The organism is Hymenobacter sp. UV11, assembly GCF_004684095.1.
GTDB lineage: Bacteria > Bacteroidota > Bacteroidia > Cytophagales > Hymenobacteraceae > Hymenobacter.
Genome location: NZ_SRII01000009.1, coordinates 56315 through 113658, shown reverse-complemented (window position 1 = coordinate 113658; position 57344 = coordinate 56315). Strand labels below are relative to the sequence as shown.

The following is a 57344-nucleotide window of genomic DNA, read 5'->3' as shown; positions in this document are numbered from 1 at the left end:
GGGGGGGTAGGGGGCAGCACGCGCACGGCATCGCCCACCCGCAGGCGGCCGCCCTGGGCAATGTGCGCCGTGAGGCCGCCGTGCCCGCGCATGGCGTTGTAGCCGCCGGGCCCCAGCTCCTCCTCCATGCGCGAGCACGGGTGGCACTCGCCGGTAATATCCAGAATAACCTCGTCGCCAATCTGAATCTGCCGGCCCTTGAGTGCCAGCAGGTTGAGGCCACTCACTACCAGGTTGCGGCGCAGGCGGCCGGGCGCTACCGGCTCGGCCAGGCCCAAAAAGCCAGCTACTGACGCCAGGTGCTCCTGCTGAATAAGCGTAATCTGCCGTTTGCCGCCCGCCTTGGGGCTGGCGTGGTCGCCGGCCAGGTGCCGGTCGGTAATCACCTCGGCCTCGGCCACTGACTCCAGCTCGGTGCGGCGGGCCGGCCGCAGGCCTATCCACTCCAGCCGGCCCACCTGGGGTAGGGTCGCCAGCAGCCGCGCCACCGTCGATTTATCGTCACCAAAAAATGGGAAGGCCATAACGTGTAGGGTAAGCTTCAGCTTGCCGTGAGTAGACAGAAAAGAATAAGCAAATCTTAAAACAGCAAGCTAACCCTACAATTCGTCGGGCGTGCCATAACCCTCTCTGATTTCGGGGTGGCTAATTTGCCCGCCCAAGTTGCCGGCGCGCGCCAATAGCCCAAAGCTGAGCACCGCGCCCAGCAGCGTAAGGCCCAGCAGCAGCCGTACCCGCGCCGCCCGCTGCTGCATCTGCATCATACTAAGCAGCGCCAACGTGCCTGTGGCTACCAGCACCCAATAGCCCGCCCGCGCCGCCTGCGCATGGTTTTGAATGAGCGCCTGGCTCACGCGCGGCATATTCTTAACGACCTGGGCCGCGCCGGAGCCCGTTAGCTGGGCTGGCAGGCCCGTGGCTACGGCCAGCACCAGCGCCCATAGGCCGGCCCGCAGCAGCGCGTCCTGCCGCTGAAGCAAGCCTATCGCTAGTAGTAAGCTGCCCGCCAGCGCCCCAAAAATGGGCGCGTGGTTAAAAATAAGGTGCCAGTGCGCTTGGTTCATGGGGGTAGGAGCGGGCGGTGGCCGCCCGGTTCGCAAAAATAAGTGGTGCCCCGCCGCCAGCTAGTCGCTGCGGTGAGCAGCCAACTTCTCGTGGTGATTGTCCTCAGCTTCCTCTACCGAGTGAGTTTCGCCCAAGTCATTATCGGCCTTGGCCTTGTCGGCTAGTAAACAATAAAACTGGTGAATAAGTCGGATTTCTTCTTCCGAAAAATCCTGGGCATTGATGAGACGGTTGCTCGCGCCCTTGGTAGCAGCAATCAACTCGTTCAGCTTCAGGTGCAGTACCAGCGAGTCTTTATTCTGCGCCCGCTGAATGAGGAATACCATCAGAAAGGTGATGATGGTAGTGCCCGTGTTGATGATGAGCTGCCAGGTTTCGGAATACTTAAACAGCGGCCCGGTTACTGCCCAAAGCAGCACAATGCCCACCGCCCCCACAAACACGGCGGTTGAGCCCGCTACTTTGGTCGTGCGCTCGGCAAATTGCCCAAAAAATGACTTTTTACCGAAAACTTTTGGGGTATCAGACATAAAAAATGGGGTAGGAAAAGTAAATATGCGTCAGCTACCTTCTTGCCACTTAGCGCGTAAGGTTCAGTGTAAGCAATTAATTCTGAGTGAAGACCCGCAAAAAACGGGAGCGCATTTGAAAAAAACCAGGAAGCGTAGTACATTTGCACCCGCTTCGCCCCTCAGCGAAGCCGGCCTAGCGGCCGAATCCAAGTTGCCGATTGCCCTTTGCGCACGTGGTGAAACTGGTAGACACGCCATCTTGAGGGGGTGGTGCCTTCGGGTGTGGGAGTTCGAATCTCCCCGCGCGCACGCAAAGCGAAAAGCCCACCGCAAGGTGGGCTTTTTTTGTAAGTGGCTATTTATCAAACGGGTTGCCGGGCACCACCAGCACCACGCGCTCACGCTCTACCAGCACCTGGCCGGGCAAGGAGCCCTTGGGCTTGCGCACAAACTTCTTGGGCGTCACCGTGACCGGGCACAGCGAGTCGTGCTGACGCTTGGAGTACCAGCCGGCCAGCTGCGCCGCGTGCTCCACCACCGGCTCGGGCACCGGCTGCCCCGCCCGGTGCCGAATGACCACGTGCGAGCCGCTCACGTCCTTGGCGTGCAGCCACAGGTCGTCTTTGTGCGCGTATTTTTGGGTCAGCAGGTCGTTATTTTGCGCATTACGCCCCACTAGGATGGTAAATCCTTGGTCCTCAAATACCTTGAACGGCAGCTCAGTAGCGGCCTTGGCGAGGGGGGTAGGGTCGAGGGCGTGCAGCTTGCGCCAGGCGCGCAAGCCGCGCAGCTCGGCCAGCGTGGGCTGGTTGTCCAGCTCTTCCAGCAGCTCCATTGCTTGCAGCGCTTCCGTCTCGCGGTCAGCCACGCGGGTCTGCAGCTGGCGCTCTTCGATTTGCTGGTTTTTGGCCTTGCGGTATAGGTTTTCGGCGGTGCGTTGGGGCTTCTCCAGCGGTTTGAGCTTGATAACTACCGGCTCATTGGTGTAAAAATCCACTACCTCCACCTGGGCCGCATTCGGCGCAATGGCGTGCAGATTAGCCATGATGAGGTCGGCGCGGCGGCGATAGCCCGCCTCATGGGCCAGCGCATGCAGCCGCTGGCCCGCCAGGTGGGCGCTGGTGCTGGCCTCGTCGGCGCGGCGCGTCAATAGCTGGCGCAGCTGGCGGCGCTCGGTTTCGAGGGCGCGGCGGGCCAGCGCCAGCGGCACAAAGCGCCGCAGCGCGCCAACGGGGTCGGTGCCGGGTAGCGTTTCGAGTACTTCGCCCAGCGGCACTAGGCTCAGGCGCGTGCGGCCATCGAGGTAAATAATGTAGAAGTGCGCCGGGTTCTCCAGCTCCGCGAGCAGCTCGGTAGCGAGCTGCTGCTTCAGCGCAGCGGGCGCCGGGTCGTAGCCGCGCTGCTCGCGCAGAAAGCGCGCCGGCAGGTCGGCCAGCGCGGGCGGCAGCTTGCCGGCTTCGCCGATAACCAGGGGGGTAGGGGCCAGCGCGGGCACCAGGTCGGCATCGGTGGCGTATCGCTGATGAAAGAGCTGCGCCGGCGCGCCCGGCGCGGGCCGAAAAATAGCATTTGGCCGGGGGCCATACAGCTTGAACACCAGCGTAGCGGCGTCTTCCACGAACGTGAATTGCAGTACTCTATCCTGGGGCCACGCCTCCACACGGGCCACCGTGCGGCCCAGCAGCTCGGGTAGCAAATCCACCGAGTTCTGGCGGGCCCGGTGGAAAGTTTCGGGTAGAGCCAGCGCCGGAAAAGCTGCGCCCAGCTGCGCTTTCAACCAGAGTTCAGCCCCGGTTTCGTTCAGCAAGCCTACTATCAGCTCATCTTTCTCCTGCGAAAAGCAGCTGGCCACGCGGTAGCCGCGCAGCCGCTCGGTGAGGGCCGGGGCCAGCTGGCGCAGAAAATAGTGATTGGTGTGCAAAGCAGGGCGCTAGATGCGCGGCAGGTCGTGGCGGGTTAGGGCGTGCTCTACCTCGCCGGTGTGGCGGGTAGCCTGCGGCTCTACCAGGAGTATCCAGGTTTCCTGGGTTGTGTGCGGGCGGTGCTCCACGCCGCGGGGCACCACCAGCATCTCGCCTGGGTTAAGCGTGGCAGTATGCGTGCGAAACTCGATGTGCAGCTGGCCCTTTACCACCAAAAACAGCTCGTCTTCGGCCGCGTGATTATGCCAGATAAACTCGCCCTGCACCTTGGCCAGCTTCACATGCTGGTCGTTGAGGTCAGCCACTACGTGCGGGTGCCAGTGGTCAGTAAACTGCCCAAATTTCTGCTCTAGGTTAATGACTTCCATGTGGTATTGCAGCTTTAAAAAACGTAAACAGGCGGCGTAGGTAAGGTTAAAAGCTGTCCCTACCCCTCTACTTGCAGCCCATCGTAGGCTAGCCGCACCCAGGGCGGCAGCTGAGCTTCAACCTCGCGGTGGCGGCCCAGCTGGTGGCTGATGTGGGTAAGGTAAGCCCGGCGCGGCTTCAAGTCCTCTAAAATAGCTACGGCCTCGCTCAGGCTGAAATGCGATATGTGCGGCTCGTGGCGCAGCGCGTTGAGCACAATGGTATCGGCCCCACGAAGCTGGTCCATCGTGCTGTCCGGCAGTTGGTTAGCATCCGTCAAATAAGCCATGTCGCCGATGCGGAACCCCAGCACCGGTAGCTTGTAGTGCAACGCGCGCAACGGCTGCACGCGCAGGCCCAATACTTCAAAGGGTAGCTGGTCGTCGGCGATGGGGTGCAGGCTCACCTGCGGCACGCCAGGATACTTGTGCTCCGCAAAAACGTAGGCAAACTCCCGCTTGAGCTGCTCCAGCACCCGCGGCTCGGCAAAAATGGGCATCTCCTGCTGCTGCCGGAAGTTGAAGGCCCGCACATCATCGAGGCCCGCCGTGTGGTCCTTGTGCTCGTGAGTAAACAGGATGCCATCGAGCTGGCCGATGTGGGCGCGTAGCATCTGCTGCCGAAAGTCGGGGCCCGTATCCACGACCAGGCTGCGGCCCTCTACCTCCAGATGCACCGACACCCGCAGCCGCTGGTCGCGGTGGTCGAGCGAGCGGCACACGGGACAGGCGCACCCAATCATGGGCACCCCCGACGAAGTCCCTGTACCTAAAAAAGTGAGTTTCATATCTTTTAAGCTGTTAGCTATTAGCTGCTAGCTGTTAGCTTTTTTCGCTTGAACGAAAGCTAACAGCTAGCAGCTAATAGCTAACAGCTTAAAAATCAGCCTACGTACTGCCGTACTACCCGCACCAGCGCGTCAAAATCCAGCGGCTTGGGCAGGTAATCGGTAATGCCAGCCTCCCGAAATTGCTCCAGCGAGTAATTATTGGCATTGCCTGTGATGGCGATAACGGGCAGTTGGTTGATGCGCGGGTCGGCGTGACTGCGAATTTCCTTCGTGCATTCCAGGCCGTTTTTTACCGGAATATTAATATCCATCAACACGCCGTCAACAGGCTCGCTGTCCAGCTTACTTTCCAATTGGCGAAGTACTTCGCCCCCATTTTTGGCTAATACAATCTTGTATTTTTGCTGCTCTAGTATTTTGCGGGTCAAGCTCAAAATGACGGAGCTATCCTCGGCGATAAGAATGGTTTTGGGTTGAGATTCGGAATCCATGAAAGAAGTGAAATAGTAGTGGGCAAAGAAAGGTTATAACAGGACTAGACAATAACCAATAAATTCTGCTAAATGTCAATAATATTCTTGTAAAATTTATTCTACTGCAGCGAGGATGGTTGGATAATGACTCACAAACTGGTCAAACAGTTGTCCCAAATCAATAAGTCCTTGGGATAGAGAATCCGTTTCGTGGTTCTTGATTGCTTGCTCCAGCGCCAGCGCCTTGCCAGCCAAGTGGGTAAGGCCCAGCGTGCCGGCCGTGCCCTTGAGCTGGTGCAGTAATGGGTGCAGGCCTTCGAGGTCGGCCACGTCCCAGCAGGCCTTGGCCTGGTCGAGCAGGCTCGTGGTTTCTTCCACAAACTCACTGTAGAGCTCGGCCGCAAAACCATCGCCACCGAGCTGATACAGCTGGGCCAACACTTCGGGGTCGATGATGGCGGGGGGGGTAGGGGCAGTTACCTCGGCCAAGGGCTTGGGCCCGCTGACCCAGCGGGCCAGGGTTTCGGCCAACTGCTGATGCTTCACGGGCTTGGCCAGGTAGTCATCGAGGCCAGCTTTCACAAAGCGCACCGCGTCGTCGGGCATCGAGTAGGCCGTCATGGCCACGATGGGCGGGCTGGCACTACCTAGCTGCGCCTTGATGGCGCGGGTAGCCGCAATGCCATCGAGCCCCGGCATCTGAATATCCATCAGAATGAGCTGGTACGAAGCATTGGGGGCCGTGGCGCGGGCAATGGCTTCGTAGCCATCGCTGGCTACTTCTACGTGGCAGTTGAGCTTGGCCAGCAGGCGCGCGGCTACTTTCTGGTTGATGGCGTTGTCATCGACCAGCAAAATACGCGAGGGCTCACTGGCAAACAAATTCTCGGTAGGGGGCGTCGCCACCGGGGCTGGCAGCTCCAGCACGGGTGCCGGGTCGGCCGTAAGAACCTGGCAGCGAATGGTAAACCAGAAAACGCTACCCTCCCCGGTGTTCGAAAGCACCCCGATAGTGCCGCCCAGCAACTCGGCCAGCTCCTTGCTGATGGCTAGGCCCAGGCCCGTGCCGCCATAGGCCTTACTGGGGGTAGTATCGAGCTGCGTGAAGCTGGTGAACAGGCGGGCCGCATCGTTGGGCGAAATGCCAATGCCTGAGTCTTGCACCGCGAAGCGTAGCGTGCAGTATTCGCCATCGGTACGCACCAGCGAAGCCACCACGTTCACGGTGCCCTGCACCGTAAACTTGATGGCATTGGCCACCAGGTTAGCCAAAATTTGCAAGAGTCGCGTTTCGTCGGTAACGATGAACGTAGGCGTTTCGGGCGTTACGAGGTAGTTGAAACGGATATTTTTCTGGCTGGCCCGGTAGGAGAACAAGGCGCTCAGGCGGTCGAGCAGTGGCACTAGCGCCAGCGGCGACTCGTGCAGCCGCATCTTACCCGCCTGAATCTTCGATAGGTCCAGAATATCGTTCAAGATGGTCAGCAGCGCTTCGGAGCTAGTGCGTAGCGTATCTACATAGTCGGCCTGCTCGGTATTGAGAACCGTTTGGCCCAGCAGGTCAATCATCCCGATAATGCCGTTCATGGGCGTGCGCAACTCGTGGCTCATGTTGGCCAAAAACTGCGTCTTGGCTTCCGAAGCTGCTTCGGCTTCCTCCTTAGCTAGGCGTAAGTCGTCCTGAATCCGCCGAATTTCCGTGATGTCACGCACGATGCCCTCGGTGCCGAAAGCAGTGTGGCGTGCATTCACGAGCACGCTCACGGCGTGGCCGTCCTGGTGGCGCAACTGGGTTTCGAAGTTGCGTAGCTCACCATTTTTGCGCAGCTCAAGCAGTAAACTCTGGTGCTGCTCGGGCTGCCAATACACGTGGTCAATGGGGTAGCTCAGCGCCTCAGTGGGGTTATAGCCCAGCACTTCGCGCACTGACGGGCTCAGGATAGTAAAGCGTCCTTCGCGGTCAGTACGGTAGTAGATGTCTTGGAAAGACTCAAAAATGGAGCGAAACTTTTCTTCTTGCGCTGCTAGCACCAACTGTGAGTTTTTTGTAGCGGTGATATCCTGCGCTTGGGCGGTAATCTCCTCAAACGAGCCATCGGGCAAGTAGATAGGAGCCAGCGTGACGCTTAGCCACACATCAGGACCTTTCGCTTTACGCAAGGGTATTTCAAACTGTTGCGCCTCACCCCGGCCCGCCGCCAGGTAGCTGCGGCTAAACTGGTCGCGGGTATCCTCGTCAGAAAGGCCAATATCTGCCTCTAACAAATTGACACCCTGAACGGGAAGCGTACCGGTGCGGTGCAGGTAAAAATCGGCATAGTTGCGGTTAAACGAAACCAGGGAGCCGCGCCGGTCTACGTTCCACATCAGCTGCGTGCCGCTCTCAAAAATAGCGTTGAGGCGGGCGTTCTGCAGGGCTAAGTGTTCCTCCTGCCGCTTGCGGTCAATAGCCAGGGCCACCTGCCCCGAAATAAAGTGCAGAATGTCGAGGTCGGCCGGCGTGTACAGGTCGGCCCGGTCGTACTCCTGCACCGTTAGGACCCCAATGGTGCGGTCGCCCACGCTCAGCGGCGAGGCCAGCAGCACGGCCGGCAGGCGGCCAAACGCAGTGAGCTCACCGGTGCGCATCAGGCGCAGCAAATCGGCCTTGGTGAAGTACAGCGGCTGCCCCTGCTCGATAACGTATTCCGTGACGCCCATCGAGAACGGCCGTCCGTCGCCCTGCTCAAAATAGGCGTGCTGGTCCACGTAATACACGAATTCCAGCTCGGTGCGGGCATCGTCGCAGAGCGCGATAAAGATGTTATTCGTTTCAATGACCTTGCCCAGCTCGCGGTGAATAGCCCCGTAGAGGGCGGGTAGGTCGTGGGCCGAAATGGCCAGGTTGGCAATGCTATAATAGACTTTTTGCAGGCGCTCAGCCTTAATGCGGTCCGTGATATCGTGCAACACGGCGCGGGCGCTGGGCAGGCGGCCGGGCTGCTGCTCGCTGCTCACCGAGCCAATAAGGTGCACCGGCCGGCCGGCCTTGGTCAGCAGCACGGTTTCAAGCTTGTTGAGGGCCTGGCCTTCATAGAGGCGCCGCAGCTGATAGAGCAGCTTGGCGCGGTAGTAGGGGTGCACTACGTCGGTAAAGGGCCGGCCCAGCAGCTCGGCTTCCGAGTAGCCCAGCTTTTCCTGGCCCGCCCGGTTCACAAACAGCAGCACGTTGGTGGCGCTCAGGTGCAGAATCAGGTCATGTGAGCTATCGAAAAACTCGCGCAGGTAGGCGGGCTCGGGCAGCGCCAGCTGCGCGCCGGCGCCGGGCTGAGCGCCCTTGGGCAGCACGTGGCCCGCCATCCACATGCCCGTAATGTCCCCCTGCTCATCTAGCACTAGGTTAGACTGCCATTGCAGGGTAAGCAGGCTGCCGTCTTTAGCGGCCAGCTCCGACTCGTAGTAGGGTAGGCAGGCCTCCTCGCCAGCCATGATGCGCCGGGTTTTGGCTTGGTGCTCAACTTGCTGGCTGCGAGGTAATAGCTTAGAAAAAGGCTGGCCCAATAGCTCGGCTTGGTCATAACCGCTGAGGTTAATCAGCGTGTCGTTGGCCTCCACAAGCAGGCCATCGCGGTCAAGCACCGCGTAAGCCAGCTGTAGCTGGTCGAGCATGAGGGCGGTAGCCGGTAACATAGATACCGGAGAAGGAGCTTGCATAGAGGGCGAGTAACGCTCGTTGGAAACTGTTTTTTTCAGCAGCGCACCAGCGGGGTTAGTTTTGGGCTGAATTTACGACGTACTCGTCATTTTGTATTCGCGTGTGGCCAAATTAGTTGCCCGAGCGGCTTCGCGCATCGTGCTGGCCGCCACTACCGACCTCAGCTACGACCAGCGCATGCAGCGTATTTGCGGTAGCCTAGTGCGGGCCGGCTACACGGTGCAGCTGGTGGGCTGGCAGCGCCCGGCCTCGGTGCCGCTGGCGCCGCAGCCCTACGCTCAGCATCGGCTGCGGGGATGGTTTCAGCGCGGTAAGCTGTTTTATATTGAGTATAACTTACGGCTGTTGACCTACTTACTGGGCCAGCGCGCCGCGGCCTGGAGCTGCGCCGACCTCGACGCAGCCCTGCCGGCCTGGCTGCGGGCCCGGCTCGGCGGCCAGCCGTTTGTGTATGATGCGCACGAGTTTTTTACCGAGGTGCCCGAGGTAGTAACCCGCCCCCTCGTGCAGCGCGCGTGGCGGTGGGTAGAAGATTTTATTGTGCCCCGTGCCCGGCTGCGCTACACGGTGGGTCCGGCGCTGGCCCGGCTTTTTGAGCAGCGCCATCCTGGCTGCGCATTTGCCGTGGTCAAAAATGTTCCTTCGTCTCAGGTTCCTGGTTCCTGGTTTCAGGTTCCTGGTTCGCTTAATGACCAAAGGCCAATAGCTGACAACCAGGAATCAGGAATCAAGAACCAGAAACCAGGAACCAGGAACTCACAAGAACCAGCAACCTTACTGTATCAGGGCGCGCTCAACGTAGGTCGGGGCCTGGCCGAGCTATTGGCCGCCATGCCGCAGGTGCCAGCGCGGCTGGTCATTTGCGGGGAGGGCGACTGCTCGGCGGTGCTGCGGGCGCAGGCCGCCGAGCTGGGGCTGCTGGCCGCGGCGGGGCAGTACCCGGCGGGGCAGGTCGAGTTTCGGGGCTACGTGCTGCCCGAAACACTGCGGGCGCTCACGGCCCAGGCCACGGTGGGCATCATGCTACTCGAAAACATCGGCCTGAGCTACTATTACTCGCTGGCCAATAAGTTTTTCGACTATGTGCAGGCGGGTATCCCGCAGCTTTGCATTGACTTTCCCGAGTACCGCGCCCTCAATGCGCAGTACGAAGTGGCCGTGCTGGTGCCCGACCTGGCGCCCGCTACCCTGGTGGCGGCCCTGGCCCGGCTGCTACCCGGCGGCCAGCCCGGCCCCTACTACGAGCAGCTGGCCGCCAACTGCCGCCAGGCCCGCACCGAGTGGAGTTGGCAGCAGGAAGAAAAAAAGATGGTGCAGCTCTACGACGAGCTGCTGGGAGTAGGGTAAGCTTTAGCTTGCCGCTTTCCACATTAGCTGAACAACGGAATCCTGCTCACGGTAAGCTAAAGCTTACCGCACATTCCCTTCAACGGTAAGCTAAAGCTTACCCTACATGCATGTTTTCACCCAAAATATTTACGCAGCTCAACCCTACCCCCGCCGACCCGCGCCCCGTGCTGCTGGCCGTGGCCGGCCCCACCGCCGTGGGTAAAACGGCCCTAACCGTGGCGTTGGCCCAGCAGCTGGGTACCGAAATCATATCGGCCGACTCGCGCCAGTTTTTCCGCGAGATGAGCATTGGCACGGCCAAGCCCACGCCGGCCGAAATGCAGGGGGTAGGGCACCACTTCATCGGCTCACACAGCATTACGCAGGAGTACAGCGCCGGCCGCTTTGCCGCCGAGGCCGAGACGAGGCTGGTGGAGCTATTTGAAAAATATCCGGTAGTGATTGCCACGGGCGGCTCGGGGCTCTACTTGCAGGCCCTCACCGATGGCCTCGACGAGCTGCCCGCCGTGCCCCCCGCCGTGCGCCAGCAGCTGCAGCACGAGCTGCAAGCACATGGCCTACCCCCCCTCGTGGCCGAGCTCGCTGCTACCGACCCCGTGGCCCACGCCCGCCTCGACCTGCAAAACCACCAGCGCGTGCTGCGTGCCCTGGAGGTGACGCGCGGCACCGGGCAGCCGTTTTCCAGCTTCCACCGGGGGCCGGCCGCCGTGGCTGCCCTGGCCGCCGCCCGGCCCTGGCGCGTGGTAAAAGTGGCGCTCACCCGGCCGCGTGAAGAGCTGTACCAGCGTATAGACCAGCGCGTTGAGCACATGCTCGACGCGGGCTTGCTGGCCGAAGTCGAAGGCCTGCTGCCCTTTCGCCACCACCAGGCGCTGCAAACGGTGGGCTACCAGGAAATCTTTGGCTACCTTGACGGGACTTATGACTATGCCGAAGCCGTGCGCCTGCTCCAGCGCAATACCCGCCACTACGCCAAGCACCAGCTCACCTGGCTGCGCCGCGACGAAGCCTACCAGTGGGTGGATTTGAGTGATGAATTATGAGTTAAAAGCTATGAGTTGCCCGGAAGAACTCATAACTTTTAACTCATAATTCATGCCTATACTGATAGTATCTCTACCATCCGCATAAAGCTCTGGTTGATGACTTTACGCTTGTTGATGGTGTCGTCGAAGGGCGTATACATGAGCTTGCGGTCCACGATGCCGGCCATCACGTTCTTCATGCCGTTGAGCAGGCCTTCCACGGCTGCAATGCCGAGCTGCGAAGCCAGCAGGCGGTCGGAAGCCGTAGGCGAGCCGCCGCGCTGGATGTGGCCCACAATCGTAACGCGCGTATCGAGCTGCGGAATGGCTTCTTTCACGCGCTTGGCCACTTGGTGCACATTGCCTTCTTCTTCTCCCTCGGCCACAATGACGATAAACGAGGTTTTATGGCGGAGGTAACTGCTTTGCAGCGACTCGATAACGGCCTCTACGCTCATGGCCGTTTCGGGCACCATCACAATTTCGGCCCCGCCGCCAATGGCGCACGGAATGGCGATGTAGCCCGAGTCGCGGCCCATTACCTCCACAAAAAAGCAGCGGTCGTGCGAGTCGGCCGTGTCGCGAATCTTGTCGATGGCCTCCAGCGCCGTGTTCACGGCCGTGTCGTAGCCAATGGTGTAGTCGGTGCCGTAGAGGTCGTTGTCGATAGTGCCCGGCGCGCCCACCGTCGGAATGCCAAATTCCTGCTCAAAAATGGTGGCCCCCGTAAAGGTGCCGTTGCCGCCAATTGCCACCAGGCCCTCAATACCGTGGTTCACCAGCTGGTCGAAGGCCTGCTGCCGCCCTTCCTTGGTCATAAATTTCTGCGAGCGGGCCGATTTTAGAATCGTGCCGCCGCGCTGCACCGTATTCGAAACCGAGGCCGAATCCATGCGCACAAACTCGCCCTTAATCATGCCGCTGTAGCCGCGCATGATGCCATAGACCTCAATGCCGTGGTAAACTCCTGCCCGCACCACCGCCCGCAGGCAGGCGTTCATGCCAGGGGCATCGCCCCCGCTGGTAAAAACTCCGATTCTCTTCATAAAACAAAGTCAGCTAAAGCGCCCCGTGCCAACCTCGCGGCGGCTTACGCGCCCCAAAGGTCGTAAGGCCGCCGCACTTGCCGGACGAGCTGTGCGGATTTAAACCCGACATTTTTGCGTTAGCTACGTAAAAGGCCCGATGGCTACGTAACAGACACTTGGTTATTAGGGTTTTTTTACTTACTTTTCGGTATCCCATCGCCCACCTTCACTCTCCATTCCATGTTTGGTTTTTTCGAAAACGAGCAGGCCAAAAAGATAAAAGGCCACCTCTGCAATCTCGCGGCTCTTGCCAAAGCCGACGGCCACGTCGACGACCGTGAAATGAACTTCATCATTACCGTCGGCAAGAAGAACGGCATGTCGGCCGGCGATGTGCGCAAGCTCGTTGACGGTAATTCCGACTGCCTTTCCGACCTGCCCAGCAATGATTCGGAGCGCTTCGACCAGATTTTTGACTTGGTTGATATGATGCTGGCCGACGGTATCATCGACGAAACAGAAATGGATTTCTGCATTATGATGGCCGAAAAGCTGGGCTTCCGCCAGGCCATAGTGGGGGTGTTGGTGCGCAAGATTTCGCAGGGCGTAAAAGATGCCGTGCCGCGTGAGCGCGTAAAAGACGAAAGCCTGTCCTTCCTGAATTACAACGCGCTACCCAAGCGCTAAGAGGGGGGTAGAGAGCCTATACTACGGGCCACCAAACGGGAGCGCGGCTGTTTTTCACTATTCAAGGAAAAACAGCCGCGCTCCCGTTTGGCTATTAATCACCAATGGCGCGTAGCAGCCCCACCAGCGCCGCATCAATCTCGGATTCGGTGATGGTGAGCGGCGGGGCAATGCGCAACGAGTTGTCGCAGAACAAGAACCAGTCGGTCAGGACACCTTCCTCGGCCAGGGCGCGGTCAATAATCGGCTTGAGCACCTCAAACGAGTCAAACTCCACGGCCATCAGCAGCCCGCAGTTGCGCACCGCCCGAATGGCCGGATGCACCAGCCCGGCACGCAGCCGCGCCGCCTTGGCCGCCACCCCCGCCAGCAGATTCTCCTCCTGAATAACCTGGAGCGTGGCCAGCGAGGCCGCGCAACTCACCGGATGCCCGCCAAACGTGGTGCAGTGACCCAGAATGGGATTGGTCTGGAACCCCACCATAATCTCGGGCGACGAGATAAAGGCCCCAATCGGCATGCCGCCGCCCATGCCCTTGGCGCACACCAGAATATCGGGTACCACCCCAAACTGCTCGAAGGCCCACTGTGTGCCCGTGCGCCCAAAGCCGCACTGAATCTCATCCAGGATGAGCAGTGCGCCCACCTCGGTGCAGCGGGCCCGCACGGCGGGCAGGTAGCCGGGCAGGGGTAGGCGCACGCCGGCTTCGCCCTGCACGGTTTCGAGCACCACGGCGGCCGTGTTTTCGGTAATTAAGTCTAAGTCCGCCAACTCGTTGTAGCGCAGGTGCATCACATCGGGCAGCAGCGGCCGGTAGCTGTTCTTAAAGCCCTCGGAGCCGGTGATGGACAGGGCGCCGTGCGTGGAGCCGTGGTAGGCATGGTGGGCCGAAACCAGGCCCGTGCGGCCCGTGTGGCGCTTAGCCAGCTTGAGCGCGCCCTCAATGGCCTCGGTGCCCGAGTTGGTGAAGTACACCGTGTCGAGCGGGGGGGGTAGGGTGGCGGCTAGCGCGTGCGCCAGCCGGGCGGGCGGCGCCTGCACCAGCTCACCATACACCATCAGGTGCAGGTATTTATCGAGCTGGTCCTGAATGGCTTGCAGCACCCGCGGGTGCCGGTGCCCCACATTGCTGACGCCAATACCCGAAATCAAATCCAGGATGGGGCGGCCTTCCGGCGTGTACATATACACGCCCTCGGCCCGCTCAATCTCCAGCAGCAGCGGAAACTCGGACGTCTGGGCCTGGTGGCGAAGAAAAAGCTGGCGGGGCGTAAGCATAACGCCCGCAAAGGTACCGCCGCCGTTGCGGGCGGGGGTAGGGCTGGCTACGGCTCAGTAACGGACGCTGGGCTACCGGGTCGGCCCGCTACGCGTTGCAGCACCTCCTTGGTAAAGTCGCGCTCGGCCTGGTATAGCTGCGCTAGCTGGCGCAACGTCAGCACCTTCTGGGCCCGCTCAAAGTAGTCTTTCTCCAAATTCAGCTGCTGCTGCCGGATGGCAAAATCCTGGTTGAAATTATCGCGCAGCTGCGCATCGCTCAGGCCAGAATTATCGGCGTCGCGGCGCAGCAGGCGGGCCGCTCTGTTTAGCTCGCGGCGGCGGGCCACGAAGTCATGATACATTGGCCAGAAGCGTTGGGCCTGGTCCTGGGTCAACGTCAGGCGCGAGGTAATGAAGGCGATTTTGGCGTTGTCGAGCTGGTTGAGGCGGCCGCCCTGGCCTAGGCGGGCGCGCCCCTGCGCCTGCGCTGGCGGGCTGGCCAGCAGCGCGGTGAGGCACCAGCCACTCAGTACTAAAAACCGTAAACTATTCATGGCAAGTAAGTTAAAAAACTAAAGCAGCGACCCGTCCTCGGCGGGCTGGGCATCGAGCGCTTCGGTTAGCTCAGTAGGCGAAGATTTCAAGTACTGCCGCGTAATGCCCAGCTGGCGTGTTGGCAGCTCGGCTAGGTCGAGCATATCTACGTGGGTTTCGCCGCTGGTGAGGTACTCCACCAGCTGCTGCTGCGGCACGGCATCGAGCGTCACTGCGGGGGTAGCCACGCCCAGCGGCGCACTCCCCAGCCACATAGAGGCCGCAAACGTGCCCAGCAATACCGTTGAGGCCAGGCCCGTGCGCACGTACATGGGCGCCTGCCACAGCCACACCAGCAGCGGCCGGTGCGCCGGTACTGCCACCTGCGCCATGATGCGCGTGGGCAGCTGGTCGAAGTAACCCGCCGGCGGGTTGCTCAGCGGCTGCACCCCGCGCCGCAGATGCTGGTCGAGTCGAAAGGGAGGTTTCATGAATAGTAGATAAAAAAAGCGGCCCAAGGTTTAATTCGCGCCATCGGGAGCAAAGCCCAGGTTATCGGCGGTCGTAACGTATTCCTCAACTTTGCGGGCGGCGTGGTGGTAGCTGGCTTTCAGCGCGCCCACGCTGGTGCCGGTCACTTCGGCCATTTGCTCGTAGGGCATCTCGTCGTAGTAACGCAGGTTGAATACCAGGCGCTGCTTGTCGGGCAGCCGCAAAATGGCTCGTTGCAGCTTCAGCTCAATCTCGTCGCCCGCAATGGCGGGGTCGGCCTCCAGCTTGGCCGCCAGCTCGGCCCCCACGTCGTTGAGGGGTAGGAAAAACTTGCGCCGCTTGCTCTGCAAAAAACTCAGGCACTCGTTGGTCGCAATGCGGTAAATCCAGGTGAAAAGCTGGGCATCCTGCCGGAAATTCTCCAGGTTTTTCCACACTTTCACGAATACATCCTGCGTAAGGTCGTCGGCGTCGTCGTGGTCCACCACCATCTTGCGCACATGCCAATACACCTTCTGCTGATACTTGCGTACCAGTTGGTTAAAGGCCAGGTTGCGACTAGCCGGCTCGTGAAACTTAGCGAGAATTTCGTGGTCTTCCAAACGCAGAGTGGGGGCGAATGCGTGGGTTGGACGCCGGAAGGGGGGTAGGGTTTAATGCGTCGCCCGCAAGGTGTACTTTACCGCCCAAAAATGCTCAGCGAGGTCGTCTGCGCCGAGCGAATGGTAAAGTTGCGCACATCCGTAAACTTGCTGCCGTTGCTATTTGCCGTGCGAAAAACCAGCCGGTACGCGCCCGGCTGCATCGCCAGGTTGAGCTTGCTGCTGCTTTCGGGCAGGTTATAAATCCAGGTCTGCGACTCGTCGTCGTTGAGCTTGTAGATGCTGCCAAACCCCTTCAAATCGGAGGTGATATTGAGCGTGCCCGGCGCGGCGTAGCTCACGGTTGCGGTCTGGCCCTGGCGCACGGTCACGCGCTCGATGCTGCGCGGCAGCGTCAGAATTTCGACCTCGTAGTTGCCAGCCAGCACCTTCTGGCGGCTGCCGAAGGGTAGGGATAGCCCGGTGGCCGTGCTGCCCGCCGCTCGCACCACCGCCTGCACCGCCCCGCCGTACGGGTTGGGCGTGATATTGGCCGGCTGCAAATGCAGCGTACCCTGCGGCGTCTTGAAATTCAAGACGTTGGTGCGGCCCGCCTTAATGGGGATATTAGCCTGCCGGATAGCTGGTACCGTGTTGATAATGAGGTCGTAGCTCTGCAAGGCGTCGATATCGACCACATCGGCCTTGCCCTGGGCGTCGCGGTAGTGCACGTAGTTGTACTCCGGCTGCCCGGTCACGTTGTTCACAAACGTCATGTTCACGTTCGATTCCACCGGCCGGCCGGCCTCGTCGGTAAGGTTCACGGCCACCGTGGTTTTGGCCAGCGTCTGAGCAATAACGTCGTTGAGCACCGTCTGGAAAGTCTTGACCTCGGCCGCGTTGTAGTACTTGCCCAGGCATTCGAGCGCCCGCCCAAAGTCCTTTTCCGCCCCGATGCCAATCACAAACGGCTTCAAGAAAATGCGCTTGCGCTGCAACGCCAGCGAGGCCGCGCAGGGGTCGCCCTTGCACGATTCTACCCCGTCCGTAATGAGCAATAGTACATTGCGCGACGTTTTATCCTGCGGAAAGTCCTTGGCCGACTGCTCCAGCGAGTAGGTAATGGGTGTGTTGCCTTGGGCCTTCAGCGTCTTGAGCCGCGCCTTGATGGCGGCGGCGTTTTTGGGCGCGAAGGGTACTTCGAGGCGTGAGTCTTCGCAGTTTTGCTCGGCGTTGGGGTGCTGGTGGCCGTACACGCGCAGTCCGAGTTCCAGGTTGGGGTAGGCGTTGAGCGAGTCGGCCATTTTGGCCAGCAGGCGCTTGGCCACCTCCCAGCGCGGCTTGCCTTCCCAAGGCGCCATCATCGAGCCTGAGGCATCGAGCAAAAACAGAATGCGCGTGACCTTGGGTCGCTCCGGCGGCGCGTTCTGCGCCCGGCTTTGCAGCGTGAAAAACAACAGCACGCAACCCAGCAGCAAGCGGATGGCACAACGAGCAAAAGGTCTGAGCGGGAATAACATCGGCGAAATTTACAGCGCTGGCGCGGGTTTAAGCGCGGCGTAACCAATTGTATTTATGCCGCACTACTGCTAGGCGCTTGCCGATGGCGAGGGGGGGTAGGGAAACCTGTGCGCAGCAATAGTTACATTATGCAGCAAGGCGGCAGCAGTACGGTACCTAAATTCGTGGCGCTGCCTGCCCCTGCGCCGCCCCAAGCAGCCGCCGAAGCTATCCGGCTGCCCCAGCCTTTTCTCCTTGCCCATTCCGTCCCGTTCATGAGTACTGCCCGCTTTCTTTTCCAAAAATTCGCCAAGCTATTATCCGCCAAGGGGTTGTACGTTGCCAAGTCACTCAATTATAAAACTGCCACCGCGCCGCTTCCCATCAACCTCGATTACGTGCGCCATGCTACTTTAGGCCTTTGCTTTCAAGAGATTATGACTAAGCAGGTGCCCGGCAACGTGGCCGAGCTGGGCGTGTACCGGGGCGATTTTGCCAAGCGGCTCAACCTCTTATTCTCCGACCGGAAGCTCTACCTGTTCGATACCTTCACGGGCTTCGACAACCAGGATGTAGCCAAGGAAAAAGCAAGCGGCTTTTCAGCGGGCGACCAAAACTTTGCCGATACCAGCGTGGAGATGGTGCTGCGTAAAATGCCTTTCGCCCATCAGTGTATTGTGAAGCAAGGCTTCTTCCCGGCCACTGCCGCCGGAGTAGACGATACTTTTTGCTTCGTTAGCCTCGATGCCGATTTGTATGATCCCATCCTGGAAGGATTGCGGTTTTTCTACCCGCGCCTGTCGGCGGGCGGCTACATTTTCGTGCACGACTTCAACAATGACCAGTACAAAGGTGCCCACCAAGCCGTGCTGGAATTTTGCCGCGCGGAGGGCATCGGCTTCACCCCGCTCCCCGATAGCGGCGGCACTGCCGTGCTGAGTAAGTAACGAGCGTTGGTGGCTATACACGCGCATTCTAGACTCAAGTCAAGATAGCCTACTATCATTGGCACCACTGGCGCGAGTTTAGCGCAGCGTAACTCGTGCCGAGCATAGTATGGAGGTTGTCCTGCACTCGCGCCAGTGTGGGTATATCATACCTTGAAAGTAGTTTTTGATAGAGTTATTCGCGTTTCATTACAATTCGGTAAAACGATAAACCCCCGCGCCAGCCTTTCAGCCGACGCGGGGGTTTATACTAATTGGCTACTGCCAAGCTACTACATATTCTTCACAATCTCCTCACCGAACTCACTCGTTTTGAGAAGGGTAGCGCCTTCCATCTGGCGTTCGAAGTCGTAGGTGACGCGCTTGCTTTCGATGGCGGCTTCGAGGCCCTTGTTGATGAGGGCGGCGGCTTCTTTCCAGCCCAGGTGCTCCAGCATCATTACCCCCGAGAGGATAACCGAGCCGGGGTTCACCTTGTCCTGGTTGGCGTACTTGGGCGCGGTGCCGTGGGTAGCCTCGAAGATGGCGTGGCCGGTGAGGTAGTTGATGTTGGCGCCCGGCGCAATGCCGATACCGCCCACGATGGCGGCCAGTGCGTCGGAGATGTAGTCACCGTTCAGGTTCAGCGTCGCCACTACTGAGTACTCGGACGGACGTAGCAAAATCTGCTGCAGAAAAGCATCGGCGATGCTGTCCTTGATGATGAGCTTGCCCTGGTCCTGGGCTTGCTTTTGCAGTGCGTCGGCGACCGACTGGCCCTGCTTGGCCACTATTTTATCGTACTGTGCCCACGTGAATACCTTGCTGCCAAACTCCTTCTCGGCCAGCTCGTAGCCCCAGGTTTTGAACGCGCCTTCAGTAAACTTCATGATGTTGCCCTTGTGCACTAGCGTCACCGACGGCAGCTTGTGCTCCAGGGCGTACTTGATGGCGGCGCGCACGAGACGCTCGGTGCCTTCCTTCGATACCGGTTTGATGCCGAACGACGACGACTCGGGAAAGCGAATCTTCTTCACGCCCATCTCGTCTTGCAGGAATTCGAGCATTTTCTGGGCCTGCGGCGTGCCGTTCATATACTCGATGCCAGCGTAGATGTCCTCCGTGTTCTCGCGGAAAATGACCATGTTGGTCAGCTCCGGGTGCTTCACGGGCGAGGGCACGCCGTCGTAGTAGCGCACGGGGCGCACGCAGGCATACAGGTCCAGCTCCTGGCGCAGGGCCACGTTGAGCGAGCGAATGCCGCCGCCGACGGGGGTAGTAAGGGGGCCTTTAATGCCCACCAGGTATTCGCGGAAGGCGTCCAGAGTTTCGGCCGGAAGCCAGTTGTTGAGTTGCTTGAAGGCTTTTTCGCCGGCCAGCACTTCTTTCCATACCAGCTTCTTCTTGCCGCCGTAGGCTTTTTCTACCGCTGCGTCAAATACGAGCTGCGCGGCGCGCCAAATGTCCGGACCCGTACCGTCGCCCTCGATGTAGGGGATGGTTGGTTGGTCGGGTACATTCAGCTTGCCATTTTTAATGGTGATTTTCTGCTCTGCCATGAGGAAAAAGGTTGTCTATTAGTCGTTATTCAGGATTGGGTGGGAAGTAGGGGGTAGGGGAGCCGCTTGTCATTGCGAGCAACGCGAAGCAATCGCACCAAAACGACACTCGAACGTCTTGTTCCAGTGCGATTGCTTCGCGTTGCTCGCAATGACAAGCAGCATAAAATTTCAGTATAAAATCAATACCCAAAAATCTCTTTCAGCGTCAGTTGCTGCACGGTGCCGTACTTAGCTAATTCCTTGAAATTCAGCCGGTCCTTGGAGCCGATAACCAGAATAACCTGGTTCTGCCCCCGGATTTTAGCCTGCTGAAATTTCTGTAATTCGGCAAACGTCATGTTCTGGGTTTGGTCATATACGTCGCGGCGCAGGTCGTAGTCGAGGCCCAGGCGGCGCGCCCGCTCGTAGCTGAGCAGCACGCCCTCGTGGGTAATGCGGTCGGTAGCGATGCTGTTGCGAATGCTCTGCTTGGCGATGGCCAGGTTGGCGTCGGCCAGCGGCATATCGGTGAGCAGGCCTTCCATGCCGGCCATGGCCTCGGGGAGCTTGTCGCTCTGCGTGCCGATGTAGCTGAGGATGTAGTTCGAGCGGCCCGTCTTATCCGCGTTCGCGTAGCGCGACATGGCCGAGTATGCCAGCGCCTTGCTCTCACGCAAGTCTTGAAATACGATGCTGCCCATGCCGCCGCCGAAGTACTCGTTATACAGCGCCACCGTAGGCGCCATCGTGCGGTCGTAGATGTCGCCCTTTGTCAGGAACAGGATTTCAGCCTGTACCATCTTATAATCGACCCAGTAGACTTTTTTATCCTTCAGCGGCTGCTCGGCAAAGTCCTTGGCGGCCGGGTCAGGCTTTAGGATGGCAGGCGTGCGGTGCTCGGTGCGGATAACGTTGGTAATCCCCGCCACTTCGCGCGGCCCGTAATACAGCACGCGGTGCTGGTAGGTGGGTAGGCTTTTCAGCAGCGCCGTCAGCTGCTCCGGCTTCAGCGTTTTCAGCTGCGCCTCCGGCACCATATCCGTAAACGGATTGCGCGGGCCGTACTTGGCGTAGTTCAGCATGGCCTGATTCAAAATCACGCCTTTATTAAGCTTGGCATCCTGGCGCTGCTTCAAAATACCAGCCACCTGATTTTTGAGGGCCGCCGCGTCGGTGCGCGGGTTATTGAGCAATTGCTCAAATAGCTGCATGGCCGGCTCCAGGTTGCTATCCAACCCGCTGAGGCTGATGAGCACGCGGTCCTGGCTGCTGCTGACGGCAAACGAGCAGCCCAGCTTGTAAAACTCCTGCTGGAGCTGCGCCGCCGAGTACTGACCGGTGCCTAGGTACTGCAAATAATCCGTGGCTACGTCAAGCAAAGGGTTATTATTAGTGCCTAGGTCAATGGCGTAGAACAGGCTGAACAGTTTATTTTCCCTGTTTCTTGTGGCGTACAGCAGTAAACCCGGCTTAATAGTGTCCTGCTCAATATCTGTCTTGTAGTCAATAAAAACCGGCTGCAACTCCGTGTTGGGCAGCTTCGATACCTCCGTATAGAAGGCCGAAGCCGCGTCGCGGTTGGCCGGCACCGGCGTAATGGCCGGCTTCACTACCTTCACCTTGTTGGGGTCTTCGCCGGTGCGCTTGAACACGGCCACGTAGTTCTGGCCGTAGTTATCGTTAGCAAACTTGACGATTTCGGCCTTCGTAATGGTCGCAAAATCCTCGTTCTGCTGCACGTAGTCGGCCCAGCTTACGCGCTCAATAAACGACTCGTACATGGCCGAAGCGCGGGCCTCGTTGCTCTCGTAGCTCTTGGTGCGGCCCAACTTCTCGTTGTTGACGATGGCCGGAATGAGCCAGGCGGGGAAATCGCCGCGCTTCACCTTGGCTACTTCAGCCAGCATCAACGCCTGCACTTCCTCCAGCTTCTGGCCCTGGCGCGGCGTGCCGTAGAGCACGTGCGTCGAGTAGTCATCGTTGAGGTCGGCGAAGGTCTGGGCTTGCAGCACCTTCTGCTGCTGGTTGAGGTCGAGGTCGAAAAGGCCAGCCTGGCCGTTGGTCAGAATTTTATCCAGCATCCGCAGGCGCAGGGCGTCGCGGGTGGCCTTGCCAGGCAGGCGGTAGCCCAGCATCACGTTTTCCGACGCTGGCCCCACTACCTGCTTCACGAGGGGGGTAGTAATTGGTTTCTCCACCGGCGCGGTAAAGGTGGGCGCCGGCTTGGCTGGCAGCTCGCCAAAATACTTGTCAATCAGCCGGATAGTCTGGTCGTAGTCCAGGTCGCCGCTCAGGCAGAGCGCCATATTGCCGGGCACGTAGTACTGGCCGAAGTACTTCTTAATCTCGGTTATCGACGGATTTTGCAGGTGCTCAATCGTGCCGATGGTGGTTTGGGTGCCGTAGGGGTGGGTAGGGTAGAGGCTGGCGTTCAGCGCCTCAAACTCCTTGCTGAAATCGGAATCCAGGCCCCGGTTTTTCTCCTCATACACTGCCTCCAGCTCGGTATGGAACAGGCGCGGTACCATTTCCTTGAGGCGCTCGCTCTGCACGGCGGCCCATTTTTCGAGCTGGTTACTCGGAATATCTTCCTGGTAAACAGTCTCTTCGTTCGACGTATGCGCATTCGAGCCCTTGGCCCCAATGCTGCCCATCAGCTTGTCGTACTCGTTGGGCACAGCGTAGCGCGCCGCTACCCCCGAAATGGAGTCAATCTGGTGGTAGGTGCGCTTGCGGGCCAGCGGGTCGTTGCGCTCACCACGGTACACTTCGTACAGCGCCTCAATCTTATCCAACTCCGGCTTCTCCTTGCTCCAGTCCTTGGTGCCGAGGCGCGAAGTACCTTTGAACACCATGTGCTCGAGGTAGTGCGCGAGGCCGGTAGCGGTGGCCGGGTCGTTCTTGGAGCCGGCGCGCACAGCCAGGTACGTCTGGATGCGGGGCGCGTTCTTATAGTCTGACAGGTAGACCTTCAGGCCGTTAGCCAGCGTATACACGCGCACGCCGAGCGGGTCGTTGGGCGCGGTTTCGTAGCGGTAGGCCCGGGGGGTAGGGGCCGTAACGGCGGGGGCGGTAGTGGCTGCCGTAGCGGCAGGCTTACTCGATTGACACTGCGTAGTGAGGCCGAGGGCAGCCAGCGCGGGCAGCAGGAGCAACAACGGTCGATTCACAAACAGGGTAGTCAGAGCGCGAGGGACTTGCAATAGGGGCACAAAGGTAGAAGTTCGTGCGGGGAATAAAAAACAAAAAAATCAATTCCGCAGAGTTACCTTTCGCGATTCAATTGCTGAGAGTAGTAACCTAGAAAACACGCATTTGCGCAAAATTGTTGCGGGCTTTTTTCTCACAGCCTGTCTTGCTGTCGTGGCTAAAGTGCCCCGTTTTGCATGGCCTGCGCAGGACTCAGCGCGTTCTCCCCTAAGGGCTTCCGCTGGTACTAGCGCAGCGCCCGTTCGGCTTGCCGCAACCAGCTAAAAAGGGGTTGCCAGCTAACGTAGCGCTTCTCAATTAGTAGTAATCCGGGCGCGCAAAAGATGTCGGTTCCCGTGCTAGCTCCGCCACTGCCTACCCCTTCTCCGGAGCCCGGAAAGCGCACAAAGCCCGACCAAACGCTGTCTGGCCGGGCTTTGTGCAATTTGTTTCTCTGCTCTATTCGGCGCTGGGGGCTGCCGGAGCATTGTTATCCGCAGTAGGGGTAGCGCCTTCGGCCGGGCGTGGGCCCTTGCCGCCCCGGTTGCGCCCGCCACGCTTGCGGCGGCGCTGGCCCTCAGGCTTATCGCCATCGGCAAGGGGCTCACGGGGGGTAGGGGCTTCCCCTTCAGGACGCGGCTCACGGGGTGGGCGCGGGGCGCGGGGTGCTTCGCCTTCGGGACGCGGCTCGCGGGGCGGGCGGGCCTCGCGGGGCGGGGCCACGTAGGCCGGCACGGGGGCCTGGCCGGCGTCGATGGCCGCGAGGCGCGCCGTGGCCTGGGCTAGCCGCTCAGCGCGTTTAGGGTCATTCTTGTCTTCGTCGCGGCGCGGGCCGCGGTCGCGGCCACCACCGCCTTCGCGGCGGTCGCCCTCGGCGCGGGGCGGGCGTGGGCCCCGGTCGCCTTCGCGGCGGGGACCGCTGTCGCGACCACCACTACTGCCCCGGCCACCTTCGCGGGGACCAGTTTTGCCCCGCAGACCGCTAAAGCGCTTCGGGTCAAACTCGGGTGCGGGGCCATAGCCCAAGCCTTCGGTAATGGCCTGCTTCTCAATCTCGCGCTCAATGAGCTTCTCGATTTTGATGATGCGGTCCTGGTCCTGGTCGGCGATAAAGGTGATGGCCGTGCCCGTGGTGGCGGCGCGGGCCGTGCGGCCAATGCGGTGCACATAGTCCTCGGCGGCGCGGGGCACGTCGAAGTTCACCACGTGGCTCAGCGAGTCAATATCAATGCCGCGGCTCACCACGTCGGTAGCCACCAGAATGGGGAATTGCTTGTTTTTGAAGGCGCGCATCGTTTCTTCGCGCTCCTCCTGGGTGCGGTCCGAACTTATGCCCTGGGCGGGGTAGCCCAGCTTGTTGAGCGAGCGCACGATGCCCGCTACGGCCGCTTTCTTGCTGGTAAAGAGCACCATGCTCTGCACGTCCTGGGCCTTGATGAGGTGTTCCAGCACGGGCAGCTTCTGGTGGTCAAACGTCATGTAAAACTGCTGGTTGATGCCCGCCGCGGGCTTGCTCACGGCCAGCCGCACTTCATCGGGGTCTTGCAGAATCTGCTGCGAGAAATCCTTGATTTTGCTCGGCATGGTAGCCGAAAACAGCAGCGTCTGGCGCTGCTTGGGCAGCTGGCGCACAATGTTGAGGATGTCATCGGCAAAGCCCATGTCCATCATCTTATCGGCCTCGTCGAGCACCAGGTATTTCAGGTCCTCAAACTTGACGTAGCCGAGCTGCATGTGGGCAATAAGGCGGCCGGGGGTAGCCACGATAATATCGGCGCCCGAGGTGAGCGCCCGCTTCTGCTGCTCCCAGTTTTCGCTCTTGCCGCCGCCATAAATGGCAATGGATGAAGCTTCTACAAAATAGCCGAAGCCCGTTACCTGCTCATCAATCTGGGTAGCCAGCTCGCGGGTGGGCACCAGCACCAGCGTGCTGGTAGTGCCGTGGCCGGCGTGCGAAATCTTGTCAAGCAGCGGCACCAGGTAGGCGGCCGTTTTGCCGGTGCCGGTCTGGGCGCAGGCAATCAGGTCTTTGCCGGCGAGAATCTTCGGAATGGCCTGCTCCTGAATGGGCGTGGCGTTGAGGTAGTTCATGGCATCCACGCCGGCCAGGAGGTCGTCGTGGAGGTTGAAATCGTGGAAAGTCAAAGGTTCAGCTTATGAAAAGTGAATGAAAAAGAGCTGACCTTGCGTTTCCCGGCCAGCAAACCGCTTGATTTAGAACAAAGGTAAGCTGAATAAGTGCCCCGCTTGCGCCTACCTTCGCCCCATGTCCCTTGACCGTTTTTCGGAGCAAGCCGCGCAGTACGCTCGTTATCGCCTCTCCTACCCACCCGAACTCTACGCCTGGCTATTGCCGCAGGTGCCTAACCGCCTGCGGGCCTGGGACTGCGCCACCGGCAATGGCCAAGTGGCCACGGTGCTAGCCGACCACTTTCGCGATGTGGAGGCTACTGACCTCAGCGCCAATCAGCTAGCTGAAGCCGAGGAGCGGCCCAATATCCACTACCAGGTAGCCACGGCCGAGCATACGCCCTTCCCCGACGACTACTTCGACCTAATTACCGTGGGGCAGGCCGTACACTGGTTCGACCAGGAGGCCTACCACCGCGAGGTGCGGCGCGTGGCCGGCCCCGGCACCGTGTTGGCCGAGTGGGGCTACGGCCTGGGCCAGACGGGCAGCGCGGAGTTGGATGCGCTCATCCGGCACTTTCACGATGAGGTGGTGGGTTCTTACTGGGACGCCAACCGCTGGCACGTATTAGATGAGTACGCGCGGCTGCAATTTCCCTTTGCCCGCGTGCGCACCGCTCGGTTTGAGGTACGGCGGCAGTGGTCGGCGGCCTGGTACCTAGATTATCTGCGCACGTGGTCGGCGGTGGCCAACTACGGCCGCCAGCACGATAATGCCGATGCCGTGCTGCTCATAGCCGATGAGCTGACGCGCCAGTGGGGGGTAGGGGAGCGGGAAATAGTATTTCCAGTGTTTGCGCGGGCCGGCGTGGTGTAATGAAGTAGCAACTATTTCGATGAAACCTAAAAAAATTCTTAGTCTGCCCGCCGGTTGGAAAGTGCGCGTGAAGCTGTCGACCACCGGTAGCTATACGGTGCTTCTTTTTAAGCAGCAGCAAGTTCGTATGGAACTCATGTGCCAGAAAGCCTCCATTGCCATGGCCGTGTGGGAATGCATAGAATGGGCGTCGCGGGTGCAAACCGATAAAAAACTGCTATATCCTTTAGGCTGATGACTGCTACCCTGCCCTTTGCCGGCCTGCGCGTCCTGGAGCTGGCTACCGTGCTAGCCGGCCCGCAAGTGGGCCAGTTCTTTGCCGAGCTGGGGGCAGCGGTGCTGAAAGTAGAAGCGCCCGCCGGCGACGTAACCCGTACCTGGCGCACCGCTGGCGACGACCCCGAGAGCAGCGTATCAGCCTACTTCGCGGCTTCTAACTGGGGCAAAACCTCGCTGGTACTCGACCTCACGCAGCCCGCCGCGCAGGCCGAACTGCACCGGCTGGCGGCCCAGGCCGACGTACTGGTAGCCAGCTTCAAGCCCGGTGCCGCCGACCAGCTGGGCGCTGGCCCTACCCCCCTGCGAGCCCTCAATCCGCGCCTCATCTACGCGCACCTCACGGGCTACGGCCCCGCCAGCCCGCGCGTGGGCTACGATGCCGTGCTCCAGGCCGAAACCGGCTTCATGCACCTCAATGCCGCTGGCTCGGCCGACCCGCCCCAGAAGATGCCCGTGGCCCTCATTGACCTGCTGGCCGCGCACCAGCTCAAAGAAGGTATCCTTACGGCGTTGTATCAGCGCGAGAAAACCGGCCTGGGTGCCTTAATCGAAGTGAGCCTGCACGATAGCGCGCTGGCCTCGCTGGCCAACCAGGGCGCTACCTGGCTCACCACCGGCCACGACCCCGTGCCGCTGGGCTCGGGCCACCCTGGCATTGTGCCCTACGGCACCGTGTACCGCGCCGCCGATGGCCAGCGGCTGGTGCTGGCCGTGGGCACCGACGCGCAGTTCGGGCAGCTGTGCTTGGTGCTGCAACGGCCGCACTGGGCCCGCGAAGTGCGCTTTGCCACCAACCCCGCCCGGGTGCGCCACCGCCAGGCACTCGAAGAGCTGCTGCTGGTGCGCATTGCGGAGCTCAACGGCGCGGCCCTGCTGCACGAGCTAGCCCGCTTGGGCGTGCCGGCTGGCGCAGTGCACTCGGTAGGCGAGGCCCTGGACCAGGAGGTGGCGCGGGCCATGCTGCTGCCCCCGGCGGCCACTTTTCCCTACCCCGGCCTGCGCACCGTAGCGTTTCGCAGCTCGGCCTGGCCCACTGCCGCTACCTTGCTACCCCCCCCGCCGCTGCCCAATGGAGGTTAGGCGCGATAATTGGACAAGCGGTGCCTCGCAACGCCTTCCCAGGCTTTACCGTTGAGGTAATTCGTTACCGCTTTTGCATGAAATGTATATCCCTGCCGCGCATTCTCGGCATACTACTAGTGGGGTTGCTGCTGTTGGCGCAACGCCCGGCCCAAGCCTATTCTGTACTCAGCCACCAAGCCAATATTGACTCGTGCTGGACGCCGTGCCTGCGCCCGGCCATTGAGCGGCGCTTTCCGGGGGGTAGCGAAGAGGACCTGCGCAACGCGAAAGCCTATGCCTACGGAGGCTCCATTATGCAGGATATGGGCTACTACCCCTTCGGCTCGCCGCTCTTTACCAACCTGGCCCATTACGTACGGTCGGGTGATTTTGTCAGCAATTTATTGAAGGAAGCGCGCGACCGTAACGAATACGCCTTTGCCCTGGGGGCGCTGGCCCACTACGCCGCCGATATCTACGGCCACGAAATGGGTATCAACCGCTCGGTGCCTCTCCTTTTCCCCAAGCTTGGCGAGCAATATGGGCCGGTGGTGACGTATGCGGAAGACCCGGTGGCGCACGGCCGCACCGAATTTGCCTTCGACGTAACGCAGTTGGCCGCCGGGCGCTACCGCTCCAATGCCTACCACGATTTTATTGGCTTTAAGGTCAGCAAAGACCTTCTGGAGCGCGCCTTTGCCCAAACATATGGCCTGGAGCTGAAGCAGATAGTGTTCAACGTAGAACTAGCGCTGGGTTCGTATCGCTTTGCGGTGCGTAACCTCATTCCGCTGGCCAGCCGGGCCGCCTGGCGCGCCAATCGGCACGAGCTGCGCAAAGTGAACCGCCGCATTCGCCGCCGCGATTACGTGTACAAGCAGAGCAAAGCTAATTATGAGCGCGAGTACGGCTCAAACTATGAGCGGCCGGGTTTCGGCGCGCGCATCGTGGCCGGCATTATCCAGATTATCCCGAAAGTTGGTAAGCTCAAGAGTCTCAAGTTTATTGCTCCTTCACCCAAGTCGCAGGCACTGTTTCGTGCCAGCTTTCACCAGACTATCTTGACGTACTGCCGGTTCCTGAATGCGCAAACGGCCGAGGTGAACCAGGCGCCCAAATTGCCTAACACCGATTTCGATACCGGTCATCCTACCCTCTTGGGCGAGTACAGCCTGGCCGACCGCACTTACGGCGAATGGGTACGCGAGCTGGCCAAAAACGATTTCAAAGACATTACGCCTCCGGTGCGCCAGAATATCTTGGCTTTCTTCGCCGACAACTCACGCTCACCAAGCAATGTGGAGGAGAAGGAAAAGGACAACCTGCGCAAAACCCAGGAGGCCTTGGTACGCTTGCGCGCCCTGAAACCCTAGTTATCGTCGCCCCGGCCGGTGGGCAGGCCGGGGGTAGGGTTGCCTTGGTTGCCTCGCACCGTAGGAATGCCCATTTTCTCTTCCCTCTTCTGCTGATAGCGAGCAAATTGGGCAGGATTGAGCACGTCTTTCAACTGCTCCAGGCGCGCCAGGCCAATATCCTCAATGGAGCCGCGCAGCTTGGCCGGCTCCTGCCGGTAGCGCACGCGGGCGGCCTCCAGGTTGCGCACCGAATTGGTATTGATTAGCCGGACTTTCTCGACTTGAGCAGGATTCAGGCTAAGTGCCTGCGTCATGTTTACCGTAAGGGCTTCGGCGCGGTCGGCTACCGAGGTAGGGCGGGGCGCCACCGGTTCAGCAGCCTTGATGGTAGCCGAAGCCAACTGGGCCATGGCGGGTAAGGAAGCAAGCGAGAAACCGGCTGCTACCAAAAATAGGGGAATAGTGCGCATATATGCTAGGTAATATAACTACTACGTATTATTTATTCTGTAGGAATTGCCTATAAAAGAAATCAGTAGTGTTTAAAACGAGACGAATTGCGGGGCCTGGGTTTTCAGTTGATGGCTTGTCGCTGCCAGCTCACAAAACGGGGACCCGCTACAAACACAAGTTGCTGCTATTTTAGTGCCGAAAATCGTAATCGCATAAAAAAAGCCGCTGATAAACAGCGGCTTTTTTTATTCTACAAGGTAAGTAGCTCCTTACTTAACGGTAAAGCTAGCTCCGGTAATTTTCTTAGTGTTGGTATCGAGCGTACTAGGCGTGAGAACGATGGTGTACGTTTTAGCCGTAGGTACCACGATGTCGTCAGCATTCTGTACAAGCGAGCTGCCAGTACTACTCCAGGTGCCCCCAAGGGCGAGGTTATCCCAAAGGATTAAAACCGGAGCGCTGCTGGTGCAGCGCTCCGTGTATTCGGGCAAAGGAGGCTTAGTAGCCAGGATTTTGCGGCAGGTTAGGATTCACTACCCGGTCGGTATTCGGAAGGGGGAATATCGTGCGAAACGCTTCGATATCCTTGCCAGCGGGTAAGCCGCCCTTGAATGCCCAGTTGTAACCGGTTGTGTACTTGCCGAAGCGAATGAGGTCGGTGCGGCGGTGGCCTTCCCAATACAATTCGCGGCCACGCTCATCGAGGATGTCGGCGAGCTGCACGCTGGCAAGCGGGGCTGCACCCGAGCGAGCGCGCACTGCATTGACTTGCGCGAGGGCCGTGCCGGCCGTGCCGCCCGTGCCACCCCGGAGCAGTGCTTCGGCGTACATCAGCTGCACATCGGCGAGGCGGAACATGGGGAAGTCGGTGTCGGGGAAGTTGCCGGAGCCGCCGTTTACCTGCGCGTCAGAGCCTTGCTTGCCGGTTGAAGTCACGTTCCTATACTTCAGAACCAAGTAACCGTTGGTGAACAGGGCTAGCGTATCGACGCTCGATTTCTGGCCTTTGGTGTAGAACAGCGTCTGGCGAGTATCAGCCGTGCTGGTAGCCCCGCCCGGAAAGAGCGAAGTCAGTGCCGGCTTGGTGCGCAAGCCGCCCCAGCCACCGTTGATTCCAATAGTGGCGGGCTGAACCGAGCCACCTACCGGCGCGTGAATCAGGTAGGTCATGCCGCCGTAGGTTTGCGTTTTGATGCCGTCGAACGCAATAGGGAAAATGATTTCGTTGCGGGCTGCACTCTTATCATTATCTGCCAGGAAGAGCCACGAGTAGGTGGGGCTCAGTGTATAACCGGCGTTCAATACTTTGTTGGCGTAGGTAATGGCGTCAGTCGAGCGGTCGGTACCCGTATACACTTTTGCATTCAGGTAAAGCTTGGTGAGCAGCGTCCAGCACACGGCTTGGTCTACGCGGGCATATACGGCGCGTGGCTTCAGCAGCAGGCCAGCCACGTCAACGGCTTTCAGCTCTGACTCGACGTAGGTAAACATATCGCTACCCTTCTTGTAGGACGGAATGGTGCCGATAGCGTCGGCTTCCGTAGCAAAGGGGCCGCCGCCAAATAGGTCGATAGCGTGCCAGTAGCTCAGCGCGCGCAGCACGCGGGCTTCGTCGCGGTAGGTGCGCACGGTGCTGGCCGCGTCGGTGCTCAGGCCACGCTTCGTGAGGTTGGCATCCGAAGTTTGGCGAATGAACTCGTTGCAGAGTGCGATTTCGTAAAAAACCCGGTCGTAGGTAGCGCGCACAAAGGCGTTGTTGGCATCCCACTTATTGGTATTGAGGTCAGGAAGGCCACTGTCGGTCCAGCCAATTACGGCTTCGTCGGTGGTTACTTCCTGAATTTGCCAGTACTGGCGCAGGTAGTTTGAGAAGCCTTCGTCGATACCCGAAATATCAGGCTGGGCAGTGCCACTTGATGGGCCATTCTGGCCGCTCACCGCAAAAGTGGCGTAGAGGCGCGCCAGCACCTGCTGAATCTGGGCCGGGTCGCTGTACACTACTTCGGAGTTGGCCGAGTAGTCGGGGGTCTGGTTGAGGTCTTTGGTACACGAGGAAGCGGCGGCCAGCCCAGCGGCCAGTGCTAACATTCCCAGGGTGCGAGTGAAATTGCGTTGCATAATTGCGAGAGGGTGGGAAAAATTAGATGCCAAGATTCAACCCAACCGTGAAGGTGCGGGGGCGGGGGTAGATGGTCTGGTCGATGCCGGGTGCCGGCGGCGAACCAGTTGGGAAGTTCACGATTTCCGGGTCCAGACCCGTATACTTCGTGATTACAAACACGTTTTGAACTGCAAGCGACAAGCTTAAGTTCGTGCCTTTTTTGATTAGTTCGCCGAAGTTGTAGCCCAGGGTAGCGTTCTGCATCCGCAGGAAAGAGCCGTTCTCTAGGAAGTAATCGGAGTATATCTGAGACGAGGTGAAACCCGAGTTGAGTACCTCCCGGTTTTTGTTGCTGGCGTAGCCATTGCTGGTTGCGTCGTAGAAGGCCTGCGAGCGCTGGTTGTTGTAGATGTAGTTGCCCAGGTTGGCGCGCAGCGTGAAGGCCACGTTGAGGCCTTTGTAGCTCATGTTGGCACCACCACCCAGGATGTAGTTCGGGCGGCCCGACTTGTAGCGGTAGAAGTCGTCGGCCGTGCTGCCGTTGCCGTTGCGGTCTACATACACGCCTTCGAGCGGCTTGCCGTTCTGGCCGTATACCTGCTGCTGCATGTAGAACGTGTTGGCCGAATAGCCCACTGAGTTCACCTGAATCGTGTTGCCTACCCCCCCGCTGATGCCGCCAACCTTCTGGCCCACGTCATCGGACGAGTTGGAATTGCTAAGCTTCGTGATTTCGTTGTGGTTGTAGGTGGCGTTGGCGTTCACCGTAATGTTGAGGCGGTCACCTTTAACTAGGTCCAGGTTGACGATGGCCTCTACCCCCTTGTTGGTGAGCGAGCCCACGTTGAAGTTGCCCGCGTTAGACAAACCCGACAGGGCCGGGATATTTGTGAAGAACAGCAGGTTCTTGGTGTCGCGCTGGTACACGTCGAATGAGCCATATAGGCGGCCGTCGAAGAAACCGTAGTCCAGACCGGCATTGTACGTCGTCGTCGTTTCCCAAGTGATATTGGGGTTGTACTGGTTGGGGCGCAGGGTCTGGTAAAACTGATTACCAAGCTGATACTGGGCCGTGAGCGTGCTCAGGCCTAGGTTAGCCAGGTAGGGGTAGTAACTGCCCCCCAGGTCTTGCTGACCCGTCTGGCCATAGCCCACGCGCAGCTTCAGGTCCGAAATAGCAGTCGAGTTTTTCAGGAATTCCTCGCCCTTGATGCGCCAGGCAAACGCGCCCGATGGGAAATAACCGAAGTGGTTAGGGTTGAAGCGCGACGTGCCATCGGCCCGGAACGTCCCCGTCAGCAGGTATTTCTCCGAAAAATTCAGGTTAAGGCGGGTGTAGTAACCTTCCAGCACGTTGGTGTCGAGCGTAGTGTACTCCCCGTTGTAAGCTGGTGCCACGGGCTGCTGGAAGATGGTGCCGTCGGCCGAGTAGTTATTAACGATGTAGTTGCGGTTCTCAAATTTCTGGTAGGAGTAACCCGCCAGGAATTCCAGCTTGCTATTGCTGCCAAAGCTGTGCTCGTAGCGACCGTAGGCTTCGAGCAGTGTGTTGTTCAGATCCTGCGCGTAGTAGTTGTTGGCACCGCGCTGGTTGTAGAATGCTGCCGCATTGGTAGCGGCATTCACCGTGCCCCGGCCGCGCTGCACGTCGTAGCCCAGGTTTACGTTGGCACTCAGGCCCGTAATGAACGGAATTTTGTAGTCAAGCTGAATATTGCCAATGCTGCGCTTCACCGTGCTGCGGTCGCGGCGCTGGTTGATGAGGCCCACTGGGTTAAGCGTTGCCAGCGAGTTAAGCTGCCCATTGCCGCTGGGGTCCAGGAACTGGTAATAGCCACCATAAGGGGCATACTTCGCATCGGTTGAGGTGATGGGCTGGGTAGGGTCATAGAGCACGGCCGCGCCCACGGCGCCCTGGTCCGAGAAGTTGTTGTCAATCCACGAGCCCTTGAGGTTCAGGTTAATCTTCAGGCTACCGTTGAGCAGTACGGGGTTCAGCGTGAGCGAGCCCGTGTAGCGCTTCAGGTCATTGCGCTTCAAGATGCCCTCCTGGTAGAGGTAGCCCGTCGAGATGCGGTAGGGGAGGATGCCGGCTGCACCGCTGATGCTCACGTTGTTATCGGCCGAGTAGGCATTGCGGTAGATTTCCCGCTGCCAATCGGTATTGGCCGTGCCCAGCGAGGCTTTTTGGCTGGCGCTGCCCTTGGCATTCACCAGCGCCCGAAACTCGTCTGCGTTCAGCACATCTACGTACTTAACGGGGGTAGAAATCGACTGCAGCGTCGAAGCCGAGGCGTGGAAGGAGTCGCCCTGCACACCCCGCTTGGTAGTTACCAAGATAACGCCGTTGGAGGCCCGCACCCCGTAAATAGCAGTAGATGAGGCATCTTTCAGCACCGTAATGCTCTCGATGTCGTTGGGGTTGATGAGCGAGAGCGGGTTGGAGGCACCCGAAATGCCCGTGTTATCTACCGGTACGCCGTCGATAACGATGAGGGGCTGGTTGGAAGCCGACAGCGACGAGCCGCCGCGAATCAGAATCTGGGAGTTGGAGCCTGGGGCACCACCGCCGGTCGTAATCTGCACGCCTGCTACCTTACCCTGAATGAGCTGCTCGGGGTTAGTTACCTGGCCCTTTACAAACTGCTTAGAGTCAATTTGCTCCACCGCGCCGGTCAGGTCCTGGCGGCGCTGCGTGCCGTAGCCAATCACTACCGCTTCACCGAGCGCCGTGGCATTTTCGCCCAATAGTTGGGCCGGTACGCTGGTGGTGCTGCCGGCGGTCACCGTTACGGGCACTCGGGAAGTAGTGTAGCCGATGAACGAGATTATCAGCGTGTGGGGGCCAGCGGGCACACCCGCAATGGTGTAGGTGCCGTCGGCATTGGTTGAGCCACCTACCGAGGTGCCTTCAATCAGCACCGTAACACCGGGTAGGCCTTCGTTTTTAGCATCCGCAACGCGGCCGCTTACCGAGCCGGTAGTAGCCTGAGCCCAAGCGCCTAGGGAGGCGGATAGACCGAGAATCAAAAGTAGGAGAAACCGTAGCTTCACCAGGTAGGAGTGTTTCATAAAACGTTGAAACGGGTGGGGAAAAGTGAAATAAGAAAATGAGTAAAGACTTGGCTTGTTTTGCCGCTTGCAGCCCCTAAGAGCTAGGAAAACTACTGGCACCAGCAAGTCAAAAAAGCTGTCAAAAAGGGGGGCATGACAACTGCAAACGATTGCGGATGCGAACCGCTGAAATAGTAAAAAATTGTTAGAATTGACAACAAGATAAGTTATTGTGCCACCATAATCCAATTAAAAAAGCCTTTTTTACTACTGGCGACCAAGTTGGCAAGAAGCCTAACTGGTGAGGTCAGTAGCGTGGGTTTGAAGACTATTGAATTCAGGTAGAAAGGCTAGAAAGTCCTGCGTAGCTCATTGTGTTATGAGAGAGGAGAAAGGATATTTAGTAAAATTCATTGCCCCAACTAATTAGCCTAATAGATAAGGCGCTAAAGCATGCTCCCGGAGCCGCCTTGCCACGCCGCCGGGGGGTAGGGAATAGGCCGCTGGCAACTATTTTTCAGGCTGCAAAAGGCCCCTACTGGCTCGTGAGTAAGCCCGAAGAAAAAACTGAGAATAAGCGGCACCCTAGTTGCTACTGCACGCGAAAAGCCTATTGGACGCAGTGCGCTGGTTTCAAGGCCAGGTTTTGCATTTTGAAACAACGCTCGCGCCCCTACCCCCGCGCGGGTGCCCCGGCCTAGCGGGCTTGCCTGCTACGGAATACCCGCCGTACTTTTGGTTGATTTCGTCTTCCTTATGAAAGCTATTTACTGCATTCCGCTACTAAGCATCTTGATACTAGGTACCTCGGCCGCCGCTACTGCGCAGGTGCGGCGCCCGGTGCCCGGCAAGTCGTCGGCTAAGGGCAAGCCGGGCAGCCGGGTAGCGGCCCCCCCGGCGCCCATGGAAACGGCTAAGCGCGTGGATAGCTCCGATGATGAAGGCAAGCCGCCCTTGGTTATCAGTAAGGTGAAAATAAAGGACCCGGTCTTGGTGTTTTACCAGCAGGCGGCGCCCAATAACGCGGTGCAGCAGTTGCTGATGGACGAGAAAAACCTGCCGCTGCTCAAAACCGTGTCCCTCGAAGACCTGGTGGCCCGCCGCGAGGTATTCATTGATGGCCTGGGCAACTACGACCCGCCCAAAGCCGCGGCCGATGCCGAGAAATACCGCCTCACGGGCGTGAGTCAGCTGGCCAGCAGCGAGAAGCGCAAGAGTGCCCCCGACGGCCGCAGCACCTATGCTCGCCTGAAAGTACCCAGCCCCGGCGACCTGTACGTAGTGCGCGAGTCGGCCGAAGAGTACCGGCACTTTGTGAGCGGCCCGCAGAAGAAAGGCTCGCGCATCGATTTCAGCGTGAACGCACTGCCGGGCGTCGATTCGGTGCGGGCTATTTATACGCTGCGCAAAATCGACGCGTCGGAACGGGGGGCGGGCAGCGGCGACATTATCCGATAGGGCCGTATGAACATTACGGAGGCTATTGCCCAGCACGTGCTGGATGCGCACGAAGGCAACAACTGGACGGAGGTTGACTTGGCGCATACGCTGCGGGATATTACGCTGGCCGAGGCCACGGCCCAAACCGCGGCTTCGCCCAACACCATCGCGGGGCTGGTGCGCCACCTGGCCTACTGGAACCGGGTAATGGTGCGCCGCGCCCAAGGGCACGCAACCGAAGTTGGCCCCACCAATGGTTTCGATGGCCCTACCCTGCACTCGGAGACCGAATGGGCGGCCCTGTGTGCCGACGCCCTGGCATCGGGCCGTGAGCTGGCCGCCGCGGTGCGCAGCTTCCCGGAGGCGCGCCTGCCCGAGCCAATTATCCCGAAGTATTCGTCGGCCTATAAAAACCTGCAAGGCGCCGTGGAGCACCTGCACTACCACCTGGGGCAGCTGGTGCTATTGAAAAACCTGGTGCGCAGCCAGACCGCGTAGAAGGCGATGGCTTACCGAAAGATGCTGTGGGGTTTGCTACTGCTTGCGGCTATCGCGGGCCAGCCGGCGCTGGCCCAAACTACGCTGCTTTTGACCTCCGTGCCCGCCGCTACCCCGGCCGGCCAGCCCATTTATGTGGCGGGCACTTTCAACAATTGGCAGCCCGCTGCTGCGGGCTACGCGTTAGCCCGGCAAGCCGATGGCACGTACCAGCTGACCTTGCCCACCACTGTGCGCGGGCCGCAGGAGTTCAAGTTTACGCGCGGCTCGTGGGCTACCGGCGAGGCCGATGCCAGCTACCAGCCCGTGGCCAACCGGCACGCGGAGGTGGGGGTAGGGCCGGCAACTCTTAGCTTTCAAATACTGAATTGGCAGGACCAACGTCCCGGTGGAGCCCCGGCCGCGCCCAAGCCCCACACGCTGGCCGCCAATGTGCGCGTGCTGGCCGATTCCTTTCGCCTACCCCAGCTGCACGGGCGCACGCGGCGCGTCTGGCTCTACCTGCCGCCCGGCTACTCACAGGCCAAGCCCAGGCGCTACCCGGTGCTGTACCTGCAAGACGGCCAAAACGTGTTTGACGCAGCCACGGCCTACGCCGGCGAGTGGGGCGTAGACGAAACCCTGAACCAGCTGGCTGCCAGTGGCCAGGACCCCACCGGCTGCATCGTAGTAGCCGTGGACAACGGCGGCGACCGCCGGCTCGACGAGTACTCGCCCTGGATGAATGCCGAGTATAAAAAAGGCGGCGAGGGAGCCCCGTACACCGATTTTCTGGCTCTTACCCTCAAGCCCTATATCGACGCGCACTACCGCACCCGGCCCGACGCGGCGCACACGGCTATTGCGGGCTCCAGCATGGGCGGGCTTATTGCGCTGTACGCAGGCCTCAAATACCCGCGCGTGTTTGGGCGGGTAGGGGTGTTTTCGCCAGCCATCTGGTTTGCCAAAGACTCTATAGTAGCCTATGAGCGGCACCAGCCCGCGCCGCGCGCCAGCCGCTTTTACTTTGTGGCCGGCCCAGCCGAAAGCGAAACCATGCTGCCGCTGATGGCCGCCGTGCGCGATGGCCTATTGGCTAAGGGGGTAGCCCCTCGCCAGCTCCGCCTGGCAGCCCCCGCCGATGGCCAGCACGCCGAATGGTTCTGGCGGCGCGAGTCTGGCCCCGCCTACCGCTGGCTGCTAGCCAAGTAGGGGGTAGGGATAAAAGCGGTTGATGAATTTTTCATTAACTGCGGCAAATAAACTTGCAGTGTTGCCGGCTACCCGTATATTTGCTACCACATGAACCGCCAGCATCTAGTCATTACCGCGATGAATTGCCGCCCCAAACCGGGGTCCGGAATCGCGCGTTATGGCCAGCTGCCACGGGTACCAAGCAAGTAAAAATGCTGCCACCCTCCCCGTTCAGCCCAGCTTAACAGCCCGATTCCAGCCCCCTGGAATCGGGCTTTTTTTTTGAATTTTACCTTATTATTACCGCTATGTCACTGCACTTGCTCGCCCGTCCGCACCACCCTGCTGCCCCCGCCTCGGGCATAGTCTGGAAGATGCTGTTCGACCGCCAGCAGGCCCTGCTGCACCGTTGGGCCGGGCCCGGCTTCTGGCAGGCGCTAGCCGAGCTGGGGTTGCGGCGCGACATCTTGCCCAACCTCACCCAAATCAGCCGCCAGGTGCAGCAGCGCACCGGCTGGACGCTGCTGCTCACCGGCACGCCCGTGAGCGAGGCCACCTACTACGAGGCCCTGGCCCGGCGCGAGCTGCCGGTAGTGTCGCGCCTGCGCAGCTTCAGCGAGTTTGACCAGCCGCCGGGCGGTGTCGACTTGTTTGCCGACCTTTTTGGGCGGGTTGCGCTGCTGTTGCAGTCCGGCTATGGCCAGGCGCTGCATGAGCTGGGGCGCGCTTGGGGGCTGGCCACCACGCCGGCCACGGTAGGGCTGCTGCGCCGGTTTGCTCGCGCCACGTTTGAGCGGGGACTGCTGAAAACCGAAGGTCAGTCGCATTTTTACGGTGCGGCGCTACTCACTACCCCCCGCTACCTGCACGCCGCCGCTGGGGCCGAGGCTACCGCTTATCAGCCCCTGGTCACTGCGGTACGCTACCTCAGCCAGCCCACGGCCGAGGCCAGCCTCACGGCCGTGGGCCCAGAGGTGTATTTTGTGGCCGAAAGCTGGGCCGACCTGACCACCGCCGTCGAGCAGCTGAGCCAGGAATTGGTGAAGCTGCAGCGTCAAGCCATTGGCAGCCAGCCGCTGCCATTTGCGGCGGTGCCCGCCGATTATACCGGCCGGCAGCACGCTTTTGTGGCCCGCATACCGGGCCTGCGGCAGGCAGATTAACTAAGCGGGGGTAGGGAAAAGATACAACAAAAAAGCGCCCACTTCAGCAGAAGTGAGCGCTTTTTTGTGGGCGTAACTAGCAATGAAGCAAGTGTTTATGCCTTCAAGCGGGCTTTCAGGTAAGCCAGTGCTTTCTGGTGGGCGTCGGCGGCCAGCTCTTTGTTGTATTTGGGGTTGGAGGGGTTGGCGAAGGCGTGGTCGGCAGGATATTCTTTCACCGTCACCTTTTTGCCGGCGGCGGCCATGTCCTTCTCAAACTGTTTCACCACCTCGGGGTTAATCCACTTGTCCTGGTCGGCAAACAGGCCCAGCACATCGGTGTGCAGCGTTTTTAGCTTGGCCACATCCTTCTCGGGCATGCCGTAATACATTACGCAGCCCACGGTTTGCTTGCCGCCGAGCAGGGCCGTTTGCAGGCTCCAGCCGCCGCCAAAGCACCAGCCAATGGAGGCAAACTCGGCCTTGGGGCCAGCGTATAGTTGGGCTCCTTTAATGATGGCGGCGGCGCGCTCGGTTTTCACGCCCTGCATCAGCTTGCCGGCTTCTTCGGGGGTAGTGGCCACCTGGCCGTCGTAGAGGTCAAGGGCAATAACGTTGACGCCGGGCATTTCCTGCGCGTACATCGCCGATTCCTTCTTGATGTAGTCGTTCAGGCCCCACCACTCGTGAATCACGAACAGGTACTTGTTGCTCGGCTTGGCGCTTTTGATTTCAAAGCCGTGACCGGTCTGGCCATCGGTGGTCTTGAACTCAATCATTTGGCCATCACCCTCGTAGGAGTAGGGTAGGGGCGCGTCGTGGCCACCCGAAAAGTCTTTGTCGGTGGCCAGCATGGCGAAGGCTTCGGTAGCGCTAGCCGTGGCCGGGCGGGCACAGCAGCTCATGGCGCTTTGGGCGGCAGCCGACCCAAAGGTGCAGGCGGCGGCCAGCAGGAGAAGTAGTTTTTTCATGGAGGTAAAAAGAAAAATGGTCTGATTAGGTGGTACCTAACCAGACCATTCAGCAGAGGTTTGCAGCACGCGAAAACTAGGCGTCGTACTTGGTGCGCACCACCGCGCCCAGCTCGGTAAGCAGCGAAAATAGCCCTACGTAAGTGCGGTTGAGATACACAAAGTGCGCCGAACCGCGGGGCTCGCGCTGTTGGCGCAGGTCCTGGTCCTGCATCAGGTCGTCGCCCAGCGCGTACAGGCTCTTGAGGTACGAAGGGTCGCCAAAGTTGAAGGTTTCCTGGCGGAAGGGCCGGCCCACCAGCCCCAGCGACTGCGTGAGGGTGCGCAGGTACATCTCGCGCAGGGCGGGCGCATCGGTGGGGCGCAGCACGCCGGCTGCGGTGAGCAGGGCAGCGAGGCGGTCGGGGTCAGCGAGAGTTTCGGGGGCCAGCAGCGCCAGAAACTGCTGCTGCTCCAGCAGCGGTACGTCTTTCACGCAGCCAAAGTCGAGCACGCCCACCGTACCGCCATCGGTGAGGCTAAAGAGGAAGTTGCCGGGGTGCGGGTCGGCGTGCAGCTGGCGCAGCTCCCGCAGTTGATACTGATAAAAATCCCAGAGCGCTTGGCCGAGCTGGTTGCGCACTTCCTGGCTGGGGCTACCGGCCATAAATTCCTGCAGGTGCTGGCCGGGCAGCCAGTCCATCGTGAGGATGCGCGCGGCCGACAGGGCGGGGTAGTAGGTCGGAAATTGCAGGTGCGGCAGGTGGCCGCACTTGGCCGCCACGCTCTGGCCCCGGCTCAGCTCCAGCTTATAATCCGTCTCTTCAAGCAGGCGCGCCTCCACTTCGGCAATGTAAGGGCGTAGGGTTTCCTCCTTAAGGCCCATCACGCGCAGGGCCACCGGCTTCACCATCGCAATGTCGGACCGAATGCTCGCGCCTACCCCCGGATACTGCACCTTCACGGCCAGGTCCTTACCCATTTTGCGAGCAAAATGCACTTGGCCAATGCTGGCCGCCTGCCGCGCATTGGGCTCAAACTCGTCGAAAACCTCGCTTGGCGAGTGCCCGAAAGCATCGCGAAACGCCTTGACTACCAGCGGCCCCGAGAGCGGCGGCGTTTGGTACTGCGCCTGGCGGAACTGCTCGGCGTAGGCGGGGGGTAGGAGATTTTTCTCCATTGCCAGCATCTGGGCCACCTTCAACACCGAGCCTTTCATCTCGCTGAGCGTGCCGTAGAGCTCGGCGGCGTTGGCCTGGTGCAGGTCGGCCATCGGCGAGTCGGCGCCCACGGCTTTTTTGGCGTAGTGCTGCACGTAGTTGGCGCCCACTTTGAAGCCGGTTTTGGCGAAGCGGGCCGCGCGCGCCACTTTGGAAGTGGGTAGCGACTCCTGGGGTTGGTCGGCCATGACTTAGCGCTTATGCAGCAAAAACCGCCCGAAATCGAGAGCCGAATCAAACGTATTCCTGCCCACCAAATCAAAGCTCAGCGTTACGGCCTTCTCTACGGCCGCATCGGTGCGCTCGAAGTTGACCGACTCATCGCGCACGAAATAAAGCAGAATGAACTGCAGCTGGCGCAGAAAAATGCGGCCGTAGCCGTCCTGCAAAAACGGCCGGCTGGCTACCTCACCCGTGGCGCGGCCTTCGTGCAGCAGCTCCCGCACAAAATCCTTAAAGTCGTCCTCAAACCGGTTCAATACCTTGGGCACCAGCGCAGGCTGGCGCTTCTGCGAGCGGCCCAGCGTGAGCAGCACAAAGCTGCGGTTGTTCTTCAGAATTTCGAGCAGCGTATAGTAAAAAGCTAGCAGCTTTTCGCGGGCGCCGTAGCCTTGCCAGGCTGGCTCCAGGGCCGCCTGGGTACGAGCATCGTGGCCAAAAGCTACCCAGGCCTCGCGGTCGATGGCCGCAAAGGAGGCGTAATGGCGGTAAAATTCTCCTTCCGAAATGCCCTGCGCATCGGCAAAGACAAACACGGTTTTGGGTGCGTGGCCGTGGCGGCGCAGGTAGTCGAGGTAGGCGGCTTTGAGGTCGGCTGATTCCATGGCAGTATAACCGGCTGGCCGGGCTGGTAGTTCGCGCTATTTGGTCCTTCCCTTGCGAATGAGGTCGATGGCGCGCTCGCGGCCAAACTTGTGGTCCACAATGGGCGCGGGGTATTTATCGGTGCCAAATTCGGGCACCCACTGCTTCACATACGCATACTCGGGGTCGTATTGCTTTTGCTGGCTATCGGGGCTATACACCCGAAACCAGGGCGCGGCCACGGCGCCGGTGCCGGCCATCCACTGCCAGTTGCCCACGTTGTTGCTCATGTCATAGTCGAGCAGCTTCTCGGAGAAATAATGCTCACCGAGCGTCCAATCGATAAACAGCTGCTTCACCAGAAAGCCCGCCGCCGCGATACGCGCCCGGTTATGCATGTAGCCGGTTTGGTTGAGCTGGCGCATGCCGGCGTCCACGAGGGGGTAGCCGGTGCGGCCCTCGCACCAGGCCCGGTACTGCTCGGGGTCGTCGCGGTAGGGCAGGTGGCGCATCTTGGGGTCGTAGGCCTCGGTAGCGGTGTTGGGGAAATGCCAGAGCAGCATCATGAAGAAATCCCGCCATATCATCTCGTTGAGCAGCTTGTTGTTCAGCTCCTGCGCCTGCTGCATCAGCTGCCGGATGCTCACTGTGCCAAAGCGCAGGTGCACCGACATGCGAGTGGTGCCGCGCTTTTCGGCTGGCAGGTCGCGCACCTTGTCGTAGCGCTTCACCACCTCGGCGGGGGGTAGGTGGGCGGGCGGCGTCCACTGCTCGTGCCGCACGAAGCCCATGCTTTCCAGGTCGGGCCGCTTGGCGTCGGCGCGGTGGGGTAGGGCCAGGTTTTCCTTCTTGAGCAGCCGGCTCGATGGGTGCGGCTTAAAGTCGTCGGGCGTCACCTTCGCCTGCCATGCCTTCGAATACGCCCCGAATACCTTTGATGGCTTGCCATTCTTGGTCAGCACCTCCTCCTTGGCGAAAATCACCTGGTCCTTGAAGGATTTAAATGCTACGTCGTTCTTTTCCAGCAGCTTCGCAATGGCTGTGTCGCGCTCAGTGGCGTAGGGCTCGTAGTCTTCGTTGGTGTACACGGCCGCCACGTCGTAGTCCTTCAGCAGCTGCTTGAATACATCGGGGGTGTGGCCGTAGCGCGCCAATAGACCGCCACCAGCCTCGTGCGCCTCGTGCGCCAGGCGCTCTACCTGGTCAAAGATGAAGGTGAGCCGGGCGTCATCCTTCGGTAGTTTTTCCAGGATAGTCTGGTCGTAGATGAACAGCGGCAGCACTGGGTGGCTGCTTTGCAAAGCGGCCGCCAGGCCCGCATTATCCTGAAAGCGCAAGTCGCGCCGGTGCCAGAAGAGAGTGATTTTCATGTGGATTAAACTATGTGTTTGTCATTGCGAGCGCAGCGCGGCAATCGCACCAGCACGATATCCGAACGACTCGTTCCGGTGCGATTGCCGCGCTACGCTCGCAATGACAAATTTCTACTTCAGCTTGCCCATGCCGCCATCCACGGCCAGCACCTGGCCGGTGATGAACGTAGCCTGGTCCGACAACAGAAACGCAGCCATGCCGGCCAGGTCCTGCGGGCGGCCCACACGCTGCAAAGGGTGGCGCTTGGCGCCGGCCTCGGCCTTCTCGGGCGTATTGAGCAGGGCGGCGGCCAGCGGGGTGTCGGTGAGGCTGGGCGCCAGGCAGTTCACGCGCAGGCCGGTGGCAGCGTATTCGGCGGCCAGGGCGCGGGTGAGGCCCTCCACGGCAGCCTTAGCGGTAGCGATGCTGGTATGAAAGCTCATGCCCACGGCGGCCGCCACGGTGCTGAATAGCACCACGCTACCCCCTCCCTCGGCCTTCTTGAGGCGCTTGACGGTGGCTTGCAGCGCCTGCACCGCCCCGAGCACGTTCAACTCAAAATCGGCGCGAAAATCATCGGCTGGCACCCGCTCAAAAGGCCGCAGCTTGATGGAGCCGGGGCAGTACACGAGGCCGTGCAGCACGTCGGGCAGCGCGTCGAAGGCGGCGCCCACGGGCTGGGTAGCGTCGTAAGTGAAGTGGGTGGTGCCCAGGGCAGCCAGCTCAGGCGAGAGGTGGCGCGAGGCCGTGAAAAGTGTGGCGCCGTCGGCAGCCAGCAGCTGGGCCGTAGCCAGCCCAATGCCCGACGAAGCGCCGACCACGAGGATATTCTTACCAGTAAAATTCATGCGAGGGCAGGGATGCAAAGGATGGACTTTGCAAACGGCCCAACCGGCGCAATGTTCGCTACATCCCAAACGGATTGACGACGCGCAGGCTGCCTTCGATGAGCTGCCCGGCACTCAAATCCTCTGAATAAAGCGTGTCGCAGCCGCACTCCAGCGCGGCCGCCACGATGAGCGCATCAAACCACGAAAAGCCGTAGCGCTGGGCCAGGCGCGTGGCGTGGGCGATGGTGCTTTCTGTGGTGTGGTGTATCGAATGATTATTTGTTAGCTCAATGAGGGTGAGCTGAATATCAGGCCAACTCGTCTTTAGCTTTCGACTAAAAACGTTGACTAACTCAATCAATACTTGCGTCGAAAGCCATCGGTCGGGCATGGTGCCTAATACCAAGGCTGCCTGACGCTTCAGCTGGTTATCGTTGGAGTAAGCGTAGACCAGCACGTTGGTATCAAAGAAAACTCTACCGCTCATTCGCCTCTTCCCGATTGAATTTGAAACCTTTAGTCGAAACGCTTATGGCGTTGAAGGTGACCGGAGGGCGGGGGGTAGCGGTGGCCGCGGGCAAAATGGTGAGCGCCCCAAGCGCTTGCAGCTCTTCGAGCAGGCGGCGGGCGTGTTCATTCTGAAGCGTGACGGTGACGGTTTCCATGGGAAGCGGGCAAAATGGGTACAGCAAGTTACGGGGCAAACAACGGGCTGGCCATTTCCGGTTTCGCCTACCCCTGGCTGGCGGCCTCTACGGGCAGCGCCTGTACCTTGGGCCGGCGGCTCACCAGCCACACGCCCACAAAGATGAGCGCCGCCTGCCAGGCTTTATCCAGGGTAAAGCGGTCCTTACCCGTGGCCACGGCAATAAGCACAGCCAGCACCGGCTGCAAGTAAATGTATACCCCCAGTAGCGCCGGCGTGGCATACTTCAACGCCCAGTTATTCAAGAGGTAAGCCAGGATAGTGAGGAAGAAAATCATGTAACCCAGCTCGCCCCAGATGAACAGTGGAAAGCTGCTGTAATCGGCCGCGATGGCCTGCTGCAGGCCCGCCGGGATGGCAATAACGCCGCCCACCAGAAAGATGCGCGCCAGCACCGTAAAGGCATTGTACTTGCGCATGAGCGGCGCCACCAGTACCAGGTACAGCCCAAAAACCGTGGCATTGAGCAGCAAATACAAATTGCCCAAAAAGGCGGCCTGCGGCACCACGCCGTTGCTGGGCCTGCTCAGGATGAGGGCCGCCGCGCCGGCCGCGCCCAGCCCGATGCCCACCAGCTTTTGCGGCGTAATCTTATCCTTGAGCAGCACCGCCGAGGCCAGCACTACCACAATGGGCGAGATGGTTTGGAGCAGCGACGCATTGATGGGGGTAGTGAGGTTGAGGCCCGCGAAAAACGACAGCTGATTGAGGCCGATGCCCAGCACGCCGCAGGCAATAGCCCGAATGTTATCGGCCCGCCCACTGATGCGCTCGCGCGGGGCCACCAGCAGCTTAAGCAGCCCAAAAACCAGCACTGCCCCCGCAATGCGCAGCGTCACGATGCCCAGCGGCTGCATGTAGCGCGGCATAATATCCTTCGCCAGGCTATACGTGCCGGCGTAGATGAGCGAAACCAGGAACAGGGCCGTGTGCAGGCGGATTTTGGCAAACATAGGGGGGTAGGGCAGGCAGTGCGGAAGTAACGCGACCTTTGTAGCGCGCGTTTCGGGTCAGAAATGGCCGGCGCGGCCCGCGCGCTACAAAGGTCGCGCTACTTCGGTTACTCTGTTTCATGGCTTCCCTTTTCGACATCCCTACCCCCGCCCCGCTGGCCGAGCGCCGCCGCCCGCGCCGCCTGGCCGACTACGCCGGCCAAACCCACCTGCTGGGCGAGCAGGGCGTGCTGCGCCGCTACCTGGCCGCCGGCCGCCTACCCTCCCTCATTCTCTGGGGCCCGCCGGGCGTGGGCAAAACCACCCTGGCCCTGCTGCTGGCCGAGGAGCTGAAGCGGCCCTTCACCATGCTCTCGGCCATTAATGCCGGGGTGAAAGACGTGCGCGAGGTCATCGACCGGGCCAAGAAGCAGACGGGCACCATTCTGTTTATTGACGAGATTCACCGCTTCAGCAAGGCGCAGCAGGACGCGCTGCTGGGCGCGGTGGAAAACGGCACCGTTACGCTCATCGGCGCCACTACCGAGAACCCGTCGTTCGAAGTAATTCCGGCCTTACTATCACGTTGCCAGGTATATACGCTGGAAGCGCTGGGGGCCGATACGCTGCGCGAAATCGTGCGCCGCGCCCTGGCCGAGGACGAGCAGCTCAGCAAAATTCCCACCGACGTGGTCGAAGACCACGCCCTGCTGGCCCTCAGCGGCGGCGATGCGCGCAAGCTGCTGGGCCTGCTGGAGCTGGTGGTGCAAAGCACCCCGCCCGACCCCACCACCGGCCGCGTGCAGCTCACCGACGAGGCTGTGCAGCGCACCGCCCAGCGCCCACTGGCCCGCTACGACAAAGGCGGCGAGATGCACTACGACGTGACTTCGGCCTTTATCAAGAGCATCCGCGGCTCCGACCCCAACGCCGCGCTCTACTACCTGGCCGTGATGCTCGAAGGTGGCGAGGACGTGAAATTTATTGCCCGCCGCCTGCTCATTCTCTCGTCCGAAGACATCGGCAACGCCAACCCCAATGCCCTGCTACTGGCCCAGAGCTGCTTCCAGGCCTGCACCGTTATCGGCCTGCCCGAGTCCGATTTGATTCTGAGCCAGACGGTTATTTACCTGGCTACTTCGCCCAAGAGCAACGCGGCCTACACGGCCATTCGGGCGGCGCAGGCGCAGGTGCGGGCGCAGGGCGTGCATCCGGTGCCGGTGCCGCTGCGCAACGCGCCCACCAAGCTGCTTAAGGAGCTGGGCTACGGCCAGGCCTACCAGTACTCGCACAACGGCGCGGGCAACTTCGCCTACCAAGAGTTTATGCCCGATGCCCTCAGCGGCACCCGCTACTACGACCCCGGCGACAACCCCGCTGAAGCCAAAATCCGGGAGCGCCTGCGCGGCTGGTGGCAGGAGAAGTACGACTACTAATAATCGCGGATTTGGCAGATTGCGCGGATTTCGCAGATTCGGATGGCGCGCAACGGCCTTGTTGGGCGATTGGACTGGTAGCAGGGGGTAGGGGAATGAATGTGATGGCGTGTAATGCCGAGCGGGTTTGATTGATAAAGAGTTTACACGGCTTGAGAACTGACTGCGCTACCCACACGGAAAGGCAGCGTTATCTTGCCGCACTTCCGCAAGGGCAGCGCAAAGCGCGCCGTTCTAATCTGCGAAATCCGCGCAATCTGCTAAATCTGCGATTCTATGAGACAATTTTTCAAGTTCGTGCTGGCTACCGTGGTGGGCCTGCTCGTGTTTTCGCTGCTGGGCTTCGTGTTATTGGCCGGGCTGGTAGCGGTAGCCAAAAGTGCCGGCGGCGATAAAGAAATAGCCAGCAATTCGGTGCTGGAATTGAAACTCGACAAGCCCATCACTGAGCGCCAGGAAAGCAGCGACTTCGGCCCGCTGGGTGGGGGTAGGGCCAGCATTGGCCTGCTCAACCTGCGCCAGGCCATTGCCGAGGCCAAGGACGACGGCGACATCAAAGGCATTATGCTGCGCCTGGAGCTGGTGCAGGGCGGCATGGCCTCGCTCACGGAGGTGCGCAACGCGCTGCTTGACTTCAAGAAATCGGGCAAATTCATTGTGTCCTACGCCGATGTGGCTTCCGAAAAAAGCTACTACCTGGCCAGCGTGGCCGACCAGATATACCTGCACCCGCAGGGCTCGCTGGAGTTCAACGGCCTGAGCTCGGAAGTTACCTTCTACAAAAATCTGCTCGATAAATCGGGCATCGACGTGCAGATTTTCCGCGTCGGCTCTTTCAAGAGCGCCGTGGAGCCGTTTTTTCGCACCAGCTTCTCCGATTCGGCCCGCGCCCAAACGGTGTCGTACCTCAACTCCATCAACGACGACATGATTGCGCAGGTGGCGGCCAGCCGCAAAATTGCCGTGCCCCGCCTGCATACCATCTCCGACTCGATGCTGGTGCGCGACGCGCCCGACGCCCTGCGCCTCGGCCTCGTAACCAAGCTTGGCTACTACGACGAAGTGCTGGACTACCTGCGCACCAAACTCGGTACGGCCAAGGATAAGAAGCCCAGCATTGTGAGCCTGAGCGACTACCACGAGGGCGGCCAGGAAAAGCAGCGCGAAGGCAGCACCAGCGGCCAGCGCATCGCCATCATCTACGCCGAGGGCGATATCGTAACTGGCAATGGCTCAAACGATAACATCGGCAGCGACAAGTATGCCGCCGCCATCCGCAAGGCCCGCCTCGACGATAAGGTAAAGGCCGTGGTGCTGCGCGTGAACTCGCCCGGCGGCTCGTCGCTGGCCTCCGACGTTATCTACCGCGAAGTGGTGCTCACCAGCAAGGTGAAGCCCATTGTGGCCAGCATGGGCGACGTGGCGGCCAGCGGCGGCTACTACATCAGCATGGCCTGCGATACCATTGTGGCTCAGCCCAATACCATCACGGGCAGCATCGGGGTGTTCGGGATTTTGCCTAACATTCAGAAGCTGCTGAGTGATAAGCTCGGCATCACAGTAGACCGCGTGGAAACGGGCAAGTTCTCGGACTTCCCCACCATCACGCGCCCGCTCACCGACTACGAGGAAACGCAGTTTCAGCGCGAAATCAATAAGATTTACGCCGACTTTACCAGCAAGGCCGCCCTGGGCCGCCACATGCCCGTGGAGCGCCTGCGCCGCTTGGCTTCGGGCCGCGTGTGGAGCGGTAGCGAGGCCAAGGCCCGCGGCCTAGTGGACGTGCTCGGCAGCTACGACGATGCCGTGAAGCTGGCCGCTGGCCGCGCTCACCTGAAAGACGGCGACTACTCGGTGCAGCGCCTACCCCGCCAAAAAACCAGCTGGGAGCGCTTCCTCAACCGCTTCGGCGGCGACGACGATGATGACCAGACCGCCGCTGCCGAGGCCCGCTTCGCGCAGGCCAAGCTGGGTCCGCTCTACCCCGTGTATCAGCAGTACCAGCTGCTGCTGCAGATGCGCGGCGTGCAGGCCCGCCTGCCGTATGAGCTGGAGATTAAATAGTTTGTTTTGTTTGTAAAAAGAACGTCATGCTGAGCTTGTCGAAGCATCTTGGCCGCTTCATCCAACGAGGCGGCCAAGATGCTTCGACAAGCTCAGCATGACGTTCTTTTGTTGTTAATTCTCATGAAAAACCTTCCTGCCTTAGCTGCGCTTAGCGGCCTCCTGCTGGCCGGCCTTGCCCCCGCCGCCCACGCCCAAAGCGCCCTCTACCAGCCCCGCGACATCAAGCGGGCCTACGACAAGGGCACCCGCGCCGCCGACGGCCGGCCCGGCCCCAAGTACTGGCAAAACCGCGCCCGCTACGACATCACGGTGCAGGCCCTACCCCCCGCCCGCGACATCAAGGGCCGCGAAACGATTACGTATTTCAACAACAGCCCCGATACGCTGAAATCGCTGGTTTTTCGGCTTATTCAGAATATCCACAAGCCCGGCGCGGCCCGCGATGGCAATGCCTCGCCCGACTACCTGACCACCGGCGTGCAGGTCGATAGCTTTATGGTGAACGGGCAGGCGCGGCCTTTCGACAGCCAGCGGGCGGGCACCGTGCAGGCCGTGGCCCTACCCCGCCCGCTGCTGCCCCACGACTCGGTGCGGCTGAACGTGGCCTGGCATTTCCCAATTTCGCTGGAAAGCGGCCGCGAGGGCATGATTGATAAGACGACCTTCTTCCTAGCCTACTTCTACCCGCGAGTGGCGGTGTACGACGACTACAACGGCTGGGACCGGCTGCCCTTCGTGGATAGCAAGGAGTTTTACAACGACTTCAACGACTACACCTTGCGCGTGCAGGCGCCGGCCAACTACTTGGTGTGGGCCACCGGCACGCTGCAAAACGCTAAGCAGGTTTTGCAGCCCACCTACGCCAAGCGGCTCGAAAAATCGATGACCAGCGAGGCAGTAATGCACATTGCCACGGCCGCTGATTTAGCCAAAAAAGCCATCACGACCCAGCGGCCGCTCAACACCTGGGTGTGGACGGCCCGCGACATTTCGGACGTGACGCTGGGCCTGAGCGACCACTACGTGTGGGACGCCGCCAGCGTGGTGGTGGACCCCGCCACCAAGCGCCGGGCCAGCGTGCAGGCCGCCTTTGCCGATTCTACGGCCGACTTTCACTCGTCGGTGAAGTTCAGCCAGAACGCGCTGAGCTGGTTTTCGCGCAACTGGCCGGGCGTGCCCTACCCCTTCCCTAAGATGACGGTCTTCCAGGGCTTTGCCGACATGGAATACCCGATGATGGTGAACGACAGCCCCGAAAAGGACCTGCAATTTGCGCAGCTGGTGCAGGACCACGAGATTGCCCACACCTACTTTCCGTTCTACATGGGCATCAACGAGAGCCGCTACGCCTTCATGGATGAGGGCTGGGCCACCACGTTTGAGTTGCTCATCGGGCGGGTCGAGAATGGGGAGAAAGCGGCCGACGAGTTCTACCGTAAGTTTCGGGTCACGCGCTGGATTCACGACCCCAGCACGGCCGAGGACCTGCCCGTCATCACGCCCAGCAGCGAGCTGCGGTCGGGCTACGGCAACAACTCGTATGGCAAGGCCTCGCTCAGCTACCTGGCGCTCAAGGATATGCTCGGTGATGAGCTGTTCAAGAAAAGCCTGCATGCCTACATGGACCGCTGGCACGGCAAGCATCCCATTCCGTGGGATTACTTCAACTCGATGAGCAGCGCCTCGGGCCAGGATTTGACGTGGTTTTTCCACAACTGGTTCTTTACCAACGGCTACATCGACCTAGCCTTGACTAAAGCCGACCGAACGGCCCAGGGCACCGCCATCACTATCCAGAACGTGGGCGGCTTCGCGGTGCCCGTGGACCTGCGCGTGACCTACGCCGACGGCAGCACCGAAACCCTGCACCGCTCGCCCGAGCTGTGGCGCGCCAACCAGCAGCAGGCCACCATCGTCTTACCCCCCGCCAAAGCCGTGAAGCTGGTCGCCTTCGACCACGGCTTGTACCTAGACGCCGACCCGCGCAACGACCAGCTGGCGGTGCAGTAAGGATAAAAAAAGGAGCGTCAGGCGGGTAGCCTGACGCTCCTTTTTTTATGCAGCCATCGATTACTTAGAAGGCGTAGCCGATGTTGAGTTGGCCATCAAGCAGCGAGCCAGGCTGGCCGGTGGCATACCAGTTGCCTACGTAGCTACAGTCGCACATGCCTAAGCTGCGAATATGGTAAAATTTCAGGCCCAAGCCGGCATTCAGCGCTAGGTGCTGCCCCAGCAGCAACTGGTAGCCGAGCCCCAGACCGCCGCCTGAGCCACCCAGCCGCACGTCGCTGGGCGGGAAAACCCGGTCGGGATAGTAAGCTTGAATCTGCCCCGTGTGTTGAAAAACACCAACCTGCGCTTGTGCATAAAAACCAGTGGGCGCCATCGGCCCGAAGTAGTAGCGCCCCAGCAAGGCTGCCTGGTAGCCGGGGTAGTCGTTGCCGAAATAGCGGGTGCCTTGTAAGCCAAGTGAAAAATGGCGTGTCAGCCGATGCTCTAACTGAAGGCCGGCATTGGGTGCCAGGCCAAACGTGCCGACCGATATAACAGTGGTAACTGGTGCTTGGGCCCAGGCGTTGGTTGCGCTGGATAGCGCGGCAAGGAGAAAAAGTTGTTTCATAGGGGGGTAGGAAAAAAAGAGGAGAAGTTGAGTGTGCGAGCAAGATAAGCGCCGCTACTGCTTTCTTTGCAGCAGTTAATAGATACTTCAATCACTCCATTCGTTGCAACAGCCCATTCAGGAAGCCGTCGCCTACATTCAGGCCCAGTCCAATCATTTTCAGCCCACTACCGGCATCATCCTCGGCACGGGCCTGGGCGCGCTGGCCAGGGAGGTCGAAGTCGAGTACGAAATCAGCTACGCTGACATTCCCAATTTCCCGGTGAGCACCGTGGAGAGCCATGCCGGACGTCTGCTGCTGGGCACCCTGAATGGGCAGAAAGTAGCCGTGCTGCAAGGTCGCTTCCACTACTACGAGGGCTACTCGATGCAGCAGATAGTGCTGCCCGTGCGGGTGCTGAAGCTGCTGGGCATCACGCAATTATTCGTGAGCAACGCGGCCGGCGGGCTGAACCCCGAGTTTGCCATCGCCGACCTGATGCTGATTGACGACCACATCAACTTACTGCCCGGCAACCCGCTCATCGGCCCCAACCTGGATGAGCTGGGCCCGCGCTTCCCCGACATGCACGCGCCCTACGATGCCGGCCTGCTGGCCCGCGCCCGTGCGGCGGCCGAGGCGCTGGGGCAGGGTAGCACCACGCAGCGCGGCGTGTACGTGGCCGTGCCCGGCCCTATGCTCGAAACGCCCGCCGAGTACCGCTACTTGCGTACCATCGGGGCCGATGCGGTGGGCATGAGCACCGTGCCCGAGGTAATCGCGGCGCGACACCTGGGCCTGCCGGTGCTGGCCGTGTCGGTCATCACCGACCTGTGCTACCCCGGCCAGCTCAAGCCGGTCGTTATTAGTGATATATTGGCGGCGGCGGCCCTGGCCGAGCCGCGCCTCACGGCGTTGATGAAGGCTGTTTTGAGTGATAGTCAGCAGTAAGAATACTAAAAGAACGTCATGCTCATCTGGCGTCCGCTTGTCGAAGCATCTTGCCCGAGTCGTTAGGTTACTACTCACAACGGCGCGAGCAAGATTCCTCGGCAAGCTCGGAATGACGTTCTTGTTATTACTGATTTAGCTGGCTACTTCAAGTACACCGTGCGCTGGTCGCTCACGAGCACGGTGAAGATGCCCAGGCCGCCCTGCACGTTGCTGTGGATGGAGGAAGGCTGCGCAAACGGGTTGCCGTTGGCGTTGCGGGCGTTGCGCACCGACACCCGAAAATCGTAGTACAGCGAGTCGAGGTGGTAGAGCGTGGCCGTGACCGTATCGCCGGGCACGAAGCGGTAGGTCGTGACCTGCGAGTAGGACTGGCCATTGAAAAGCCGGTCGTCGACCAGGTTATCGGTTTCGGAGTTGTTGGCCGGCTTGCCCTTGTGCAGCATCAGGCGGTAGAAGTCTCTGGTGGCGCCGGGGTCGGTCCACTTCGTCACGAAATAAGCCTTTTTGTTGACCCCGGTCAGCGCATTATACTTGTACTGAGTTGAGTCGATGCGGATGAAAGTGGGCACAATGGTGGTGCCCGTGAGGTGCCGCCCGCGCTTGTCCTGCGCATCGAGGCCAAACTGCTGGCCGGCCTGGGCCACGAGCGGCGTGGTGCCCACGTGCGTGTAATACTTGCCGGTGGCCTTGTCGACGCCGGGGCTGTAGCGCAGAGGTAGGGGCCGGCCGCCAGGCAGCGTCAGGGTCACAGTTACGTCGGTGGGCAGCTGCACGGTCTGGCCATTCGAGAGCGCAAGTACCTGCGAGCCAGCTGCAATGGCTTGGCCATCATCTAGGTAGGGCACGGACTCCGTAATAGTGAGGCGCGGGATGGCCCCGTTCTGCAGGTAGCACTCGGCCACGAGCTGGTTGGCGTAGTAGGGGAGGGGCACATTCACATCGTTTTGCAGGCTTTTGCAGCCCGCCAGCAGCCCTACCCCCCCCGCCAGAGCCAACGTTAAAATCCGCTTATTTACAGTGCCAATAATCATAACTAACTAAAAACAATCGTCCACAAAATCCGTGAAATCCGTTAAAATCCGCGCTAATCAGTGGTCAGAATTTAAAATTGTAGGTCACCGACGGGATGAACGGGAACAGCGACACCTGCTGCGCGCGGTAGCCGGTGACCTGGTCCGTCGCCTTGTCGCGGGTTTGCTCGAAGTAGATGAAGTAGGCGTTGCGCCGATTGTAGGCGTTGTAGATGCTGAAAGTCAGGTCGCGGTCGCCGCCGATGCGGGTGGGCCGCAGCTTGTACACCAAGCCCAGGTCGAGGCGGTGGTAAGGAATCATGCGGTACGAGTTGCGGTCTGGGTACACCGGTACGGCCTGGATGCCGCCCTGGTAAATATCCTGGGTGGCAAAGCGGCCCAGCGGCAGGGTAGTGGGCGCGCCGCTCGTGTATACAAAGCTGGCTGTGAGCGAGAGGCGCGTATTGAGTTGGTGAATAACGACGATGTTCAGGTTGTGACGCCGGTCGTAGTTGGGATAGAAATCCTGGCCGTTGTTGATGCCCGAGGTGCCGAGTTGCGGCGGAAAGTTGCGCTTGGTCCAGGCCAGGGTGTAGCCAATCCAGCCAGTGGTTTTGCCGGTTTTTTTCTCTAGGTACAGCTCATTGCCGTAGGCCCAGCCGCGGCCGAAGAGGAACTGCGTATCAAGGTTGTTATTGGCAAAAATCTGGGCGCCGTCCTTGAAGTCAATCTGGTTGTTGGCCCACTTATAATACACTTCGTCGGTGAGCAAAAACTTGCCATCGCCGAGTAAAAAGCTCACGCCCGAGCTCACCTGCTGCGAGCGCTCGGGCTTCACCGACAGGCGCGAGGGGTACCAAATATCGGTGGGCAGCGACGCGCCCGAGTTCGACACCAGGTGCACGTACTGGTACATGAGCGCGTAGCTGGCCTTCAGCGCCACCTTGTCTGAGAGCGAGTAGCGGGCCGCCGCGCGCGGCTCTAGGCCAGCAAAATGGTCGGTGCCGCTCTGAAAACCCGACAGCCGCAGCCCCAGCTCCGTCTGAAATTTATCGTTAACCTTGATATTATCGCTGGCGTAGAGGCCGGCTTCCTGGCCAAGGTAATTAACGTCGGAATTGACGTTTAAGCTGTTGTCCTGCGAGTTGCGCTGCAAGCGCCCTACCCCAAAATTGTGGGCCGTAACCAGGGCGCCAAACTTGATAGTGTGCCGGTCGTTGGGCACGTAGTCGAAGTCGGTGCGCGCGGTGTAGTCCAGAATGGTCGAGCCCAGGTTGAAGGAAAACTGGTCGATGCTGTTGCCGAGGTTGTACTTATAAGAGGTTATCGACGCGGACGTATTGGCCGTGAGCCGGGGCGAAAATACGTGCTGCCAGCGCAGTGCGCCCAGCGTATTGCCCCAGGTAAACGCGGCCTGAAAGCCATTGGGCGAGGTAAAGCCGAAGACATCGCGCCCCAAGTAACCCGTAAAAAACAGCTGGTCCTTTTCGCCGAGCGTGTAGTTGGCCTTGGCGTTGAAGTCGTAGAAATAGTAGTCCGGGATGGGCGTGTAGTCCTCCTTATTGGCATTGACCCGGTTCAGAGCGCGGGTAAACACGTCGAAATACGTGCGCCGCCCGCTCACGATAAACGAGCCCTTGCCCTTCTTTATCGGCCCCTCAAAGCTGAGGCGCGACGAGATGAGGCCGATGCCGCCCGTGGTCACAAATTTCTCGCGGTCGCCCTCGCGCAGCTTCACATCCACCACCGACGAAAGCCTACCCCCAAACTGCGCTGGGAAGCCCGACTTATACAAATCAACGCTCTGCACGGCGTCGGAGTTGAACACCGAGAACAGTCCAAACAGGTGGTTGGGGTTATAAACCAACACATTATCCACCAGCACCAGGTTCTGGTCGGCCGAGCCGCCGCGCACAAACAGGCCGCTGCTGCCCTCGCCGCCGCTCTGCACGCCAGGCTTGAGCTGGAGCGTTTTGAGAATATCGACCTCGCCAAACAGCGCCGGCAGCAGCTTGGCCTCGCGGATGCTGAGGTGCTCGACGCCCATCTGGGTAGTTTGCAGCTTTTCTTTTAGCGTCTGCTCGCCTCGCACCACCACCTCGCCCAGCTCGCTGGCCGCCGCCGCCAGCGTGAAGCTGTGCTGCTGGCTGCGGTGCAGGTTCACGCTCAGCGTCTGGGACGTGTAGCCCACAAACGACACCACCACCTGCTGCGCCCCCTCGGGCAGGCTGAGTTTGTAGTGGCCATCGGCCTCGGTGGCCGTGCCCAGGCCCAGCGCGGGCACCGCTACCGACGCGCCGGGCAGCACGCCGCCATCGCTACCCCTCACTACCCCACTCAGCACGTGCTGCGCCTGGGCCCAGCCCCAGCGCGGAAAAGTTGCTAGTAAAACACTGATTAGTATAAAATTGCGTAGTAGCGCGTCTCGAATCATAGTACAAAGTAACGGCCCATGGGCGCGTGTTGCGCCAACGCTGACCACGTTACTTTAGTTTGTAGCCCGGCCACATTCGCCAGAGGCGCTGGTGGCTGAAAAGCCTACAGATAGGCTCCTACCGCCTGCGTAAGCTGGGTGGCCGGCACCACGCCCGCCTGCCGCCACACCGGCTGCCCTTTGTGAAAAAGAATGAGGGTAGGGATGCTCTGCACGTTGAATTGCTGGGCTACCGCCTGGTTTTTGTCCACATCTATCTTAATGATGCGCAGCTTGCCCTCGTGTTGCGCAGCAAACTGCTGCAAGATGGGCGCCATCGTTTTGCAGGGCCCGCACCAGTCGGCATAAAAATCGACCAGCACGGGCATGCCGGGGCTGTTAATGAGCTCGGAGAAGGACTTGCGGGGCATGATTTAGGGAATTGAGAATTAAGAATTAAAAATGATGAATTGGAGGCCGATGGGGTAGCTGCGGCCGCAACGGTAAGTTTGCAGGCGGAAGCCTGGTCTTCTGGTAGTACCTACGCTTGTTCGTTTCGGTTTCGTTTTGCAGCTTCCTAATCCGCTTACACGCCCGCCGGCCTGGCTGCACCCGCTGTTTCCGGGCAGCGAGTGGCGGGGCGCGCCGGTGGGCCCCACGGGCCGGCCGCGCCTCTACCTCACCTTCGACGACGGCCCCATTCCGGAAGAAACGCCCTGGGTGCTGGCGCAGCTGGCCGCCTACCAGGCCCCGGCCACGTTCTTTTGCGTGGGCGACAACCTGGCCCGCCACCCCGCCATTGCCCGCGCTGCTCTGGCCGCCGGCCACCGCCTCGGCAACCACACCCAGCACCACCGCAGCGCCTGGAATACGCCCCGCGCCGCCTACCTGGCCGGCGTGGCGGAGTGCGAATTATTGTTAGCTGATAGCTTAAAGCTGTTAGCTGATAGCTCTCGTTCAATAGAAACAGAGAGAACAGAGCCGGCCGAAAAGCTATCAGCTATCAGCTATCAGCTAACAGCTGTGAAGCCTCTTTTCCGCCCGCCCTACGGCCGCCTCACCTGGCCGGTGCTGCGGGCGCTGCGTGGGCAGTACCGCGTCATTATGTGGTCGCTGCTCACCCGCGACTACGACCCCGCCCTACCCCCCGAAACCGCGCTGCGCCTGACGCTGGCCGCCACCCGCCCCGGCGACATCGTGGTGCTGCACGATTCGTGCAAGGCCAGCCGCTCGCTGCGGTTTTTGCTGCCCCGGCTGCTGGCGCACTACAGCGAGCTGGGCTACGAGTTTGCGTTGTTATAAGTTGATTGTCAGATGCTGAGCATATTGTTTTACGTGAGTGCCGCCTACTGCCTGCTGTGGCTAGCCTGGCTGGCCTACGTGACGTGGCGGCTGGCCCGGCGCACGGGCGCGCCGGCCCCGGTGGCGCTGCCCGCGTCGCTGCCGCGCGTCAGCATCCTCATTGCCGCCCGCAACGAAGCCGCCGCCCTGCCGCGGTGCCTGGCCAGCGTGCGCGCGCTTGCCTAC

Annotated in this window: 50 protein-coding genes and 1 tRNA gene (2 of these 51 running past the window's edge); 19 read left to right on the top strand and 32 right to left on the bottom strand. The window is 60.3% G+C overall.

Annotated features, from left to right (window positions below):
* The 3 genes from E4631_RS17910 to E4631_RS17900 form a co-directional block, all read right to left on the bottom strand.
* Positions 1–524 carry the 5' portion of an MOSC domain-containing protein gene (locus E4631_RS17910; RefSeq protein WP_133655637.1) on the bottom strand. It extends 22 nt beyond the left edge of the window, so 524 of the gene's 546 nt are visible here — the first part of the coding sequence; its start codon is at positions 522–524; its stop codon lies beyond the left edge, outside the window.
* Positions 525–599: 75 nt separating this feature from the next.
* Positions 600–1064: a DUF2231 domain-containing protein gene (locus tag E4631_RS17905; protein WP_133655636.1), complete on the bottom strand. Its 465-nt coding sequence runs from the start codon at positions 1062–1064 to the stop codon at positions 600–602.
* Positions 1065–1124: 60 nt separating this feature from the next.
* Positions 1125–1595, bottom strand: a complete 471-nt coding sequence (locus E4631_RS17900; protein ID WP_133655635.1) for a low affinity iron permease family protein — start codon at positions 1593–1595, stop codon at positions 1125–1127.
* A 209-nt stretch (positions 1596–1804) separates the two neighbouring features.
* Here E4631_RS17900 and E4631_RS17895 point away from each other — a divergent pair.
* Positions 1805–1886, top strand: a tRNA-Leu gene (locus E4631_RS17895).
* A 46-nt stretch (positions 1887–1932) separates the two neighbouring features.
* On the opposite strand, the gene E4631_RS17890 is transcribed toward E4631_RS17895, so the two are convergent.
* The 5 genes from E4631_RS17890 to E4631_RS17870 all read right to left on the bottom strand — a co-directional run bounded on the left by E4631_RS17890 (position 1933) and on the right by E4631_RS17870 (position 8839).
* On the bottom strand, positions 1933–3498 hold the full coding sequence (locus E4631_RS17890) for an NFACT RNA binding domain-containing protein (protein ID WP_133655634.1): 1566 nt from the start codon (positions 3496–3498) through the stop codon (positions 1933–1935).
* A 9-nt stretch (positions 3499–3507) separates the two neighbouring features.
* Positions 3508–3867: a cupin domain-containing protein gene (locus E4631_RS17885; protein WP_133655633.1), complete on the bottom strand. Its 360-nt coding sequence runs from the start codon at positions 3865–3867 to the stop codon at positions 3508–3510.
* 59 nt (positions 3868–3926) lie between these two features.
* Positions 3927–4694, bottom strand: a complete 768-nt coding sequence (locus tag E4631_RS17880) for an MBL fold metallo-hydrolase (RefSeq protein ID WP_133655632.1) — start codon at positions 4692–4694, stop codon at positions 3927–3929.
* A 95-nt stretch (positions 4695–4789) separates the two neighbouring features.
* Entirely contained in the window at positions 4790–5188 is a 399-nt protein-coding gene (locus E4631_RS17875) for a response regulator (RefSeq protein WP_133655631.1), read from the bottom strand.
* 96 nt (positions 5189–5284) lie between these two features.
* On the bottom strand, positions 5285–8839 hold the full coding sequence (locus tag E4631_RS17870) for a PAS domain S-box protein (protein WP_166647926.1): 3555 nt from the start codon (positions 8837–8839) through the stop codon (positions 5285–5287).
* Between the two features lie 127 nt (positions 8840–8966).
* Here E4631_RS17870 and E4631_RS17865 point away from each other — a divergent pair, with 127 nt between their 5' ends.
* A complete protein-coding gene (locus tag E4631_RS17865; RefSeq protein WP_133655629.1) occupies positions 8967–10211 on the top strand; it encodes a glycosyltransferase in 1245 nt (414 codons plus the stop codon).
* A gap of 110 nt (positions 10212–10321) precedes the next feature.
* Complete coding sequence (miaA, locus tag E4631_RS17860; protein ID WP_133655628.1) at positions 10322–11257, top strand: tRNA (adenosine(37)-N6)-dimethylallyltransferase MiaA; 936 nt, start codon at positions 10322–10324, stop codon at positions 11255–11257.
* A gap of 56 nt (positions 11258–11313) precedes the next feature.
* Here miaA and pfkA read toward each other — a convergent pair whose 3' ends face one another.
* Entirely contained in the window at positions 11314–12285 is a 972-nt protein-coding gene (gene pfkA / locus E4631_RS17855; RefSeq protein ID WP_133655627.1) for a 6-phosphofructokinase, read from the bottom strand.
* Between the two features lie 222 nt (positions 12286–12507).
* Between pfkA and E4631_RS17850 the strand changes: the two genes are divergently transcribed.
* Positions 12508–12954 (top strand): TerB family tellurite resistance protein, encoded by a 447-nt coding sequence (locus E4631_RS17850; RefSeq protein WP_133655626.1) that lies wholly within the window; start codon positions 12508–12510, stop codon positions 12952–12954.
* Positions 12955–13048: 94 nt separating this feature from the next.
* Here E4631_RS17850 and E4631_RS17845 read toward each other — a convergent pair whose 3' ends face one another.
* From E4631_RS17845 to E4631_RS17825, 5 genes are all read right to left on the bottom strand, one after another.
* Complete coding sequence (locus E4631_RS17845) at positions 13049–14233, bottom strand: aspartate aminotransferase family protein (RefSeq protein ID WP_133655625.1); 1185 nt, start codon at positions 14231–14233, stop codon at positions 13049–13051.
* Positions 14234–14280: 47 nt separating this feature from the next.
* A complete protein-coding gene (locus E4631_RS17840; RefSeq protein ID WP_133655624.1) occupies positions 14281–14769 on the bottom strand; it encodes a hypothetical protein in 489 nt (162 codons plus the stop codon).
* Positions 14770–14787: 18 nt separating this feature from the next.
* Positions 14788–15240: a hypothetical protein gene (locus E4631_RS17835; protein ID WP_133655623.1), complete on the bottom strand. Its 453-nt coding sequence runs from the start codon at positions 15238–15240 to the stop codon at positions 14788–14790.
* Between the two features lie 30 nt (positions 15241–15270).
* Positions 15271–15843, bottom strand: a complete 573-nt coding sequence (locus tag E4631_RS17830; RefSeq protein WP_133655622.1) for an RNA polymerase sigma factor — start codon at positions 15841–15843, stop codon at positions 15271–15273.
* Positions 15844–15920: 77 nt separating this feature from the next.
* Positions 15921–17300, bottom strand: a complete 1380-nt coding sequence (locus E4631_RS17825; protein ID WP_240735038.1) for a VWA domain-containing protein — start codon at positions 17298–17300, stop codon at positions 15921–15923.
* Positions 17301–17471: 171 nt separating this feature from the next.
* Between E4631_RS17825 and E4631_RS17820 the strand changes: the two genes are divergently transcribed.
* Entirely contained in the window at positions 17472–18269 is a 798-nt protein-coding gene (locus E4631_RS17820) for a TylF/MycF/NovP-related O-methyltransferase (RefSeq protein WP_317129135.1), read from the top strand.
* A gap of 272 nt (positions 18270–18541) precedes the next feature.
* Here the strand turns inward: E4631_RS17820 and icd are convergent, their stop codons facing one another.
* The 3 genes from icd to E4631_RS17805 form a co-directional block, all read right to left on the bottom strand.
* Positions 18542–19807, bottom strand: a complete 1266-nt coding sequence (gene icd / locus E4631_RS17815) for an NADP-dependent isocitrate dehydrogenase (protein WP_133655619.1) — start codon at positions 19805–19807, stop codon at positions 18542–18544.
* A 182-nt stretch (positions 19808–19989) separates the two neighbouring features.
* The gene (locus E4631_RS17810; protein ID WP_240735036.1) at positions 19990–22992 is read right to left on the bottom strand and encodes a pitrilysin family protein; all 3003 of its coding nucleotides are present in this window, start codon (positions 22990–22992) and stop codon (positions 19990–19992) included.
* A 445-nt stretch (positions 22993–23437) separates the two neighbouring features.
* The gene (locus tag E4631_RS17805; protein WP_133655723.1) at positions 23438–25069 is read right to left on the bottom strand and encodes a DEAD/DEAH box helicase; all 1632 of its coding nucleotides are present in this window, start codon (positions 25067–25069) and stop codon (positions 23438–23440) included.
* Between the two features lie 175 nt (positions 25070–25244).
* On the opposite strand from E4631_RS17805, the gene E4631_RS17800 reads away from it, so the two are divergent.
* The 4 genes from E4631_RS17800 to E4631_RS17785 all read left to right on the top strand — a co-directional run bounded on the left by E4631_RS17800 (position 25245) and on the right by E4631_RS17785 (position 28699).
* Positions 25245–25985, top strand: coding sequence for a class I SAM-dependent methyltransferase (locus E4631_RS17800; protein WP_133655618.1), 741 nt, complete (start codon positions 25245–25247; stop codon positions 25983–25985).
* Positions 25986–26004: 19 nt separating this feature from the next.
* The gene (locus E4631_RS17795; protein ID WP_133655617.1) at positions 26005–26220 is read left to right on the top strand and encodes a hypothetical protein; all 216 of its coding nucleotides are present in this window, start codon (positions 26005–26007) and stop codon (positions 26218–26220) included.
* A complete protein-coding gene (locus tag E4631_RS17790; RefSeq protein WP_240735034.1) occupies positions 26220–27344 on the top strand; it encodes a CaiB/BaiF CoA-transferase family protein in 1125 nt (374 codons plus the stop codon). Before E4631_RS17795 ends, E4631_RS17790 begins: the two co-directional genes overlap by 1 nt.
* A gap of 77 nt (positions 27345–27421) precedes the next feature.
* Complete coding sequence (locus E4631_RS17785) at positions 27422–28699, top strand: zinc dependent phospholipase C family protein (protein ID WP_133655616.1); 1278 nt, start codon at positions 27422–27424, stop codon at positions 28697–28699.
* Here E4631_RS17785 and E4631_RS17780 read toward each other — a convergent pair.
* The 3 genes from E4631_RS17780 to E4631_RS17770 form a co-directional block, all read right to left on the bottom strand.
* On the bottom strand, positions 28696–29151 hold the full coding sequence (locus E4631_RS17780) for a hypothetical protein (protein WP_133655615.1): 456 nt from the start codon (positions 29149–29151) through the stop codon (positions 28696–28698). The two genes, E4631_RS17785 and E4631_RS17780, sit on opposite strands and share 4 nt — an antisense overlap.
* A gap of 481 nt (positions 29152–29632) precedes the next feature.
* Complete coding sequence (locus E4631_RS17775) at positions 29633–31252, bottom strand: RagB/SusD family nutrient uptake outer membrane protein (RefSeq protein WP_133655614.1); 1620 nt, start codon at positions 31250–31252, stop codon at positions 29633–29635.
* Between the two features lie 22 nt (positions 31253–31274).
* Positions 31275–34307 (bottom strand): SusC/RagA family TonB-linked outer membrane protein, encoded by a 3033-nt coding sequence (locus tag E4631_RS17770; protein WP_133655613.1) that lies wholly within the window; start codon positions 34305–34307, stop codon positions 31275–31277.
* 738 nt (positions 34308–35045) lie between these two features.
* On the opposite strand from E4631_RS17770, the gene E4631_RS17765 reads away from it, so the two are divergent.
* From E4631_RS17765 to E4631_RS17750, 4 genes are all read left to right on the top strand, one after another.
* Positions 35046–35747 carry a hypothetical protein gene (locus tag E4631_RS17765; RefSeq protein WP_133655612.1) on the top strand — a complete coding sequence of 234 codons (702 nt, stop codon included), beginning with the start codon at positions 35046–35048 and terminating at the stop codon, positions 35745–35747.
* A gap of 6 nt (positions 35748–35753) precedes the next feature.
* Positions 35754–36227: a DinB family protein gene (locus E4631_RS17760; RefSeq protein WP_133655611.1), complete on the top strand. Its 474-nt coding sequence runs from the start codon at positions 35754–35756 to the stop codon at positions 36225–36227.
* A gap of 21 nt (positions 36228–36248) precedes the next feature.
* Positions 36249–37418, top strand: a complete 1170-nt coding sequence (locus tag E4631_RS17755; RefSeq protein WP_205704261.1) for an alpha/beta hydrolase — start codon at positions 36249–36251, stop codon at positions 37416–37418.
* A gap of 290 nt (positions 37419–37708) precedes the next feature.
* On the top strand, positions 37709–38563 hold the full coding sequence (locus tag E4631_RS17750; RefSeq protein ID WP_133655609.1) for a hypothetical protein: 855 nt from the start codon (positions 37709–37711) through the stop codon (positions 38561–38563).
* A 95-nt stretch (positions 38564–38658) separates the two neighbouring features.
* Here the strand turns inward: E4631_RS17750 and E4631_RS17745 are convergent, their stop codons facing one another.
* The 8 genes from E4631_RS17745 to E4631_RS17710 form a co-directional block, all read right to left on the bottom strand.
* Positions 38659–39513: a dienelactone hydrolase family protein gene (locus E4631_RS17745; protein WP_133655608.1), complete on the bottom strand. Its 855-nt coding sequence runs from the start codon at positions 39511–39513 to the stop codon at positions 38659–38661.
* Positions 39514–39589: 76 nt separating this feature from the next.
* Positions 39590–40900 carry an AarF/ABC1/UbiB kinase family protein gene (locus tag E4631_RS17740; protein WP_133655607.1) on the bottom strand — a complete coding sequence of 437 codons (1311 nt, stop codon included), beginning with the start codon at positions 40898–40900 and terminating at the stop codon, positions 39590–39592.
* Positions 40901–40903: 3 nt separating this feature from the next.
* Complete coding sequence (locus E4631_RS17735) at positions 40904–41536, bottom strand: TetR family transcriptional regulator C-terminal domain-containing protein (protein WP_133655606.1); 633 nt, start codon at positions 41534–41536, stop codon at positions 40904–40906.
* 36 nt (positions 41537–41572) lie between these two features.
* Entirely contained in the window at positions 41573–42886 is a 1314-nt protein-coding gene (locus E4631_RS17730) for a deoxyribodipyrimidine photo-lyase (RefSeq protein ID WP_133655605.1), read from the bottom strand.
* A 114-nt stretch (positions 42887–43000) separates the two neighbouring features.
* Positions 43001–43717 carry an SDR family NAD(P)-dependent oxidoreductase gene (locus tag E4631_RS17725; protein WP_133655604.1) on the bottom strand — a complete coding sequence of 239 codons (717 nt, stop codon included), beginning with the start codon at positions 43715–43717 and terminating at the stop codon, positions 43001–43003.
* A gap of 58 nt (positions 43718–43775) precedes the next feature.
* Positions 43776–44186 (bottom strand): PIN domain-containing protein, encoded by a 411-nt coding sequence (locus E4631_RS17720; RefSeq protein WP_133655603.1) that lies wholly within the window; start codon positions 44184–44186, stop codon positions 43776–43778.
* Entirely contained in the window at positions 44176–44364 is a 189-nt protein-coding gene (locus E4631_RS17715) for a hypothetical protein (RefSeq protein ID WP_133655602.1), read from the bottom strand. The genes E4631_RS17720 and E4631_RS17715 overlap by 11 nt, the downstream gene beginning before the upstream one ends.
* Positions 44365–44431: 67 nt before the next feature.
* A complete protein-coding gene (locus E4631_RS17710; RefSeq protein WP_133655601.1) occupies positions 44432–45358 on the bottom strand; it encodes a DMT family transporter in 927 nt (308 codons plus the stop codon).
* 119 nt (positions 45359–45477) lie between these two features.
* On the opposite strand from E4631_RS17710, the gene E4631_RS17705 reads away from it, so the two are divergent.
* The 3 genes from E4631_RS17705 to E4631_RS17695 all read left to right on the top strand — a co-directional run bounded on the left by E4631_RS17705 (position 45478) and on the right by E4631_RS17695 (position 50850).
* The gene (locus E4631_RS17705) at positions 45478–46773 is read left to right on the top strand and encodes a replication-associated recombination protein A (protein ID WP_133655600.1); all 1296 of its coding nucleotides are present in this window, start codon (positions 45478–45480) and stop codon (positions 46771–46773) included.
* Positions 46774–47049: 276 nt separating this feature from the next.
* Positions 47050–48837: a signal peptide peptidase SppA gene (sppA, locus tag E4631_RS17700; protein WP_133655599.1), complete on the top strand. Its 1788-nt coding sequence runs from the start codon at positions 47050–47052 to the stop codon at positions 48835–48837.
* Positions 48838–48960: 123 nt separating this feature from the next.
* Positions 48961–50850, top strand: a complete 1890-nt coding sequence (locus E4631_RS17695) for a M1 family metallopeptidase (RefSeq protein ID WP_133655598.1) — start codon at positions 48961–48963, stop codon at positions 50848–50850.
* 64 nt (positions 50851–50914) lie between these two features.
* On the opposite strand, the gene E4631_RS17690 is transcribed toward E4631_RS17695, so the two are convergent.
* Positions 50915–51460, bottom strand: coding sequence for a DUF3575 domain-containing protein (locus tag E4631_RS17690; RefSeq protein ID WP_133655597.1), 546 nt, complete (start codon positions 51458–51460; stop codon positions 50915–50917).
* Between the two features lie 103 nt (positions 51461–51563).
* On the opposite strand from E4631_RS17690, the gene E4631_RS17685 reads away from it, so the two are divergent.
* Entirely contained in the window at positions 51564–52391 is an 828-nt protein-coding gene (locus E4631_RS17685) for a purine-nucleoside phosphorylase (protein WP_174805430.1), read from the top strand.
* A 143-nt stretch (positions 52392–52534) separates the two neighbouring features.
* Here the strand turns inward: E4631_RS17685 and E4631_RS17680 are convergent, their stop codons facing one another.
* The 3 genes from E4631_RS17680 to trxA form a co-directional block, all read right to left on the bottom strand.
* Positions 52535–53425, bottom strand: coding sequence for a DUF4249 domain-containing protein (locus tag E4631_RS17680; protein ID WP_133655595.1), 891 nt, complete (start codon positions 53423–53425; stop codon positions 52535–52537).
* 64 nt (positions 53426–53489) lie between these two features.
* Positions 53490–55838: a TonB-dependent receptor gene (locus tag E4631_RS17675; RefSeq protein WP_133655594.1), complete on the bottom strand. Its 2349-nt coding sequence runs from the start codon at positions 55836–55838 to the stop codon at positions 53490–53492.
* A 104-nt stretch (positions 55839–55942) separates the two neighbouring features.
* Positions 55943–56248, bottom strand: coding sequence for a thioredoxin (gene trxA / locus E4631_RS17670; RefSeq protein WP_133655593.1), 306 nt, complete (start codon positions 56246–56248; stop codon positions 55943–55945).
* 136 nt (positions 56249–56384) lie between these two features.
* Here trxA and E4631_RS17665 point away from each other — a divergent pair, with 136 nt between their 5' ends.
* The gene (locus E4631_RS17665) at positions 56385–57119 is read left to right on the top strand and encodes a polysaccharide deacetylase family protein (RefSeq protein WP_240735032.1); all 735 of its coding nucleotides are present in this window, start codon (positions 56385–56387) and stop codon (positions 57117–57119) included.
* Positions 57120–57131: 12 nt separating this feature from the next.
* Positions 57132–57344, top strand: partial view of a glycosyltransferase gene (locus E4631_RS17660; protein ID WP_133655592.1) — the 5' portion only. 912 nt of this gene lie beyond the right edge of the window; only the first 213 of its 1125 coding nucleotides appear in the window; it begins with the start codon at positions 57132–57134; its stop codon lies beyond the right edge, outside the window.

Coding starts and splice junctions, on each gene's coding strand:
- E4631_RS17795 (WP_133655617.1), top strand. CDS start 26,005: ATGAAACCTAAAAAAATTCTTAGTCTGCCCGCCGGTTGGAAAGTGCGC.
- E4631_RS17800 (WP_133655618.1), top strand. CDS start 25,245: ATGTCCCTTGACCGTTTTTCGGAGCAAGCCGCGCAGTACGCTCGTTAT.
- E4631_RS17750 (WP_133655609.1), top strand. CDS start 37,709: ATGTCACTGCACTTGCTCGCCCGTCCGCACCACCCTGCTGCCCCCGCC.
- miaA (WP_133655628.1), top strand. CDS start 10,322: ATGTTTTCACCCAAAATATTTACGCAGCTCAACCCTACCCCCGCCGAC.
- E4631_RS17850 (WP_133655626.1), top strand. CDS start 12,508: ATGTTTGGTTTTTTCGAAAACGAGCAGGCCAAAAAGATAAAAGGCCAC.
- icd (WP_133655619.1), bottom strand. CDS start 19,807: ATGGCAGAGCAGAAAATCACCATTAAAAATGGCAAGCTGAATGTACCC.
- E4631_RS17885 (WP_133655633.1), bottom strand. CDS start 3,867: ATGGAAGTCATTAACCTAGAGCAGAAATTTGGGCAGTTTACTGACCAC.
- E4631_RS17775 (WP_133655614.1), bottom strand. CDS start 31,252: ATGCAACGCAATTTCACTCGCACCCTGGGAATGTTAGCACTGGCCGCT.
- E4631_RS17675 (WP_133655594.1), bottom strand. CDS start 55,838: ATGATTCGAGACGCGCTACTACGCAATTTTATACTAATCAGTGTTTTA.
- E4631_RS17745 (WP_133655608.1), bottom strand. CDS start 39,513: ATGAAAAAACTACTTCTCCTGCTGGCCGCCGCCTGCACCTTTGGGTCG.
- E4631_RS17760 (WP_133655611.1), top strand. CDS start 35,754: ATGAACATTACGGAGGCTATTGCCCAGCACGTGCTGGATGCGCACGAA.
- E4631_RS17725 (WP_133655604.1), bottom strand. CDS start 43,717: ATGAATTTTACTGGTAAGAATATCCTCGTGGTCGGCGCTTCGTCGGGC.
- sppA (WP_133655599.1), top strand. CDS start 47,050: ATGAGACAATTTTTCAAGTTCGTGCTGGCTACCGTGGTGGGCCTGCTC.
- E4631_RS17730 (WP_133655605.1), bottom strand. CDS start 42,886: ATGAAAATCACTCTCTTCTGGCACCGGCGCGACTTGCGCTTTCAGGAT.
- E4631_RS17735 (WP_133655606.1), bottom strand. CDS start 41,536: ATGGAATCAGCCGACCTCAAAGCCGCCTACCTCGACTACCTGCGCCGC.
- E4631_RS17720 (WP_133655603.1), bottom strand. CDS start 44,186: ATGAGCGGTAGAGTTTTCTTTGATACCAACGTGCTGGTCTACGCTTAC.
- E4631_RS17820 (WP_317129135.1), top strand. CDS start 17,472: ATGCAGCAAGGCGGCAGCAGTACGGTACCTAAATTCGTGGCGCTGCCT.
- trxA (WP_133655593.1), bottom strand. CDS start 56,248: ATGCCCCGCAAGTCCTTCTCCGAGCTCATTAACAGCCCCGGCATGCCC.
- pfkA (WP_133655627.1), bottom strand. CDS start 12,285: ATGAAGAGAATCGGAGTTTTTACCAGCGGGGGCGATGCCCCTGGCATG.
- E4631_RS17905 (WP_133655636.1), bottom strand. CDS start 1,064: ATGAACCAAGCGCACTGGCACCTTATTTTTAACCACGCGCCCATTTTT.
- E4631_RS17785 (WP_133655616.1), top strand. CDS start 27,422: ATGAAATGTATATCCCTGCCGCGCATTCTCGGCATACTACTAGTGGGG.
- E4631_RS17845 (WP_133655625.1), bottom strand. CDS start 14,233: ATGCTTACGCCCCGCCAGCTTTTTCTTCGCCACCAGGCCCAGACGTCC.
- E4631_RS17715 (WP_133655602.1), bottom strand. CDS start 44,364: ATGGAAACCGTCACCGTCACGCTTCAGAATGAACACGCCCGCCGCCTG.
- E4631_RS17870 (WP_166647926.1), bottom strand. CDS start 8,839: ATGTTACCGGCTACCGCCCTCATGCTCGACCAGCTACAGCTGGCTTAC.
- E4631_RS17880 (WP_133655632.1), bottom strand. CDS start 4,694: ATGAAACTCACTTTTTTAGGTACAGGGACTTCGTCGGGGGTGCCCATG.
- E4631_RS17765 (WP_133655612.1), top strand. CDS start 35,046: ATGAAAGCTATTTACTGCATTCCGCTACTAAGCATCTTGATACTAGGT.
- E4631_RS17740 (WP_133655607.1), bottom strand. CDS start 40,900: ATGGCCGACCAACCCCAGGAGTCGCTACCCACTTCCAAAGTGGCGCGC.
- E4631_RS17710 (WP_133655601.1), bottom strand. CDS start 45,358: ATGTTTGCCAAAATCCGCCTGCACACGGCCCTGTTCCTGGTTTCGCTC.
- E4631_RS17875 (WP_133655631.1), bottom strand. CDS start 5,188: ATGGATTCCGAATCTCAACCCAAAACCATTCTTATCGCCGAGGATAGC.
- E4631_RS17805 (WP_133655723.1), bottom strand. CDS start 25,069: ATGAACTACCTCAACGCCACGCCCATTCAGGAGCAGGCCATTCCGAAG.
- E4631_RS17840 (WP_133655624.1), bottom strand. CDS start 14,769: ATGAATAGTTTACGGTTTTTAGTACTGAGTGGCTGGTGCCTCACCGCG.
- E4631_RS17695 (WP_133655598.1), top strand. CDS start 48,961: ATGAAAAACCTTCCTGCCTTAGCTGCGCTTAGCGGCCTCCTGCTGGCC.
- E4631_RS17900 (WP_133655635.1), bottom strand. CDS start 1,595: ATGTCTGATACCCCAAAAGTTTTCGGTAAAAAGTCATTTTTTGGGCAA.
- E4631_RS17680 (WP_133655595.1), bottom strand. CDS start 53,425: ATGATTATTGGCACTGTAAATAAGCGGATTTTAACGTTGGCTCTGGCG.
- E4631_RS17705 (WP_133655600.1), top strand. CDS start 45,478: ATGGCTTCCCTTTTCGACATCCCTACCCCCGCCCCGCTGGCCGAGCGC.
- E4631_RS17690 (WP_133655597.1), bottom strand. CDS start 51,460: ATGAAACAACTTTTTCTCCTTGCCGCGCTATCCAGCGCAACCAACGCC.
- E4631_RS17780 (WP_133655615.1), bottom strand. CDS start 29,151: ATGCGCACTATTCCCCTATTTTTGGTAGCAGCCGGTTTCTCGCTTGCT.
- E4631_RS17770 (WP_133655613.1), bottom strand. CDS start 34,307: ATGAAACACTCCTACCTGGTGAAGCTACGGTTTCTCCTACTTTTGATT.
- E4631_RS17755 (WP_205704261.1), top strand. CDS start 36,249: ATGCTGTGGGGTTTGCTACTGCTTGCGGCTATCGCGGGCCAGCCGGCG.
- E4631_RS17790 (WP_240735034.1), top strand. CDS start 26,220: ATGACTGCTACCCTGCCCTTTGCCGGCCTGCGCGTCCTGGAGCTGGCT.
- E4631_RS17835 (WP_133655623.1), bottom strand. CDS start 15,240: ATGAAACCTCCCTTTCGACTCGACCAGCATCTGCGGCGCGGGGTGCAG.